The organism is Promicromonospora panici (genome assembly GCF_900608595.1).
Taxonomy (GTDB): domain Bacteria; phylum Actinomycetota; class Actinomycetes; order Actinomycetales; family Cellulomonadaceae; genus Promicromonospora; species Promicromonospora panici.
In genome coordinates, this window is sequence record NZ_UWYY01000004.1 from 171165 (window position 1) to 228835 (window position 57671).

Here is a 57671-nt window from a genome sequence, read left to right on the forward strand (position 1 = left end):
GGTCGACGTCGCGCTGATCGGCGGAGGGATCATGAGCGCCACCCTCGGCGCGCTGCTCACGATCCTCGAGCCGACCTGGCGAATCGGAATCTACGAGCGTCTCGACCAGGTGGCACTCGAGTCGTCGAACCCGTGGAACAACGCGGGTACCGGCCACTCCGCACTCTGCGAGCTGAACTACACGCCGGAGCGCAAGGACGGCTCCGTCGACATCTCCAAGGCGGTGACGATCAACGAGCAGTTCCACACCTCACGCGAGTTCTGGAACCACCTGCTCACCGCCGGCCTGATGGAGGGCACCGACTTCATCAACGTCACCCCGCACATGACGTTCGTGCGCGGGGCTGACAACGTGGACTTCCTGCGCCGCCGGTACGAGGCGCTGAGCGTGCACCCGCTGTTCAGCGACATGGAGTTCAGCTCGGACCCTGCCGTCATCGGGCAGTGGGCCCCTCTGATGACCCTGGAGCGCGACGCCGACGAGCCGATCGCCGCGACGCGCGCCGCCGCCGGCACCGACGTCGACTTCGGCTCGCTCACCAAGAAGCTGGTCGACTTCGCCACCGCGCACAACACCGAGCTGCACCTGAACCACGAGGTCCGCGGACTGAAGAAGCTGCGTGACGGCCGCTGGCGTCTGAGCCTGCGCGACCGCTCCTGGAACGCCGGGACCCGGCGTCGCACTGTCACGGCCAAGTTCGTCTTCGTCGGCGCGGGCGGTGGCGCGCTGCCGCTGCTCCAGGCGTCGGGCATCAAGGAGGCGCGCGGTTACGGCGGTTTCCCGATCTCGGGCGAGTTCCTGCGCACCTCGTCGCCGGAGATCGTGGCCCAGCACAACGCCAAGGTGTACGGCAAGGCTGACGTCGGCGCCCCGCCCATGTCCGTGCCGCACCTGGACACGCGCATCGTGGACGGCAAGAGCTACCTCATGTTCGGCCCGTACGCCGGGTTCAGCCCCAAGTACCTCAAGAAGGGCAAGTACCTGGGCCTGATCACGTCGCTGCGCCACCACAACCTGTTCTCGATGCTCGGCGCGGGCGTGAAGAACCTCGACCTCAGCGCCTACCTGGTGGGTCAGGTCGCCGCCGCGCCGGAGACCAAGTTCCACGAGCTGCAGCGGTTCATGCCGACGGCGCAGCCCGGGGACTGGGAGAAGATCACCGCCGGCCAGCGCGTCCAGGTCATCAAGTGGGTCAAGGGCAAGGGTGGTGTGCTGGAGTTCGGCACCGAGGTCGTCGCGGCCCAGGACGGCTCCATCGCCGGCCTGCTGGGCGCGTCCCCCGGCGCCTCGACCGCCGTCGCCGCCATGACCGGCCTGCTGGAGCGCTGCTTCCCCGCCAAGTACGACGAGTGGAAGCCGCAGCTCACCTCGATGATGCCGAGCCTCGGCGGCGGCGTCGACTACGACACCGCGGAGCTCACGCGGCACGCGGAGAGGGTGACTGCGGGCGCCTGACCGGCCCCAGCCGCTTGACCGGAACGTAAGATCCCGCACTCATCGGGCTCCTGCGCTCGCTCAGACCGCGGCCAGCTCTCCCAGCCGGGCGGTCCAGCGGTCCAGCAGCGCGTCCACCGTTCCGACGGCGGTCGCGGTACGCGGCATGCGCGCCCGCACCGAGATCCCATCGTCGGTGCGGGACACCCACAGCTGAAGGTCGTCGGCCCGGGTGGCCGCCGACACGTGGTGCGCCCGCCGTCCGGCGTTCGCGGCGTGCCCCGGCAGCCGCCGGTAGTCGAGGTAGGACACCTGGAAGATGTCCACCCGCGGGAACCGCAGCGGCTGGGGCAGCGACTCCGCCACCTGTTCGAGGGGCACTGCGGACAGTTCGCGCGCGGCCCGCACGGCCTTGCCGGTGGCGGCGAGTGCCGTGTCGGTCACGGTGTTGGCACCTGCGGTGACGTCGACCTCGACGCGCAGCGGCACCGTTGTGGTGTGCCAGCCCACGGCCCGGCGCGCGGCGGCGTCGGCCCGGGTGTGCACCGGCAGGAGCGTCTCCAGGACGGCGGGGCCGCCCAGATCCGCGACAGCTCGGGCGAGCGTCGCCAGCACCGCGGCCGACGTCGACGCACCGGCCGACCTGGCGCGCGCGGCGACGGCGTCGGTGGCGACTGCGTCGACCAAGGAGTGCAGCACTGTCCGCTGCGGTACCCGCTCGCCGTCGGGCACGCCGAGCGGCAGCGGGAACGTAGGCAGCGCCCAGCCCCGGTCGTGCAGGAAGCCGTGCCAGGTCGCGAGCCGCGGGTCGTCGGCGCCGACGGGTTCCGGCGTGACCGACAGGGCTTCCGGCTCGGCCACCCGTGGAACGTCCCGGTCGATCGTGGCCAGAGCCGCTTCCGGCTCAGGTGCCACCAGGAGGGCCGTGCCGCCCGCCGGCAGAGCCGCGCCCGCCAGGGCCGCGCCCGCCAGGGCCGCGCCCGCCGGAGCCGCACCCGCCAGGGCCGGCACGGCCCACGCGGCCGGGGCGACGACGCGCAGACCCGCCGCGCGCCCGGCCCGCTGCTCGGCATAGCGCGCGGCCAGCTCGTCGACGACGACGGTGGTCGACCAGGCGTCGGTGTGCAGGTGGTCCATGCCGAAAACGATCGTGGACCGGTCCGGGCGGCCGATCGCGGCCGGCAGGAACGCCGGGTACCCGAACGGCGCGCACCGCCGGCCGAGCTCGGCCACCAGGTGCTCGCGGGTGGCCTCGACGGTGCGGGTGAGCGGACCGTCGTCGCGCCGCCAGACGAGCCCGGCGGGATCGTGCCGCACCAGGCCCACGCCGGCGGGGCCGACACCCGCGGAGCCCAGGGGACCGCGGACCGCCTCGACCAGCAGCCCGGCGTGCCCGGCCACGAGGTCGCGGAAGGCAGCCTCCAGTGCGTCGACGTCGACGGGGCCGTCGACGTCGAACGTGGCGGTGATCCACACGCTCGGCTCCCCCGTGGCCGCCCCGAGGAGGTGGTTGCGCTGGTTGTAACTCATCGGAGCCGGGGCAGGCGGGTGCACCGCACCCGGCAGGACGTCCCAGGTGACGACCCGGCCCGGCGCCGGCTCCCAGAGGTCAGCTGAGACGACCCGCACCGGTCGCCTCCAGATGCTCGACCCCGGCCGCACCGACCGTCGCAGCCGCCCCAGCCGCCCCGACCGTCGCCAGCACGCCGGCCGCCGCCTCGAACGTGGCGGTCAGCTCGGCGATGTAGCGGTCGGCGGCGGCCTGCGCCGCCGGGGTGTCCGGGGTCTGCATGACGAGGTACAGCCGCTCGTGGTCGCGGTTCACCCACAGCGACGCGTTGGCGGTGCGGCCCTCGCCCGTGAAGTGCAGGCCACGGTCGTAGGCAGGCCGCCCGACGCCGGGGAACCGGCGCAGGTCGAGGTAGCTGATGAGCTGCGGGCTGCCGAGGGAGGCCGGGTCGAGGACGCCGTCGGCCAGCATGACGCCGAGCGCCGCGTGCACGGGGACCGCCGCCACCTTCCTGGCCTGGCGGAACGCCGCGTTCGCGACGGGCAGGACGTCGGTGAAGGACGCCGGCACGCCGCCCTTCGCCACCGGGAACGTGACCGGCGCGAAGTTGCACAGCCAGCCCTGCGCGGTCTCGAACCCGGGCCCGCGCGAGCCGACGACCGTGACCCCGAACCAGTCGCCGGCGCCCGTCAGCCGGGCGTCGGTGAGCGCGATCGCGGCGAACACCGCGCCCGTGGAGCGGGCGCCGTGCTTGGCGGCCAGCTCGTCCAGCCGCGCGACGCCGTCGGCGTCGAGGAGGGTCATCGAGCGGATCTTCACCGGCGCCGTCTCCCCGGGCTCGAGGCCCAGGTCGAGCGCGAAGCGCGGCAGCCGGCCGTCGTGCGCCGTCACGGCGTCGACCCAGGCCCGGATCTCGGGGGCGTCCGGCGGGGTCGCCGCGGCGAGCGCGTGCTCGGCCCGCGCGTGGTCGAGGAACGAGCCCCCGGTCGCCGGGACGGCGTCCGGTCTCGACAGGCTCGACCCACGGAGCGGGCTCGCACCGTGGGCGAGCTCCTCCGCGTACAGCTCCTCCATCTCGCTGAGCACCATCAGCTGCGAGGCGCCGTCGGTGAACGCGTGGTCGCAGCCCCAGAACAGGCTGAACCCGTCGTCCCGCACGATGGCCCCGAGCGCGAACGGCGCCCACGAGTCGGGGCGGCAGGCGGCGTCGAAGGTCGCGTTGAGGTGCGTCGTCACCCACTCGTCCCACGGGAGGCCGGGCACCGGCGAGATCGCCGGGATGTCCACCACCTCGAAGCCGACCGCCTCCGCGGGTACCAGGTGCCGCACCGGGTCGCCCCCGGCGGCGCAGGCATCGACGTCGAACCAGGTGCGCAGGCCCTCGTGCCGCCGCACGAGCCGGGTCAGCGCCCGCGCCAGCGCGGCCGCGTCGAACGCGCCGTCGAGGTGCGTCGCGGTACCCGTCCAGGCGCGGTGCTTGCCGCCGGAAGCCCGGCGCGCCGCGTAGGCGCGCAGGTGGTCGCCCTGCAGGAACGACGGCGGGCCGGGTTCCACGGGGGCCGACGCCGCCGCGGCGAGCGCCTCCGCCGTGGGCCGCAGGTGCAGCACTTGTCCGGGCCGGGCCGTCCACGTGCCCATCGCGCCGAGAATCATGCGACTGCCTCTCTCAAACCGGCGGACCCGAAGGCCCGGAAACAGATGCGCAGCTCCTCGACGAGGGCGTCCATCGCGGCGTGCGCCTCGGGGGTGTCGGGGTACCGCGTGGACACGTTGAGTCCGTCGTGGGTGCGCAGGAACCAGAGGTAGAGCTCGTCGGTGCCGTACGCGGGGCTGCGCAGGGTCCTGGCTGCCCAGGTGCTCCAGCGCTCGGCCCCGGGCACGAACCGGGTGTCGACGTACGACACGGCGAAGTGCGGGCTGTCCGAGATGCCGCCCAGCTCGGCGATCCGCGCGAACGAGTACCGGACCAGGGGCTTGCCCGCGGAGACCGCGGCGTGCACCCGCTCGACGGCGGTCGTCAGGGCGTTGCCGTCGACCACGCGTGCGGGCTCTTCCTGACCGGCGTCGACGTCGCGCAGCACCGGGTCCACGCCGCCGAGGTCGAGGTCCACGGGGCACAGGCCCACGTACCAGCCGACGGCGGCGGCGTGCTGCGGGGCGTACCGGGTGTGCATCGGCAGGACGAACCGGAGCCGGTCCAGCCCGTGCACCCGGCGCGCGGCGTGCGCGAACGCGGCCAGCACCCCCGACTGGGCCGAGGCCCCGCGGGCTCGGCTGCGGGCGCTCAGGTCGTCGGTCTGGTCGACGGTGGCCAGCCAGTACGAGCGGGAGGCCTGCGGCCGGGCCGCCTCCTCGGCGTCGGCGGCCGGGTGCGTGATGCCCGTGCCGTAGCGGGGGAAGGCGGCGTCCGGCCCGAGGAAGTCGAGCCAGCGGCGCACGGGCTCGCCGTCGGCCGCGAGGGTCATGGCGAGCTTGCGGTCCTCCGCCGAGAAGTCGACGTGTGAGCCGACCTCCAGCGCGCGCAGCTCGGCGTCGGGCACGCCGCGGCGGGCGGCGTCGTACAGCGAGACGATCTCCTCGAACCACAGGAGCTGGGAGTAGGCGTCCATCACCGAGTGGTCGGCGCCGAAGGCGAGCACGAAGCCGCCGTCGCCGGCTGGGTCGCCCGGCTCCGGCACCACGCTCGCCATGACGCAGTGCGGCCAGGCGGTGGGCGAGACGTCGGCGAGGAGGCTGGGCAGCAGCGTGCCCACCTGTGCGGCGGTCAGGTCGCCGACCACCAGGTCCCGGATGGCCACTGCCTCGGCGGGGGCGGTCACCCGGCGCCAGCCGCGTCCGGCGTCGTGCGTGACGGTGGTGCGCAGCACCTCGTGACGGCTCACCCACGCGTGGATCGCGCGGCGCAACGGCTCCGGCTCGTACGGGCCGGGCACCCGCAGCACGGACCCGATCCAGGAGCCGGGCTCGCAGTCGCGCAGGTGCGCCTCGTGGCCCGGAGACAGGTCTCGCGGGTCCTGCTGCCAGCGCCCGGCGTCGGCACGCGGCGTCCAGGACGTCACTGTCCCGGCCGGCAGTTCGTAGGCCGATAGCTCGGTGTATTCCATGCGGGCGGATCCCTAGATCGTTATGTGGGCACGGCCAGCACGACGTCGGACGAGTTCCGCGGTCCCCTTGCGCCGACCTTTATACCGGATTCGCCGGGTGAAAGTTAGTCCCCCCGGTTATGCCCGGTATCGTCTGGCCCTTGAAGGACCACGGTGCCCAGCACGGACCCGAGCCCGAACGGGAGACGAGCGTGAACCCGCCATCCGCACTGCGCCTGCAGTTCGCCGACGACATGTTCCTGCGCCGGCACGACGGCGACGCCAGCCCTGCGGTGAACCAGGTGCTGTGGCGTCTGGACGGCCCCTACGACGCCGATCGCCTGCGTGACCTGGCCGACGGGATCGCCGCGGGATCGCTGCACCGGCGCGTGGTGCGCGCCCGCGTTCCCGGCGCGCGGCACCGGTGGGCACCCGCCGAGACTCTGCCCGTCCTCGACCTGCAGACGGCGGCCGTGGCTGTGGACGCCATCGGCACGTGGGCTCAGGCCCAGGCCGACGTGCCGCTCGACCCCGCCGCCGGCCGTTCGTGGCGGCTCGCCGCCGCCGACGTGGTGGCGCCCGACGAGGGGGCCGACGGCGGGGCCGCAGTGGTCGGCGGGATCGTCTCGCTCACCTGCGCGCATGCGGTGGCGGACGGCGCCGCGCTGATCGACGCCGTCGTGCGCGCCGCCACGCACGCCGATCCGATAGTCGTGCCGGCGCCCGAGCGCGGGACCCGCGCGCTGCTCGCCGACGCCGCCGACGCCGCGGCCCAGGCGGCGGCCGTCGCGCGCTGGGCGCAGGCCAAGGCGCGGCAGGCCGCCCGCGAACGCCGGGCGTCCGCGACGATCGAGCCCACCCCGGCGATGATCGAGCAGGCTCCGGTGATCGAGCAGGCTCCCGTCGTCGAACCCGCTCCGGTGGTCGCGCCATCCTCGGTGGTCGAGCCCGCCCCGGTAGTCGAGCCTGCCCCCGACGACGCCGCCTGGCGCGCGCCCGTGCTGCACGTCGAGCTCCCTTCCGAGCGCGTCGCCGAGGTCGCCGCCGAGCACGGCGGCACCCCGAACACGTGGTTCGTGGCGTTCCTCGCGCGGCTCGTGCGCGCCACCGGCCGGTTCCCGGGCCAGCCCGTACCCGTCGCGCTTCCCGTGGCCACACGCGGCGAGGACGATCCGCGCGCCAACTCCACCAAGATCGCCCGGGTCACGATCCCGGCGGACGTGCTCGCCGCGCGCGACCTCGGCTGGGTCCGAGCGTCCGCCAAGGAGGCATACGCCGCCGTCGGGCAGGCGGAGCCGGGGGTCGCCCCCGTGCCGCTCGAGCTGGTGCAGATGCTGCCCGACACCCTCGTGAGCCGCCTGCCGCAGCCGCCCGTCGCCGCGGCGCTGGCGTCCAACCTCGGCAAGCCGCCGGAGGGATACACGCAGGCCCCCGGCGGTTCCGTGCGCGCCGTCGCCACCCTGTCGCACTACCAGGGCGCCACCGCGGCCGAGCTGCGCGCCGCGGGCGGCGGGCTGGTCGCCTTCTGCACGACCGTGGGCGCCGCGACGACGCTCAGCGTCGCCGCCCTGGATCCCGACCGGGTGGCCGACGCCGAGACCTTGCGCGACCTCGTGCTGGCGGAGGCCGACGCCTGGCAGCTACCGGCGGTTCCCTGGTGACAGCGAAGCGCTGGGGCTCTTCCGGCTCAGCCGCGGATGCCCTCGACGGCGTCGGCCGCCGCGGTGACGGCCCGGTCCGCCGGGACCAGCCCCGCGCCGAGGGCGGCCGCGCGAGCGGCCGTGGCGTCGTCGAGCACCTCGGACAGTGCTCCGGCGAGCACACCCGGCTGCGTGAGCGTGCTCGCGCGGCGCGCGACACCGACCCCCGCGCCGCGCAGCAGATCGCCCCACATGGGCTGGTCGGCGGAGTACCAGCCGACGACGGCGGGCAGTCCCGCCCGCAGCACCGCCCCCGTGGTGCCGGCCCCGCCGTGGTGCACGGCGGCCCGGCAGCGGGGCAGCACCGCCGCATGGTCGACGGCGCCGACCACCCGGACCCGCTTCTCGTCGACGCTCGCGCCGGGGTCCCCGGCGGCCGAGAAGTCGTTCCAGCCGGCGCTGACCAGCGCCCGCACCCCGAGCTCGGCGCACGCGTCGTCGACGGCGGCGAGCAGTGCGGGCGGGTCGGCGACGGGCATCGAGCCGAACCCGACGTAGACGGGCGGGTCGCCGTCGTCCAGCCAGACGTCCAGCCCGGCATCCAGCCCGCCGTGCGGTCCGGCGCCGGAGCCGGCCTCCCCGAGGCGGGCGCGGGCTGCGTCGTCCAGGGCGAGGAACCCCGTCAGCGGACGGCGCGGCCCCCACTCGTCGGCGAGACCCGGCACCAGAGCGGCGTCGTATGCCTGGACCTCGACGACCCCGGCGTCGCGCAGCCTGGTGGGCAGGTGCACACGGGTGCGGCCCAGGCCGAGCTCACCGCGCTGGTCGTTCTCCGCGCGGCGGGTCAGGTCCCAGCGCACGCGCTCCCCCAGCGCCCAGGCCGCCCGCGTGGGGCCCGGGCCGCGCAGGCCGCTCACCGGCGACACCACGCGGTTGGCCCGCACGGGGCAGTAGTGCAGGGCGGCCATGCCGAGCCCGCGCGATTCGGCCACGGCGGCGGCCACCTCCTGGCCCAGCAAGCCGGTCACGACGGTATCCGCGCCGCCGACGTCGTCGAGCAGCGCCAGCAGGCCGGTGCGCAGCTCGTCCCAGCCCGCCGACGCCACGGCGCGCAGCGCCCGGACCCGACGCACGGGGTGGGCCGATCGCATGTCGCGCCGCACCAGGTCGGACCCCAGCAGGGCCGCCGAGTCGATGCCCAGCGGCACGGGCGCCAGCCCGAGCCGCTCGGCCAGCGGCACGAGGTTCGGCGCCACCCCGGTCACCACCTCGTGCCCGCGACGCTGCAGCTCCAGCCCGACCGCGAGGGCCGGCTGGACATCTCCTCGACTGCCCACCAGGGCCATGACGTGACGCACGCGCGCACTCTACTCATCACCAGCCCCCCACCGACCCGCCACACCCCCGCCTGCCCGGCACCGGAGGCATCGTGACCAGCCCAGCGACCACCACCGACCCCACGGCGAGCAACCGCCTCACCTACGACGACGACCTGTTCCTGCGCACCCGCCGCGTGCTCGGCGTCGCCGTGGTCAACCAGACCATCTGGCGCCTGCCCGCGCCGCTGGACGCCGGCGCCGTCCGCGCCCTGCACCGCGGCCTCGCGAACGGGCCGCTGCAGCGCGTGGTCCGGCCGGGCCGCCTCCCGGGCGCCCGCGCCCGGTGGTCGGCGTCCGCGGTGTCGCTCGACCCGCTGGTCGAGTCCACCCCCGTGCCCGACGACGCCGTCCTCACCTGGGCGGACCGGCAGGCCCAGGCGAACCTGGACCCCGAGAACGGCCCCACCTGGGCCCTCGCGGCGGCGCCGACGGCGAGCGGCGGGAGTGTGCTCAGCTACGTGACGTCGCACGTGGTGGCCGACGGCGGGATGCACATCGGCGCACTGCGGGCCGCCGTCGCCGCGGCCACCCTCGCGGCGGGCGAGGCCGCCACCGGCGGGGCCGCCCTGGACGCGACCGGCGCCGCCCCGGCCGACCTGGACGACGCCGCGCCCGCCGTCCGCCGGCTGCCGAAGGAGGGCGAGCGCATCCGCACCGGCCTCGTGGCCGACCTGCGGGACGCGACCGGGCAGGCGCGCGCGGCGGTCGGCGGCCTGCGGAAGGCCGCCCGGCAGGGCCCGGTGCCGCCGCTGATGGCGCAGCAGTCGGCGGACCGGCCGCGGCCCGAGCCGCGCACCGACGACGCCCAGCCCGCCAACCCGCCGGTCGTCGTGGTCGACACGGACGCGTCCACCTGGCACCGCGCGGCGCACGCCGCGGGAGGCACCGCGAACAGCCTGCTCATCGCGGTGTGCACCGAGATCCTGCTGGCCGCCGGCGTGGCGACCGCGGGCATGCCGGTACGCGTGTCGGTGCCGGTCAGCCTGCGCCGCAAGGACGACCTGCGGTCGAACGCGACGTCAGGGGTCTCCATCGCCGTCGACACCACGGTGACCCCCGCACCCGAACGGGCCGGGGTCGTGGCCGACATGGCCCAGATCCGGGCGAGCGCGGCTGCCGAGTTCCGGGCCCTGACGTCCGGCACCCGCGTGGACACGCTGGGCCCCCTGAAGCCGCTCATGCAGATGGTGCCCGACGCCGTCGCGAAGCTCGCCGCGCGCGACGCCACCGCCCCGCTGTGCCTGGCCTCGAACCTGGGCCGGCTGCCCGCGACGTTCGCCGCGCCGCTCGGTACCTCGGCGTCCAGCGTGCTCATGCGCGGGGTCACGCAGGGACTGACCCGCGGGCGGCTGCGCCAGATGCGCGGCGGCCTGGACTGCTGGTGGTCCGAGCACGACGGCGTGGCGACGCTCGTGGTGCTCGGGCTGGACGTCGAACGCCTCGGCGAACCCGCTCAGGTCCGAGCCGCGGTGGAGAGCGTGTACGCCCGCCACGGCCTCCCGGTCCGCTTCTGGTAACCCTTGGTTGTGTGCGTGATCGTTGCGCCTGAAACGGACGCGCCATCGCAACGATCACGCTCACAACCAATCAGGCGGCCATGCGGACCGGGGGGTGGCCTTTCGGCTCAGGGATGGCGCTCGGTTTCGTAGCCCGTCGGCGTCGGCTCGTCACCAGCACGCCGACCGACGCCGCCGCGAACGCCAGCACACCGAACCCGGTGGACCACGCGTCCAGCTCGATGGTCAGCGTGAAGGCGATGATCGCCGCGACCGGCACGAGCATCCCGATGATCACCGACAGCCGGACCAGGCGGAGGGCGCGCGCCGTCCGCGCGACGCACCAGCTGACCACCGCCCAGGTCAGGAGCGTGAGGATCGCACCACCGAGCGAGGCGAACACCTCGCCGCCGTTGTGGGCACCGGCCGGGGGGCCGAAGTAGAAGAGCTCAGTGGTCGCGACGAGCACCAGGAACCCCACGATCGCGACCGATCCGGTCACGAGAGAGCGTGTCAACACTGGGCCTCCGCACTGAGGAACTACGCAGGACTCTCCTGGCGCGCCCCTTTATACCAAGTCGTGACCGCGCGATGTCAGCGCGGCACCGTCAATTCACCCACACATGACCACGCGAATGCAAAAAATCTGCAGGACGTTGGCCCGATTCCGCAGGCTCGATAATCGTACATTCGACCAATGTCTGGTCAATCGGCCGCCTCGCTGCGCAGCGTCAGAGCGCTCTGCTGCCTGCGCTCTTCCTCGGTCGCCGTCCAGTTCCGGTCCTCGTCCCTGGGTCCGGAGCTGTTCGTCGCCTGTCGTCAGAGCGCCTGGACTATCAGCTCCACCTGGTCCTTCGCATCCCCGAACAGCATCGCGGTGTTCTCGCGGAAGAACAGCGGGTTCTGCACGCCCGCGTAGCCCGTCGCCATGGACCGCTTGAAGACGACCACCTCGCGGGACTTCCACACCTCGAGCACGGGCATGCCCGCGATGGGCGACGCCGGGTCGTCCTGCGCCGCCGGGTTCACCGTGTCGTTGGCGCCGATCACGAGCACGACGTCGGTAGCAGGAAAGTCGTCGTTGATCTCGTCCATGCCGAGCACCTGGTCGTACGGCACCTTCGCCTCGGCGAGCAGCACGTTCATGTGCCCGGGCAGCCGGCCGGCCACCGGGTGGATGCCGAACCGCACGGTGGCCCCCCGCGCGGTGAGCCGGGCGACCAGGTCGGCTACCGGGTACTGGGCCTTCGCCACCGCCATGCCGTAGCCCGGCACCACGATCACCGAGCGGGCGGCGGTCAGCCGGTCGGCCACCTCGAGCGCCGTCGTCTCGCGGTAGGTTCCCGGCTCGGCCCCGGCGCCCGGGGCGGCGACGGCGGTCTCCGCGCCGAACCCGCCCAGGATCACGCTCACGAACGACCGGTTCATCGCCCGGCACATGAGGTAGCTGAGGATCGCACCCGACGACCCGACGAGCGCGCCCGTGATGATGAGCAGGTCGTTGCCCAGCATGAAGCCGGCCGCGGCCGCCGCCCACCCGGAGTACGAGTTCAGCATCGAGACGACGACGGGCATGTCGCCGCCGCCGATCGCCGCCACCAGGTGCCAGCCGAGCGCCAGCGCCACGCCCGTCATGAGCAGGAGCGGGAACAGGCCGGAGGCGCCGGCCGCGAGGAACCACCAGAGCAGCCCTCCGCACGCCACGAGGGCGGCCAGGTTGAGCCAGTTCCGGCCCGGCAGCAGCAGCGGCGACGACCGGAGCCGTCCCGACAGCTTCCCGAACGCGACCACGGAGCCGGTGAAGGTCACGGCGCCGATCAGCACGCCGAGGAACACCTCGACGAGATGCACCGTGCCGCCGGGCTCGGCCAGGTAGGACCCGAAGCCCACCAGCACCGCCGCCGCGCCCACGAACGAGTGCAGCAGCGCGATGAGCTCGGGCATCTGCGTCATCTCGACGGTCCGCGCCCGCCACGTGCCCACGGCGGCGCCCACCAGGAGCACCAGCAGGATGAGGCCGGCCGTCACGCCGACGGGCCGCTCGGACCGGTCCAGGGCGAGGGCTATGGTCGCCGCGAGCGCGAGCCCCATGCCCGACATGCCGAGCAGGACGCCGCGTCGCGCAGTCTCCTGCTTCGACAGCCCGGCCAGCGACAGCACGAACAGCACGGCCGCCACCAGATAGCCGGCCTGAACCACTGACTCCACGCTCACCTGCCCCTCCCCTCGCCCTCGCCGCTCCGCCCGGCCCGGTCGTCAGACGCACGAGCCACTCGGGTGACCTGTGGGTCTGACACGGGGATCGGGCCACGGTGGAACATGCCGAGCATGCGATGGGTCACCAAGAACCCGCCGAAGATGTTGATGCTGGCCACCGCCGACGCGAGCACGGCCAGCGTGGTCACCACCGGGTCCGACGACCCGATCTGCAGCATCCCGCCGACCAGGATGATCCCCGAGATCGCGTTGGTCTGGGACATCAGCGGGGTGTGCAGGGCATGGCTGACGTGCGAGATCACGTAGAAGCCGACCACGACGGCCAGCGCCAGCACGGTGAAGTGCGCCGCCTGGTCGGCGGGCGACGACGCCACCGCGAGCGCCCCGAGCAGGGCACCGAGGCCGATCAGCACGGCGTTCCGCGCGGGCCGGGCCACGGTCGCGGGTCGAGCCCCGCCTCCCGCCGGTCGAGCTTGTCGGGACCCGGGTGACGCCTCGACAGGCTCGACCGGCGAGGCGGGCTCGACCGGAGGCGGCGCCGACACCGCCACCGGCGGTGGCGGCCACAGCACCTCCCCGTCCCGGGCCACCGTCATGCCGCGCACGACGACGTCGTCCGGGTCGAGCGCGAGCCGGCCGTCCCGCTCCGGCGTGCCGAGCTGGACCAGGTTCGCGACGGCGGTGCCGAGCAGCTCCGAGGTGTGCCGGGGCATGCGGTCCGGCAGGTCGGTGTACCCGAGCACCACCACGCCGTTGTCGCTGACCACCCGCTCGCCCGGCACGGTGAGCTCGCAGTTGCCGCCGCCGGGCGCCGCGAGGTCCACGATCACGCTCCCGGGCCGCATGTTCGCGACCATCTCGGCGGTGATGGTGGTGGGCGCCGTCCCGCGCACCAGCGCCGTCGTGACCACGATGTCGGCGGCCGCCGTCTCGACGGCGTACGCGCGCAGCGCCGCGGCCTCCTGGTCCGCGGTGAGCGCGGAGGCGTAGCCGTCGGCGCTGACCTGCTGCGCGGCGTCGTCGGCCCGGACCACCGTGGCGCCCATGGACTCGATCTGCTCCGCGGCCTCGGGCCGCACGTCGAAGGCGCGCACCTGCGCGCCGAGGCTGCCCGCGGCCCCGATGGCCGCGAGCCCGGCCACGCCCGCGCCGATCACGAAGACCTTCGCGGGCGGGGTGGTGCCCGCCGCGGTGACCTGACCGGAGAACATGCCGCCGAACTCGGCGGCGGCCTCGACGACCGCCCGGTAGCCCGCGACGTTCGACAACGCGCTCAGCACGTCCAGGGACTGCGCCCGGGAGATGCGCGGCACGGCGTCCAGCGCGAGTGCGGTGACGCCGCGGTTGGCGAGCGCGCGCACCAGGTCGGGCCGGGCGGCGGGGGCGATCTGGGCGATCAGCACGGCCCCGATCCGCAGCCCGTCCGGGCCCCGCGCGCCCGGCCGCAGACCGGCCGGTCCGGGCGCGGCCAGCACGTCGGGCGCCCTGGTGACCGCCACGACGTCGGCGGCCCAGGCCTCGGCGTCGGGCACGACGGCGGCGCCCGCGGCCGCATAGGCGGCGTCGGGAAAGCCCGCGCCCGCGCCGGCCCCTGCCGCGACGGCTACGTCGTACCCGAGGCCGACCAGCCGGGCGGTCGTCGTCGGCGTGGCGGGCACGAGTGGCCCGCCGTCGTCCGGAATACCGATGCGCATGTGACCCTCCTCGCTCACGTGCGCAACCTACCCCGTGACACCGACGGTCCGGGCCACGCCCGGCGTCCGCGCCGAGTGCTAGGCCGACACGACCGGCAGCGGGAAGGTGACCGGGAGGCTCACCGGCTGGCGCATCCACAGCGTCTGGTCCCAAGTGACCTCGGACGCCGGGATCCGGAGCACGACGTCGAGCCTGCGCAGGATCGTCTCGACGGCGATCCGCGCGATCACGCGCGCCGGGCGGGGCGCCGGGCATGCGTGCGGCCCGGTGCCGAACGACACGTGGGCACGGCTGCCGACGTGGTCCCACGGATCACCGGTGTCCATGCGGGGGTCCGTGTTCGCGGCGTGGATCGCCAGGACGAGCGGGTCCCCGGCGGCGATGAGCTTGCCGTCCAGCACGATCTCCTGGCGGGCGAACCGCGGCACGGTGTTGATCGTCGGGGTCGAGCGCCACAACACCTCGTCCATGGCGTTGTCCAGGTCGATGCGGCCGCCGTGCAGCCGTCCGGAGAACCGCGAGTCCGTAAGCGTGAGCAGCAGGGTCTGCGCCACCCACGCGGTCAGCGTCAGGTTGCCCGAGTAGGCGACGATCAGCAAGGTGTGGACCACCTCGATGTCGTCGTGCATGTTCGGGTGCGCGACCAGCGAGCTCGCGAGGTCCCGCTTCGGGAACTCCCGGCGGATGGCCACGAGGTCGCCCAGCATCCGGTCCACCTCGGCCACGGCGGGAGCTGCGTCGGTCCCGCCGCCCGCGACCCTGCGGGTCAGGTCGAACAGGCGCTGCCCGTCCTCGGGGTCGAAGCCGATCATGTCGGCGACGACGAGGAACGGGATCACCGACGCGTACTCGAGCATCAGGTCCGCGCGCCCGCGGTCCTCGAAGCGGTCGATGAGGAGGTTGCAGAAGGAGCGGACCTTGGCCGCAGTGATGCTCTCGGAGAGCTGCTCGAAGGCGTCGTCGAGCGGCTCGCGCAGCCGCTGCCGCAGGGCGCCGTCGGTGTGGTTCGCGGCGAAACGCTGATGCGACGTGAGGACCGGGCGCAGCCCGGAGGTCGCGGGCAGGCCGCCGCGCGCGTGCCCGTTCCACATCTGGGGGTTGGTCGAGAAGACGTGCTCGTTGCGCATGACGTCGTAGACCAGCCGCTGCCCCATGACGAGCCAGGCGCGCACCCCCGGCTCCAGCTCGACGGGGGCCACCTCGCCCCACTCGCTCTCGAGCTCGTCGTAGAACACGCGCGGGTCCGGCATGGCCGACCCGCGCACCAGCGGCTGCACGTTCGAGACGGCGCCGAGCCGCACGGGCCGGGTGCCGCGCCAGGGTTGGTCCTGCGTGCCGCGCATGTCATCGAGCAATGTGGCCGGCCCTCTCGGAGTGGTGTCTCGGACCGGCCCAGCGGGCTGAGAACCTGGCAAATCCTTGCCCGCTATCACCCGGTTCAGGTAAATTCATTGATTCGCCGTATCTGTGCAGCTGTCATCTTCGATCGCCCAGGGTGAACCCACCCGTGTCGCTACCCTGTATCGTGACCTCTTCGCAACCCGTGGCTACGATGGCTGCGAGGGCACACACACTGTCGCACTCTCGAACCACCCTGTCGAGACCCATTCGGGCGGTACGACGGTCGAACAACCGTCGGCACCACCGACCAGCAAGGGGGGCACGTGACTCTGTACGCCGAACGGGAGCGCCCGGACGACCTGGTGCAGAGCGTGGCGCGCGCCCTCCGTGTTCTCGAGGTCGTGACACGCTCCCCAGGTCTTCCCGTCAAAGCCATCGCCCGCCGCAGCGGCCTCAACCTCTCCACCACGTACCATCTGGTGCGCACGCTCGCCTACGAGGGCTATGTCACGCGGCTCAAGGACGGCACGTACGACGTCGGCGAGCAGGTGAGCAACCGGTTCTACGAGCAGCTCGGCTCGCTCGGCCGCGGCCCCGACACCCGCGAGGTGCTGCGCCACCTCGCCCAGACCACCGGTTACAGCGCGTACCTGGGCCGCATCAGCGCCGGCCGCGTGGTGGTGGTCGACTACGCGGAGGCTCCCGGCTCGCCGTACCTCGAGGACCTGGAGCGCGGGCTCGACGTCTCCGCTCACGCCACCGCGCTCGGCAAGGCGCTGCTGCTCGGCATCCCGCGACGGGAGCGGCACGAACTGGTGATCGACGCCGGGATGCGCAAGTTCACCGCACGCACCACCCCGGACCTGACGGTGCTCGACGCGCAGCTCGCCCGCCTGCGGCCCGACGCCGTGGTCGAGGAGCACGGCGAGTTCCGCGACGACATCACCTGTGCCGCATCCCTCGTCCCGCGCAGGCAGGGCGAGCCCGCCTGGGCCGTCGGGCTGAGCATCCCGGGCGAGGTGGTGCCCCAGCCCGCCCGCCGCGAGCTGAGCTTCGTGGCCGGGGACCTCGCGTCGGTCTGACCGGGACGTCCCGCTCCAGACCGGTGAACCGCTCGCTCGTGCGCCAGGCGGGGACGTCGTGCAGCTTCGCGGGGTCCACGTGCTCATGCTGCGCCTCCCAGTAGCCGAAGTCCACGCACCAGGTGCAGCCGATCGACACCGAGGCAGCCATGACCGCCAGCGACTTCAGGCCCGGGTCCAGCGACTTCCAGCCGCGGACGCCGAGCTCGGTCAGCGCGTAGGTCCGAGTCACCTTCCCGTGCTGCCCGACGGCGACCAGCGGGTCCAGCACCGCCCCGTACCGCCAGCGGGAGCACGCCGCCATGGCACGGTTGGTCACGGTGTTCGGCAGGACGGCGGTGATCCGGGTACTGATGCTGCGGGCCGGCTCGCTCCGCGGGCGGTTCCTCGGCGTGCGGGACATGGTCTGGCTCCGTCCGGCGGTTCTGTCGCGGACCCCATCCAGACACCACCCGGCCCACCGACGTGACATCGGCTGCCGGTGAGCCGGATCACACCGCGGCCCGCGCGCCCGCCAGGGCGGCCGTTGCCAGGTACTGATCAGCCTCACGCATAGAGCTCAGGAAGCCCAACCAGGACGACGTCGTCGGACGCGGCTGTCGCCTCGTGGATCCGGTCGTTGAACCCGGCGCCGCTGAAACAGATCAGGCGCGTCTCGCGAACGTCATAGCGCCCGGCTTCACCGACCGCATCGCGGATCTGCCTGAGCCGATCGAGGTGGGCGATCCCCATCGTGTCGTTCCACTTGGCCTCACCGATCGCGAGCAGAGGTGGCTTCTCGCCGTCAGCAATGCCAATGACGGCAACGTCGACCTCGTGGTTCGCCCTCGTCCGTGGATCGTGGACCACGCCGTGACCGACTCGGGCAGGTAGTCCACCGAGAAGGTCCGGGTCGGCGTGGTGAAGCGCCCAGTCGCGGCAGACCTGCTCGAAATGTGGTCCCAGTATGTTGCTGGCGAACCGCCGCTGGCTCGCTCTCCAGACACGCTCCGCTGCGCCCGGCCGTTCGAGCTGGTCCCATACCGGGCGCATGATGGCGTGGTAGAAGGCGATGAGCGGCTCCGCGATGCGGAACGTGGGGCGGTTGGCGCGGAACACGTCGTCGTCCCGGTACAGCAGGCCGGCGTCCTCGAGCACGTTGATGGGATGCGCGATGTCCGCCGCCTTGCGCTCCAGATAGTTCGCCATGCCGCCGCGGGTCGCATTACCCTCGGCGACCGATGCGAGCACCGACAGGTACAGGGTGGTGTCGCGCAGGTCAGGCTCCTCCGCGAGCAGATATCGCGCCTCGCGGAAGAGCGCTGACTCGGGATTCAGCACCGTGCGGGTGACCCAGCTGTCGAAGTCGTCCAGGCCGGACGGGGAGTCGCCGCGCGCGAACTCACGACGGTAGGCAGGCGTTCCCCCCACGATGGCGTGCACCTGCATCGCGAGCCGTGGGTCGGTGATGTCCCAGAACTGTGCCGCAAGCTGATGGTCCAACCGACGGACGAGCAGGTCGAGTCCCGCCCTGCCCCGTAGCGGTGCGTTGCCGGCGAGCAGCTTGCCCATGAACGACAGCGCCGAACCGCACAACAGCAGTCGCGTCCGTGACTCCGATCGCTGAGTGCGTCGTGGCCGCAGTGCTTCCTGCACGATCGAGGGCAGCTCAGGATTTGCCCTGGCCAGGTAGGGAAACTCGTCGATCACGACCGGTATGGGCCGCTCCCGCCCAAGCGCCAGGAGCGCGTCGATCACCTCGGCCCAACCGGCGAAGTGGTACGGGCTCGCCGGGCGGACGTGCTCGGTCAGGGAACGACTGATCCTGCGCAGCGACTCAGCGTCGGTGGCTTCGGTCGCGCCGAAGTAGAAGCCTCCTGCCGCCTGGCAGGCGGCTTCCAGCAGGTAAGTCTTCCCCTGGCGCCGGCGGCCCGAGACGACGCCGAGCGTCGCACCGGGCTGGTCGTCGGAGATGAACCCGCCCAGCGCAGCCCACTCGTGGTCGCGGTCGAACATGTCAGCAGGCTTGTCCATGGAGAGCTCGCAATATATGGGAGTACAGTTAATAGAACTGTACTCCCATATTTTGCAGAGCCCGGCACACCCTCAGGAACGTCACACCGGGACGCAGAGCGTCAGCGCCTCCCGCTGCGCCTCGACGGTCACCGGCAGCGGCCCCACGAGCTCGCCGTCCGCGTACGCGACCAGCCCCGCCGGCGCCTCGAGCCGGATCGCCGGCGCCCGCAGCGTCGTGACCTCCGGCCGCTCCACATGCGTGCCCGCCTTGATCAGCGGGTCGAACGCGAGGATCCGGAACCGGCCGACGGCCTGCACCAGGGTGACGTCGAGCAGCCCGTCCGCGGGATCCGCACCCGGGCAGATCGGCACCCCGCCGCCGTAGTATCTGGTGAGCCCGATCGCGAGCATGTACCCGTCCTGCTCCAGCGCCGGAGCGCCGGCCGGGCGCAGCCGGTAGGCGAACTTCCGCAGCCGCAGCCACTCCAGGTAGACGGCGACCAGGTAGCGGGCCGGCCCCGTGGGCCACGTCATGCGGTTGGTGCGCTCGTTGGTCAGCGAGTCCAGGCCCGCGCACAGCACCGTGACGAAGTGGCGCACGGTGCCGTCGTCGGCCGTGACGGTGCCCGTGTCGACGCGGCGCCGGGCGCCGTCGAGCACGAGGTCGGCGGCGGCAGCGGCGTCGTTCAGAGGGATGCCGTGCTCACGGGCCAGGTCGTTGCCCGTGCCGCCGGGGATCAGCGCCAGCGGGACGCCGGACCCCAGCACGGGCGCCAGCACCGACGAGACGGTTCCGTCGCCGCCGGCCACCACGAGCACGCCGGGGCCTTCGTCGACGGCCCGCTGGGCGAGCGCGACCGTCTCGGCCTCACTGCTCCCCTGATAGACGCGGACGTCGGCGCCCCGGGCCCGCAGCCGCTCGATCGCCACCTGTCCGCTGTCGGCGCCGATACCCCGCCCTGACGCGGGGTTCACGAGCACCGCGACGTGCCCGCCCCCGCCGTCCTGCTCCGTCATCCCCGAAACCTACCCGACCTGTCAGACCTCCAGGTCACCCGAGTGACCTGTGCTTCTGACACGTCAGAGGGGGCGGGGAATGAGGGCGTTGGGGTTCATGATTCCCGACGGGTCCAGCTCGGCCTGGACCGCACGGAGCAGGCGGATGCCGGCCGAGCCGATCTCGTGCTCCAGCCACGGCGCGTGGTCCGTGCCGACGCCGTGGTGGTGGCTGATGGTGCCGCCCGCCGCCATGATCGCGTCGTTCACCCGGGACTTCACCCGGCTCCACGGTTCGAGCGACTCCGTACCGAGCCCCGCGATCACCGTGAAGTACAGCGAGGCGCCGGTCGGGTACACGTGCGAGATGTGGCACAGGATCCGGTTCTTCGCCCGCTCCTCGGCGAACCCCCGCTCCAGCGCCGTCGTGACGGCGGCCTTCAGCGCGTGCAGGTTCGACCAGGTGGTGGCCGTCTCCAGCGTCTCGCAGAACACGCCGTGCGCCAGCAGCGCGTCACGCAGGTACGGCGCCTTGAACCGGCCGTGGTCCCAGGAGGCGGCCAGCTTGGCGTCGGCGGGCTCCCCGCCTGCCTCCCGCAGCACCCGGCTCGTGGCCTCGCGGCGCGCCGGCGTGAGGTCGGCGGGCCCCTCGTGCAGGACGACGGCGGAGCAGCCCGTGGCCAGCGCCCGCCCGATCTGCCCGACCTGGGCCAGGGACACAGCGGTCTCGGCCTCGTCGGACAGGCGGATCACGGTGGGTCCCGTGCCGAGCTGCACCACACGGCGCAGTGCGTCCGCCCCGGCGGCGAAGTCGCCGAAGGCCCACGCGTCGAACAGCCGCGCCTCCGGGACCGGATGCACCCGCAGGCGCAGCTGGGTGATCACGCCGCACGTTCCCTCCGAGCCGAGGAACCACCGCACCAGGTCGGGCCCGGCCGCCGAGCCGGGCGCCCGGCCCAGGTCGAGCGGGCCCGTGGGCGTCACCACCCGCAGGCCGGTGACCATGGCGTCGAACCGCCCGTACCCGGCGGAGCTCTGGCCGGACGAGCGCATGGCGGCGAACCCGCCGAGCGTCGCGAACTCGAAGCTCTGGGGGAAGTGCCCCAGCTCGAAGCCCCGTTCCGCCAGGAACGTCTCGGCGGCGGGCGCCGTCGTCCCCGCGAGGAAGGTCGCCTGCTGGTCGACGTCGTCGAACGCGACCAGCCCGGACAGCCGGCGCAGGTCGAGGCTGACCACGCCCCGGTGCTGCCCGGCGTCGGGCTCCAGGCCGCCGGTCACGGCGGTGCCGCCGCCGAACGGCACCACCGCGAGGCCACGCTCGCCCGCGACCGCGAGCACCGCCGCCACCTCGGCCTCCGTCCCGGGCAGCACGACGGCGCCCGGCGCCGCCTGCTCCGCCTGCCGACGCCGCAGCAGGTCCGGCGTGGACTTGCCGCCTGCGTGCAGCAGACGCGCGTCGTGGCCGGCGTCGACGTGGGCCTCGCCGACCGCCTCGGCCAGCGCCGCCAGGTCGTCGGCGGTCAGGGCCGGGGTGCTGATCTCGGCCTCGGCGAGACCGGGCCCGCGCGGCGGCTTCGGCATGCGTCCGAGCACGGCCGTGAGCAGCAGCTTCACACCGCCCGGCAGCCCGTGCGCCCTGGCCGGGTCGCCCCAGCCGTCCCAGCGCATGTCGATGCGCTCGTCCTGCGGCAGCGTGCTCACGCGTCCTCCGTGTCGGGTAGCGGTCGGGTCGTGCGGGCGGTCGGGTGCGGCGGTCGGATCCAGCGGCTGTGCGTTACAGTTTGACACAAGATGACAATCCGTAACGGTCCAGCCGGAACCCACAGCCCGCCGTCGGACGGTCAGGCCGGCGCCGATCCCGTCGAGCAGCGCCTGCTGACCGCTGCCTCGGAGATCGTCGCGACCCGCGGCACGCGCGGCCTGTCGGTCACGGAGCTCGCCCGGGCCGCGGGTGTCTCCCGCCCCACGGTCTACCGACGCTGGGAGTCCGCCGACGACGTGCTCCGCGCCCTCATCGCGCACCGCATGCAGCAGGTGATCACCGCCGTCGGGCCGCAGGCCGCCGACCGCGCCGCCATCGTCGACAAGGTGGTCCGGTTCGGCGACCTGTTCCACGCCGACCACGTGTTCGGGCGTCTCCTGGACACCGAGCCCGAGGTCTTCACGCGCTACGCGTTCCAGCGGATCGGGCGGTCGCAGCGGGTCGTTCTCGAGTGGCTCGCCGCCAACATCGCGGCCGCCCAGCGAGGTGGCACGGTCCGGGCCGGCTCAGCCACGGACATGGCGGTCATGGTCCTGCTCATCTCCCAGTCGGCCCTGCTCTCCCACAAGACGGTCACGACGGTGATCGAGGCCGACGCCCTGCGGACCGAGCTGGCGCACGCCCTCGACGGCTACCTCCGCCCCTGACCCCGACCGCCGTTCGCGGCGTCCTCGACCGGAAGCAGGACCGATGCAACGCACCGCCCTCACGGCCCGGCGCCGCGCGCGCGAGCTCGACGGCCTCACCTCCGAGACCGTGGACCTGCTCGTGGTCGGCGGCGGGGTCACGGGCACCGGCGTCGCGCTCGACGCCGCCGCCCGCGGCCTGACCGTCGCCCTGGTCGAGGCGCACGACCTGGCCTGGGGCACCTCCCGGTGGAGCTCCAAGCTGGCGCACGGCGGCCTGCGCTACCTCGCCACGGGTGACGTCGGCGTGGCCCGCGAGAGCGCGCGCGAGCGGCACGTCCTGATGACACGGACCGCGCCGCACCTGGTCCGGGCGCTCCCGCAGGTGCTCACCCCCGGTGCGGGACGACGGAAGGGCCTCACCGTCGGCATCGGGTTCGGCCTCGGCGACCTGCTGCGCCGCGACGCCGGGACCTCGTCCCTGGTGCTGCCCGGACCTCGCCTCGCCCGCCGGGACGAGGCCGCCCGGCTCGTGCCCGCCGTCTCGCGCGAGCACCTGCACGGCGCGTGGATCGCGCACGACGGCCAGCTGGTCGACGACGCCCGCCTCGTCGTCGCCCTGGCCCGCACGGCGGCGGGACGGGGGGCGAAGATCCTGACCCGCGTCCGGGCCACGGAGCTGCGGGCGGACGGCGCGACCCTCCAGGACGCGCTGACCGGCGCGACGCTGACCGTCCGGGCCCGCGCGGTCGTGAACGCCACGGGCGTGTGGGCCGCGACGGTGGACCCGTCGGTGCGGCTGCGGCCCAGCCGCGGCACGCACGTCGTGGTGCCCGCGGCCCGGCTGGGCGAGCCGGCGGCCGCGCTCATGGTGCCCGTGCCGGGCTCCGGCTCGCGGTACGTGTTCGCGCTGCCGGTGCAGCTCGGGCGCGTGATCATCGGCCTGACGGACGAGGAGGCGCCCGGCGCCGTCCCGGACGTGCCGGTGCCCACGCGGCCCGAGATCGACTTCCTGCTGGAGACCGTCTCCGGCGTGCTGGACCGCCCCCTGCTGCCCGACGACGTCGTGGGCGCCTTCGCTGGGCTGCGGCCCCTCGTAGACTCGGCCGGGTCGAGCGACGAGGCGTCCGCCGACGTCTCGCGCAAGCACCTGGTCGAGGTGTCGCCGTCGACCGGGGCGGTGAACGTGCTCGGCGGCAAGCTGACGACGTACCGGACCATGGCCGAGGATGCCGTGGACCTGGCGGTGAAGCACGCCGGGCTCACGGCCGGGCCGTGCTGGACGGCCGACCTGCCGCTGGTCGGGGCGCCGTCGACCAGCGAGAGCTCGACCAGCGGAAGCCCGCTCGACGCACGGTACGGCACCGAGGCCGCCGAGGTGCTGGACGTTGCGGCGCTGCCTGGTTCCACCGCCGCCGTCGGGCAGGGGATCGCGGGCACCGAGCACCTGGACATCACCCGCGCGGAGATCGAGTGGGCGGTGACCCACGAGGGCGCGCTGGACGCGGAAGACGTGCTGGACCGCCGCACCCGCATCGGCCTGGTCCCCGCCGACCGCGCGGCGGTGCACGACGTCGTACGGGAGCTGGTCGAGGAAGCCCTGGCGCGGCTCTGACGCCCCCGCCTCGGCTGCCCCGGAGAGGCGACCTACCGCGCCCGCGTCGGCAGGGTGAGGATCTCCGCGCCGTCGTCGGTGATGGCTATCGTGTGCTCGCTGTGCGCCGTCCGGCAGCCTGTCGCGCTGCGGAGGGTCCACCCGTCGGCATCGGTGACGAGCTCGTCGGTGTCCGCCATGACCCACGGCTCGAGGGCGAGCAGGAGCCCGGGACGCAGCCGGTAGCCGCGGCCGGGCCGCCCGGTATTCGCGATGTGCGGGTCCTGGTGCATCGTCGACCCGATGCCGTGGCCCCCGAACTCGGTGTTGATGGGGAACCCGGCCGCGCTGAGCACGGAGCCGATGGCGTGGGAGATGTCGCCGATGCGCGCTCCGGGCCCGGCGGCGGCTATGCCCGCGTCGAGCGCGCGTTCGGTGGTGCTGATCATCGCGACGCTCTCCGCGGGCCTGGACCCGCCGACGATGAAGCTGATCGCCGAGTCCGCCGCCACCCCGTCCAGCGAGACGGCGAGGTCGAGCGTCAGCAGGTCGCCGTCGGCCAGGGTGTAGTCGTGCGGCATCCCGTGCAGCACGGCGTCGTTGACGGCGGTGCAGATGTAGCGGCCGAACGGCCCGCGCCCGAAGGACGGCGCGTAGTCGACGTAGCAGGACTGGGCGCCGGCCTCCTTGATCATGGTGGCGGCCCACTGGTCGATCTCCAGGAGGTTCGTGCCGATGCCGCTGCGGTCCTTGCACGCGTACAGGATGTCCGCGACCAGGGCGCCGGTAACCTTCGCTCGGGCCAGCTCGGTGGGGTCCAGGATCTCGATCATGCGGCGCCTTCCTCGTGCTGCCAATAACTATCCCGGTAATGTTATACCGGTACTATAATCGGCGCCATGGTCAGACTTCCGCTCACTCCGGCAGAGGTCGAGCGCGGGCAGCGTCTCGGCATGCTCCTGCGCCGCGCCAGGGGCGAGCGCTCGATGCTCGAGACCGCGCTGGACGCGGGCGTCTCCCCGGAGACGCTGCGGAAGATCGAGTCCGGCCGGGTCGCCACCCCCGCCTTCTCCACCATCGCGGCGATCGCGAACGTGCTCGGTCTGTCGCTCGACGCGGTATGGGCCGAGGTCAGCCAGGCCGACGACGTCGTGGCGCCGGCCCGCCGGAGCGCCTAGCTCGCGCCCGAGCGATCTCGTTCGCGGCGCGGGGCGCGCAACACCGACAGCGCGACCATGCAGGCGATGAACCCGAGCAGCCAGCCGCCGGGGATGTCGCTCAGCCAGTGGTAGTCGAGCCACGACATGAGCGCGCCGGCGATCACCACGATCACCGCGACGACCGGGATCATCTTGCGCAGCCGGCTGCGGCTCGGGTACAGCCCGTACTGGGTGAACAGCAGGCAGAGGATGAAGAAGCCGGTGAAGAACGTGTTCGCCGCGTGCCCCGAGGGGAACGCCTGGCCGCCGGCGTGCAGCACGTCCATGTTGTGGTGCGGGCCGGTGCGCCCGAGGCCGAACTTGGTGCCGTAGCCGATCGACGCGATGGTCGCGAGGCCCGCCAGCACGGCCAGTACCGGCCGGCGGGTGGCAATGTTCCACAGCGTGCCGGGACCGCCCTGTTTCCACGCCACGTAGAGGGCGGTGCCGCCCACCATCGGGATGGTGAACATGCGCTCACCGGTGATGCTGGCGACGATGTCGAGGAAGACCTTCTCCCACCCCATGGGGTGGTTGGCGTCGACGTAGTAGTGGAACTGCCAGTCCCAGGCGATGAAGGGGCCGCGGACCACGACCTGCCAGATGCACAGCGCGAACACCAGGGCACCGATGGCCGCCGCGACCGCGGAGCTGCGCCACGTGGGACGGGTCGACGAGCCGAGCAGAGCCCCGGCTGACTGTGACTCCACGCGTGTAACACCCCTACCCTCTGGTTGCGCCATCGAGCCGATCCTACGGGTTTCAGGGTGAATGTTCGGTACCTGAAATGTGTCTAGCGGGCGCTGTGAGCAACACCCTTGGCCTCACCTCGGCGGGGACTGCGGCGGTGCTGTGCTCTGCCGGACCTTCAGCTCCACCGGGACCACCTCGTGGAGGTCGTCCTCGTCGCCGGCCGCCTCGTCAGCCCGCGTCTCCGCCAGGCTCACCTCCTCGGCGTTCACGCCGCCACCGGCCCGGACCTGCTCGAGCAGGCGGGCCACGAGCCGCCGGCCGATCTCGTCGAAGTCCTGCACCACGGTCGTCAGCGGCGGCCAGAGGTGCTCGGCCAGCAGGATGTCGTCGAACCCGACCACCGAGACGTCGCGCGGCACGGCGCGCCCGGCCTCATGCAGGGCCCGCAGTACCCCGGCGGCCATCTCGTCGTTGGCGCAGAACACCGCCGTGACGTCCGGGTCGGCGGCGAGCCGGCGTCCGGCGTCGTACCCGGAGGCCGCCGACCAGTCCCCCTCCATGATCTCGGGGACCGGCCGGCCCGCCGCGCCGAGCGTCGCCCGCCAGGCCTCGGCACGCACCTGCGCCGGAGCCGAGTCGGGCGGCCCGGCGACGTGGTGCACCGTGTGATGCCCCAGGTCCAGGAGGTGCTGGGTGGCACTCTGGGCGCCGCCCGCCTGGTCGGCGCCGACGGCGGGGTGGTGCCCCACGAACCGCGAGTCGGACACCACGACGGGCAGCCGCGGCGGCAGCGCCAGGGTGGCCGGCGTCGCCGTCTCGGCCCGGATGATCACCAGGCCGTCGATCGCCTGGTGGGACAACCGGGTCGCGGCGGCGGAGACGACGTCGGACGACGGGTTCTCGACGTCGATCAGGGTCACCGTGTAGCCCTCGGCGCGCGCCGCCTCGACCACCGCCTCGACCGTCCGGGACTCGCCGGTACGGGCCAGCCGGTGCGCGATCACACCGATGGTCCGGAAGCTGCCGTAGCGCAGCGCGCGCGCCGCGGTGTTGGGCGCGTAACCCAGCTGCGCCATGGCCGCGAGCACCTTGTCGCGGGTCGCCGGCCGCACGTTGTCCAGACCCATCGACACGCGCGAGACCGTCTGGGTCGACACCCCCGCGAGCGCCGCGACGTCCGCCAGGGACGGACCTCTGCCCTCCACGCCATCCACCTCCTCGTGATGCGCCTCGCACCGGTGCCCCATTTGACACTCACGTGACGTACGAGCACCCTAGTCCGAGTCACCATGTTTACGTCAACACGACGACATGCTGACCCCACCCGTGAAGGAGCGACTTCCCTTGACCACGCTCGCATCGCCGCCGGCAGTGCACAGGACCATACGCCGGATGCGACACCGCTCCCGCTGGACCGGATGGGGGTTCGTCGGGCCCTTCATGGCCGTGTTCGCCCTGGTCTTCCTCGCGCCGATCGTCTACTCGCTCTATCTGAGCATGTTCCAGACGCAGCTCGTGGGCGGCACCTCGTTCGTAGGGTTCGACAACTACGCCCGCGCGCTCGGCGACCCGCAGTTCTGGGACGGCGTCGGCCGGGTGGCCCTGTTCCTCATGGTCCAGGTGCCCGTGATGCTCGGCATCTCCCTGCTGGTCGCCCTGGCGATCGACAGCGGCCGCCTGTACGGGCGTGACTTCTTCCGCCTGACGATCTTCCTGCCCTACGCGGTGCCCGGCGTTGTCGCCGCGCTGATGTGGGGCTTCATGTACGGCGAGCGGTTCGGCCTGGTCGGCAACTTCAACGACCTGTTCGGCACCAGCATCCCGGACCCGCTCGCCTCCGTCCTGGTGCTCCCCGCGATCGGCAACATCGTGACCTGGGAGTTCGTCGGCTACAACATGCTGATCTTCTACTCGGCCCTGCGCGTCGTGCCGGCCTCGCTCTACGAGGCGGCGGAGATCGACGGCGCCGGACCGTGGCGGGTGATCTCCGCGATCAAGCTGCCGGCGATCCGCGGCGCTCTGGTCGTCGCCACGATCTTCTCGATCATCGGCTCGTTCCAGCTCTTCAACGAGCCGAGCATCCTGCAGTCGCTGTCGCCCAACTACATCTCGACGCACTACACGCCGAACCTGTACGCCTACTCGCTGTCCTTCTCCGGCCAGCAGTACAACTACTCGGCCACGGTGGCGATCATCATGGGCGTGCTCACGATGCTCGTGGCCTACGTGGTGCAGCTGCGCGGCATGCGCAAGGAGGCCTGACCCAGATGAGCACCAACGCACTGATGACCCCGTCGAGCGGCCGCACGCGTCGTGCCCGCCCGCGCATCAAGACGCGCCGCACCTCGCACGCCCGGCCCACGCGCAGCATCCTGCTCACGGTCCTGACGGCCCTGGTCGGCATCTACGCGCTGATCCCGCTGGTCTGGCTGCTGATCAACGCGACCAAGACGCAGCCCGACCTGTTCAGCTCGTTCGGCCTGTGGTTCAGCGGCGACTTCGCCCTCTGGGACAACATCGTCGGCGTCCTGACGTACGACGGCGGGGTGTTCGGGCGCTGGTTCCTGAACACGCTGATGTACGTGGTGCTGGGCGCGGGCGGCGCCACCCTGCTGGCCCTGCTCGGGGGCTACGGGCTCGCGAAGTTCAGCTTCCCCGGCAAGCGCGCCGTGTTCGCCGTCGTGATCGGCGCCGTGGCCGTGCCCGGCACCGCCCTGGCGGTGCCCACGTTCCTCATGTTCGCGAACATGGGCCTGACGAACACGCCCTGGTCGGTCATCATCCCGTCGCTCATCTCGCCGTTCGGGCTCTACCTCATGTGGACGTTCGCCGCCGACGCCGTGCCCGACGAGATCATGGAGGCCGCCCGGATCGACGGCGCCAGCGAGGTCCGCACCTTCTTCCAGGTGTCCCTGCCCATGCTGGCGCCCGGCATCGTGACGGTGCTGCTGTTCACCGTCGTCGCGACGTGGAACAACTACTTCCTGCCGCTGATCATGCTGCGCGACCCGGACTGGTACCCCCTGACCCTTGGCCTGAACGCGTGGAACCAGCAGGCCACCACCGCGGGCGGCGAGGCGATCTTCAACCTCGTCATCGCCGGCTCGCTCCTCACGATCCTGCCGCTCATCGCGGTCTTCCTGCTCCTGCAGCGCTACTGGCAGTCGGGTCTCGCCGCCGGCAGCGTCAAGGAGTGAGCACCACCCCGCACGGCTTCCCCCAGAGACTGATCCGACTGACGATGAAGTGAGAGGAACCACCATGACCATCCGCCACCACCGCGCCGTAGGTGCGCTCGCCGCGGCGAGCGCCCTGGCGCTCACCCTGACCGCGTGCGGGTCCGGGTCCGACGGCGGCGACGCCCCTGCGGAGGAGGTGTCCGCCGAGGACGTCGCCGCCGCGCTCGAGGAGGGCGGCGACCTGCTGGTCTGGGCGTGGGAGCCCACGCTGGACAAGGTCGTCGAGGAGTTCGAGGCCGAGTACCCGAACGTGAACGTCGAGATGGCGAACGTCGGTACGGGCAACGACCACTACGTGGCGCTGCAGAACGCGATCAGCGCGGGCTCGGGCGTGCCCGACGTCACGCAGATGGAGTACTACGCCCTGCCGCAGTTCTCCATCGGCGAGTCCCTGGCCGACCTGAGCGCCTTCGGTGCCGGCGACCTGGAGAGCACCTACTCCCCCGGCCCGTGGGGTGCGGTGACCGACGGCGACGCCGTGTACGGCCTGCCGATGGACTCCGGCCCCATGGCGCTCTTCTACAACCAGAAGACGTTCGAGAAGGCCGGCGTCGAGGTCCCCGCGACCTGGGACGAGTTCGTGGACGCCGCGAAGAAGATCCACGCCTACGACCCGAACACGTACATCACGTCCGACAACGGCGACGCCGGCTTCACGACGTCGATGATCTGGCAGGCCGGCGGCCACCCGTTCGAGGTGGACGGCACCGACGTGACCGTGAACCTCGCCGACGAGGGCTCGGCGAAGTTCGCCGAGATGTGGCAGCAGATGATCGACGACGACCTCGTCGCGAAGGTCCCGGGCTGGTCCGACGAGTGGTTCCAGAGCCTGGGCAACGGTGAGATCGCCGCGCTGGTGACCGGCGCCTGGATGCCCGCGAACCTCGAGTCCGGTGCCGCACCGGCGTCGGGCGACTGGCGCGTGGCGCCCATGCCGCAGTGGACCGAGGGCGCGAACGAGACCGCCGAGAACGGCGGCTCCGCGCTGTCGATCACGGAGTCGAGCGAGAAGAAGGCCCTGGCCTACGGCTTCCTGGAGTACGCCAACGCCGGCGACGGCGTCGCCACCCGCCTGGCGGGCGGCAACTTCCCCGCGACGCTCGCGGACCTCACGGACGAGAAGTTCCTCGCCGAGGAGTCCGAGTACTTCGGCGGTCAGAAGATCAACGAGGTGCTGTCGGCGTCGGCCACCGGCGTCGTCGAGGGCTGGCAGTACCTGCCGTACCAGGTCTACGCGAACAGCGTGTTCCCGGACACGGGCGGCCAGGCGTACACCGGCTCGACCCCGCTGAAGGACGCCCTGGGCGCCTGGCAGGAGTCGATAGTCACCTACGGCAACGAGCAGGGCTTCACCGTCAGCGAGTGACGACCTGATCGCCGAAGTAGAGCGCCTGTCCCTGCACGACGCGGCTCGCCACGTGCGAGTCCGGGACGGGCGCTCTACTTCGGCGAACTGCTACATCACCCCAGAGGAGCACATATTCATGCCCACGTTCGATATCGGACCCGAGGACTTCCTGCTCGACGGCGAGCGGATGCAGGTCGTCAGTGGCGCGCTGCACTACTTCCGCGTGCACCCCGACCAGTGGGCCGATCGGATCCACAAGGCCCGGCTGATGGGCCTGAACACCATCGAGACATACGTGCCGTGGAACTTCCACGCGCCCGAGCCGGGGGTCTTCGACCTGGACGGACGGCGTGACCTGGGCCGGTTCCTCGACCTGGTGGCCGCCGAGGGCCTGCACGCCATCGTGCGGCCGGGCCCGTACATCTGCGCGGAGTGGGACGGCGGGGGCCTGCCGGCCTGGCTCCTGGCCGACGACGCCGTGGGCGTGCGCCGTCACGAGCCGCGGTTCCTCGACGCGATCGGCAAGTACTACGCGAGCCTGCTGCCGCTCGTGGCCGAGCGTCAGGTGACGCACGGCGGACCGGTGCTCATGGTGCAGGTCGAGAACGAGTACGGCGCCTACGGCGACGACCCGCTGCCCGAGCGGCAGAAATACCTGCGCGCGCTCGTCGACCTGGTGCGCGACCAGGGCATCGACGTCCCGCTGTTCACGTGCGACCAGGCGAACGACGAGATGCTCGCCCGCGGCGGCCTGCCGGAGCTGCACAAGACGGCGACGTTCGGGTCGCGCAGCGCGGAGCGGCTCGAGGTGCTGCGGCGGAACCAGCCGACGGGTCCGCTGATGTGCATGGAGTTCTGGAACGGCTGGTTCGACTCGTGGGGGCTGGAGCACCACCTGGCGCCCGCCGAGGCGAACGCCGCCGACCTGGACGATTTGCTCGCGGCCGGCGGGTCCGTGAACCTGTACATGTTCCACGGCGGCACCAACTTCGGGCTGACCAGCGGCGCGAACGACAAGGGCATCTACCGGCCCATCACGACGTCGTACGACTACGACGCACCGCTCGCCGAGGACGGCACGCCGACCGCCAAGTACTACGCGATGCGGGAAGTCATCGCGCGGCACCTTTCGGTGCCCGACGAGGTCCCCGCGGCGCGGCGCCCGGCGCCCGCCCTGGACGTGGCCCTGACCGCGCACGTCCCGCTCGCGGACGCTGTGCCCGCGCTCGTGCGCGGCGCCCTGGGCACCTTCGACCACGCGCCCACGATGGAGGAGCTGGGCCTCTGGTCGGGCTTCGCGGTGTACCGCACCACCATCCGGCCCGACGACGCCGTCCTGACGGTCGGCGAGGTGCGCGACCGTGCGGTCGTGCTCCTCGACGGCGAGCCGGTCGGCGTGCTCGACCGCGGGTCGCACACGTTCGCCGTCGCGCTGCCTGCGCGGGCTGGTGAGCTGACGCTGCTGGTCGAGAACCAGGGGCACGTCGACTACGGGCCCCGGATCGGCGAGCCCAATGGACTGATCGGTACCGTGCGGACCGCGGCGCGCGTGCTGGACGAGTGGGAGGCGGGCGCGCTGCGGGCAGAGGACGCCCCGGAGCTGCTGCGTGCGGCGCTGGACCTGGCCGACGACGGCGGCGCGGCGGCGTCCGGCGTCGGACCGGCTGCGGGTGACGCGGCTGGCGTTGCCGGGGCGGGCGGCGCGGCCGCGGCGGGTCTGCACCGCGGCACGTTCGACTCGGTCGCCGGGGCGGACCACTTCCTGCGCCTCGACGGCTGGACCAAGGGCCTGGCCTGGGTCAACGGCGAGCTGCTGGGCCGCTACTGGAGTCTGGGCCCCACGCACACGCTGTACGTGCCGGGGCCGCTGGTCCGTGCGACGGGCAACGAGCTCGTCCTGCTGGAGCTGCACGGCGCGGCGACCACGGGAGCGTCGTTCGTCCCAACCCCGGCCCTGGGCGTCACGGAACAGTAAACCCTTGGTGGTGGGCGTAATCGTTGCGACCAAAGCGGACAAAAAGTCGCAACGATCACGCCCACAACCAACGGGTGGGCAGCCGGTGTGCGGTCAGCCCTTGACCGAGCCCAGCATCACCCCCGAGACGAAGTAGCGCTGGACGAAGGGGTACACGCACAGGATCGGGATGATGGTCAGGATCATCGTCACGGCCTGGATGTTCGCGGAGATCGCGGCGGTGGTCGTCCCCGCGACCGCCGCCCCCTCCGACGCCGTGGTCGATGCGCCCGCGATCAGATTGCGCAGGAACAGCGTGACGGGGAAGAGCTCCTGCTTGTCGAGGTAGAGGAACGCCGCGAACCAGTCGTTCCAGTACGCGACCGAGTAGAACAGCACCATCGTGGCGACGACGGGCTTCGACAGCGGCAGGACGATCCGGCAGAAGATGCCGAACCAGCCCAGCCCGTCGATCTGCGCGGCTTCCTCGAGCTCCCGGGGCAGGTTCTCGAAGAAGGCCTTCATCACCAGCAGGTTGAACACCGAGATCGCCCCCGGCAGGATCACCGCCCACATCGTGTTCTTCATGCCGAGGGCCGAGATCAGCACGTAGTTGGGGACGATGCCGCCGTTGAAGAACATCGTGAAGACGGCGAGCCCGATCAGGACGCTCCGGCCCCGCAGGTGCGGCTTGGAGATCGCGTACGCGAACGTCGTCGTCAGGACCATCGCGATGGTGGTACCGAGGAACGTGTACAGCACCGTGTTGCCGTACGCGCCCCAGAAGGTCCCGTTCTGCGCCACGGCCCGGTAGGTGTCGAGGTTGAACCCGACGGGCCACACGTTGACCAGGCCCGCCTTGATCGCGCCCGGGCTGGAGAACGATTGGGCGACCACGGTGATGAACGGATAGAGCATCACCGCGCACACCACCAGCAGCACCACCGTGTTGACGGCGGTGAACGCCCGGTAGCCTCGGGTGTCGCGCGGGCCGACCGATATGCCCGCGCCCGCCGCGACGGACGACACGGTCATGGCGTTCTGGGTCACCACAGGCTTGCTCCTGTCATACGTCGCGAGATGAGATTCGCCGACAGCACCATGACGAGCCCGATACAGGCCTGGAAGAGCCCGATCGCGGCCGCGTAGCTGAGGTTGTTGGACACCAGTCCGACGCGGTACAGGTACGTCGAGATGACGTCGCCCGTGGCGTAGGTCAGCGGGCTGTAGAGGAGGAGGACCTTCTCGAAGCCGACGTTGAGGAAGGTCCCGATGTTGAGGATCAGCAGCGTGATCATGGTGGGCCGGATGCCGGGCAGGGTGACGTGCCACGTCTGCCGCCACCGGTTGGCGCCGTCGATCCGGGCTGCCTCGTAGAGCGAGGCGTCGACGGTGGTCAGTGCGGCGAGGTAGAGGATGGTCCCCCACCCGAGGGTCTGCCACACCTCGGACCCGACGTAGATCGCTCGGAACCACTCCGGCCGCTGCAGGTACGGGACAGCTTCCCCGCCCAGGGCCTCGGTGATCTGGTTGACCGTCCCCTGCAGCGACAGGAGCTGCATGACCATGCCGGCGACGATCACCACCGAGAGGAAGTGCGGCAGGTAGGAGATCGACTGGACCGCCCTCTTGAACGCCTTCTTCCGTACCTCGTTGAGCAGGAGCGCCAGGACGATGGGCAGCGGGAAGCCGACGATCAGCGTGAGCGCCCCGATGATGACCGTGTTGCCGAACACGTGCCAGAACGTCGGGTCGTTGATGAACATGTCCACGTAGAGCAGCCCGACCCATTCCTCGCCGAAGATGCTGCCGCCCGGCCGGAACCGGCGGAACGCGATGACGTTCCCCAGCATCGGGCCGTAGCGGAAGATCAGGAGGAACAGGACCGGCAGGACGGCCATCAGGTAGAGGACGCCGTCCCGGCGCCACACGACGCGCCACGGCAGCTTGGTCCCGTGGCCGCGCGGTGGACCGGTGTTCCACGGCCGTCGACCGACGACCTGCCGTCGGCCGACCGTTTCGGCGACCACTAGCCGTTGCTCTCGGCGAAACGCTGGTGGGCGCCGTTGACGAGGTCCAGGTACCCCTGCAGGTTCTGGCCCTCGAGCTCGGCGACGTACGCGTCCCACTCGCTGAGGTCCCGCTCACCGAGGATGAACTTCAGCGTGTTGGTGTTGACGGTGTCCGCGAGCGTCGTCGTCAGGAGCGAGGCCTGCTCGAGCTCCGCCTCGTTCAGTGGCGCGGGCGGGAACGGGTCGCGCGGCGTCCTCGTCGAGAGCACAGAGTCGATGTACTCCACGAACTGGGGCGAGTTGTAGGACTCCTTCAGCGCCCTGGACTCGGTCGAGCCCGCGAGGACCTCCGACGAGAATCCCAGGTCCTTCGCGATGTCCGTGCCCGCGCCGAAGTTGATGTTGAACGCGTCGAGCGAGTAGCCGGGCTCGAGCGTGAACTTCCCGTCTTCGGACTTGGTGTACGTCTCGCCCTCGACGCCCCAGCGCAGCATCTCGCGGGCGTCGGGGTTGTAGTACAGCCAGTCCAGGAACTGCAGCAGGGCGATGAAGTTCGGGTCGTCCTTGGCCTCGGAGTTCACCATGAAGCCGTTCCAGAAGTTGCGCGGCTCGACGATCTGGCCGGCCTCGCCGCCCGGCGGGGCGATCTGGACGACCTCGTGGTTGCCCTTGCCGACCGTCTCGTCCAGCGCCGTCGAGAACTCCTGCACCGTGCCGTTCGCGCCGGAGGCGGCGAACACCTCTTCAGCGGCGAACTTCTCGGTGACCGTCCCCGCGCCGTCGTTGGTGGCGGTGAAGGACTCGGGGTCGAGCAGCCCGTCCTCCACGAGCCCGTGGAAGTACTCGACCATCTTCTTGTAGCCGTCCGACGTGGCGGCGTACACGAACTCGCCGGACTCCTCGTCGAAGAACGTGCCGTCGCCGAATCCCCAGCCGGCCCGGGTCCCGAAGGCGTGCGAGGCGTAGTTGAGCATCGACTGGCCCTCGAAACCGTCGGCCAGGGGGTAGCTGTCGGGGTACTTGGCCTTGATCTTCTCGAGCCCCGCCCGCAGCTCGTCCCAGGTCTCCGGGATGGGCGCACCCACCTCGTCGAACACGTCCTTGCGCACCAGGAGCGTGAAGACCGGGACCGAGACCTCCTGGAGGCCGGGCATCATGTAGTACTTGCCGTCCGCCTGGCGCAGGTTGTCGATCATCGGGCGCAGGTCCCACTCCTCCACGTACTTCTGGAAGTTGGGCATGTACTCCTCGTAGTCACTGAGCGGCAGCACGGCGCCCGACGCCGCGAAGCTCTTCTCCTCGCCGGTGTAGACGAGCGGGATGATGTACGGCGCGTCACCGGCGCTGAGGAGGAGGCTGCGCTTCTCCACCGCGTCGCTGAACGGGATGTTGGTCAGGTCGAGGGAGACGTTCGTCCGCTTCTCGATCTCGTCGAACTGCTGCCAGGAGTCCTTGATCGGAAGCTCGGGCCAGTCGGTCCAGAGCATGGAGAAGCTCACCGGCTCGGTGGCCTTGAACTGCTGGTCGGCCTCGAAGCTCTCCATGGCACCGGTGGTCTGTTCGAGCCCTTCGGGCTCGCCGTCTCCGCCACCGCCTGTGGTGCACGCGGCCAGGGCGACCAGCGCCGCCGCGGCCACGGCCGCCGTCATGCGCCGGCCTGTGCGGCGCGCTCGTCGAGTTGTCACGTCACGAGTCATGTCTCTCCTCATTGAGAACCGATCCCGAGCGCCAGTGCTCGGGAATCACCTGCGACGGTCGCGCTCGGCCGACCAGCTCGACGGCCCGCCGGACCGATCGACCGAAACACTTTCGTGCCGTTTCGCAAATTTACCGTTAAAGTAGGGTAAGCCGGAAAGCCCGTCAACCCCTCGGTCCGAGTGACTCCAGCACTGCGGGTTACGCGGCGGAGAGAGGGCCGCGCACCCTCGGGCACGTCGAAAGTTTCGCGGTCAGGCCCGCGCGCCGTCCTTCCACACCTGGGCGACCAGCGGTACGCCAGGGCGGTAGGCCAGGTAGAGGTGGCTGGGGGCGTCGAGCACGGTGAGATCGGCGCGCGCGCCGACCCGCAGGTGGCCGACGTCGTCCCGCCGGAGTGCCGCCGCCCCGCCCGCCGTGGCCGACCAGAGGGCCTCGGCAGGACTCATCCGCATCTCGCGCACGGCGAGCGCGACCACGAACGGCATGGACGAGCTGTAGCCCGAGCCCGGGTTGCAGTCCGTGGCGAGCGCGACGGGCACGCCAGCCGCTAGCAGACGGCGCGCGTCCGGATAGGGCGACCGGGTGGAGAACTCGATCGCGGGCAGGAGCGTCGCGACGCTGCCGTGCCCGACGCCGGAGCCCGAGCCCGAGCGGCCGGCCCAGGACCCGGCCAGCGCGTCGACGTCGGCGTCGGTCAGGTAGGTGCAGTGGTCGACGCTGGCCGCCCCGACCTCGACCGCGAGCCGGACGCCGGGGCCGGCCGAGAGCTGGTTGCCGTGCACGCGGGCGAGCAAGCCGGCGCGCAGGCCGGCGGCGAGCACGGCCCGGGACTCGTCCTCGTCGAAGGCGGTGGGCGCCGCGGGCTCGCAGAACACGTCGACCCAGCGGGCGTGCGGCGCGCAGGCGGCGAGCATCGGCCCGGTCACGAGGCGGAGGTAGGCGGCGCGGTCGTGCGCGTACTCGGCGGGGACGGTGTGGGCGCCGAGGTAGGTCGTCTCCGGCGTGAGCTCGCGCGCGATCCGCAGCATGCGGGCCTCGGTGGCGACGTCCTGGCCGTAGCCGCTCTTGATCTCGACGGTGGTCGTGCCCTGCGCGAGCATCTCCCGCACGAGGGCTCGGCCGCGCGCCCGCAGGGCCTCCTCGCTCGCGGCGCGCGTGGCGGCCACGGTGTTCGCGATGCCGCCCCCGGTGTACGGCTCGCCCGTCATGCGCGCGGCGAACTCCGCTGAGCGGTCCCCCGCGAACACGGTGTGCGAGTGCGAGTCCACGAACCCCGGGAGCACGCATCGCCCCTCGAGGTCGACCGCCACGTCCGCCGCGGGCGCCGACGACGCCGGTCCCGTCCAAGCAATCCGGCCCGCCTCGACGACGACGGCGGCGTCCGCCACCATGCCGAGCCCGTCGCCCGGGCCGCCGGCGCGAGGCTCGGACGCCCCGCCGTGGACCGGGTCGTTCGTGACCAGCTCGCCGATGTTCGTCAGCAGCACGCTCATGCTTCGCTCCCTGAGGTCTTTGGTTGTGAGCGCGACCGTTGCGACTTCGAGTCCGTTTTGGGCGCAACGGTCGCGCCCACAACCAGGGGCTAGGGGGTTGTCGCAGTCCAGAGTTCGTCGATCGCCTCCGACAGCATCCGGGCGACGTCGCCGGCGCGGTGCTCGCCGTCCCGGACGACGAGCTCGCCGCCCGCCACGACGTCGGACACGTCCGTCGCACCCGCCACCAGGGCCACCTGGGCGGGGTCGGTCCCGGCGGTGCGCGCCGTGTCGAGGCGCACCGCGACCAGGTCGGCGGGCGCGCCCACGGCGATCCGCCCCCCGTCCGGCCGGCCGAGCGCCGCGTGCCCGGCCGACGTCGCCATCTCGACCAGGGTCGCCGGACCGAACGAGCCGCGCCGTCCGGTCGCGAGCCGTTCGTGCTCCTCGACGCCGCGCGCCTCCGCGAGCACGTCGGCGCCCACGTGCTGGTCCGTACCGACCGACAGCGGGCTGCCCGCCCGCAGCAGCCGAAGCCCTGGGGCCAATCCGTCGGCGAGGTCGCGCTCCGTGGTCGGGCAGAGGCAGACGCCCGTGCCCGAGGCGCCGAGCAGCGCGACGTCGTCGTCGGTCAGATGCACGGCGTGGATCGCGGTGGTGCCGGGGCCGAGAGCTCCGGCGTCGTGCAGCAGGCGCGTCGGGGTGACGCCGAAGGCCGCGAGCGCCGCCTCGTTCTCCCCCGGCTGCTCCGACAGGTGCACGTGCAGCGGCGCGCCGGCCCGCCGCGCCCACCCGGCGACCTCGCGCAGCTCGTCGGGCGTGACCGCGCGGACCGAGTGGGCGGCGGCGCCGACGAGCACGCGGTCGTCGTCGGCCCAGGCGGCGCGCAGCGCGTCCACGCGGCGCGCCCATGCCTCGACGGTGCCATCGCCGAACCGGGCTTGCTCGGGGGCGAGCGGCTCGTGCTGAGCCGTACCGGGATGCTCCGTACCGAGGCCACCGTGCAGGTAGCAGGTGTCGAGCAGCGTGAGGTGTACCCCGGCGTCGCGCGCGGCGGAGCGCAGGGCCTCGGCCATGGCGTTCGGCCCGCCCTCGGACGCCGGGTGCGGCGTCCCGTCGGCGCGATGGTGCACGTAGTGGAACTCGCCGACGGCGGTCGTCCCGCCCAGCGCCATCTCGGCGTACACGGCGCGCGCCAGCCGCTCGTACAGCTCCGGCGTCAGTGCCGCGGCCAGCGCGTACATCCCCGCGCGCCAGGTCCAGAAGGAGCCGCCGCCCGCGTGCGTGCGCCCGCGCAGGGCGCGGTGGAACGCGTGCGAGTGCGCGTTGGCGAGACCCGGGAGCACTATCCCGCCGAGCCGCACGTCGCCGTCCGACGCCGCAGCTCCGAGCTCGACGCCGACGATCCGTCCCTCGGCGGTCTCCACCCGCACCGACTCCACGACGCCGGGGCCGCCCGGTTGGGCCAGCCAGGCCCGCTCGCACCAGAAGCTCATCGCGCCCCACTCCCGGCGGCGCTGCCGTCCGCGGGTGGTCGGTAGGACGTCAGGTGATCGGCATTCCGAGGTGCCGACCACCTTGCATTCTGCCGACCACGCGGTTCGGTGAGGAGATCTGCCAGGACCGCCGTGAGCGCGGCCACGCCGGCGTCGCAGTCGGCCGCCTCCGCGAACTCGGCCGGGGAGTGCGAGACGCCCGTGGGGTTGCGCACGAACAGCATCGCGGTGGGCACACCGGCCGCGGCGAGGATCCCGGCGTCGTGGCCCGCGCCCGTGCCGATCACCGGGGCAGGCAGGCCGGAGCCGGGCCGTCCGACGACATCGGCGATCCGTGCCGCGAGCGCCGGATCGAACACGGTGGCGGGCGTCCAGGACTCCTCGACGGGATGCCACTGGCTCAGCCCCGCGGCCCCGGCCCTGCCGACTGCAGCCTTGTCAGCGGTCGCCGGATGGCCCAGGACCGCCCGGACCGCAGACTCCGTCTCCGCGCGGGCGTCTATCCAGGCGCGGACGCGGGACGGGATCGCGTTGACGCCGTTCGGCTCGACCTGGACCTTGGCCAGCGTCGCGAGCGCCCCGGCGTGCTCGGCTGCCGCGCGGACGTCGGTGATGAGCCGCGCGAGGTCGAGCATCGGGTCGTGGCGGTGGTCCAGCGGCGTCGTGCCGGCGTGGTTGGCCTCGCCCGCCAGGTCGACGCGCCAGCGGCCGTGCGGCCAGATCGCCGAGCCGATCGCAACCGGCGCCGCCTCGTCCGAGGGCAGGTCAGCCAGGTACCGGCCCTGTTCCACGTGCAACTCGACGAAGACGCCGATCCGCCCGAGAGCCTCGGGGTCACGCCCGTACTGCTCGAGCCGCACTCCGCCGGCGCCCCGGGCGAGCACGCCCGCCAGGCTGTCCCCGGCGCCGTCCCGCAGCGCGAGCAACCGGTCCGCGCCGACAGTCCCCGTGACCGCGCGCGAGCCGAGGCAGGCGAGCCCGAACCGAGCGCCCTCCTCGTCGGAGAAGTTCACGATCCCCAGCGGCCGAGCGGGTTGGACGCCGTCGGCCCGCAGCGCGTCGAGCGCCGCGAACGCGCTGGCGACCCCGAGCGGGCCGTCGAACGCGCCGCCGCCGGGCACGGAGTCGAGGTGGCTGCCGGTCACGACGCCGGGCCCGTCGGCACCGGGGTCGCCCCACCATGCCCACTGGTTTCCTGCGCGGTCGGTCATCACGGAGAGCCCACGCGCGGCCGCCTCGGCGGCGAACCACTCGCGCAGCGCCAGGTCGTGCGGGGTCCAGGCGAACCGCTCGTACCCGCCGGACGGCGCCCGCCCGACGTCGGCGATCGCGTCGAGCAGCCGCCCTACATCCGTCACGTCGTCTCCCGCATCGGCACGCGCAGCCCGCCGCGCTCGGCGGCCGCGACGGCGTCGTCGTACCCGGCGTCGACGTGGCGCAGCACGCCCGTCGCCGGGTCGTTCGCGAGCACCCGCGCGAGCTTCTCGGCGGCCAACGGCGTCCCGTCGGCAACCGAGACCTGGCCGGAGTGCAGCGATCGCCCCATACCCACACCACCCCCATGGTGGATCGAGACCCAGGTCGCGCCGGAGGCGGTGTTCATCAGGGCGTTCAGGAGCGGCCAGTCGGCGATGGCGTCGGAGCCGTCCGCCATCGACTCGGTCTCCCGGTACGGGGAGGCGACCGAGCCGGAGTCCAGGTGGTCGCGCCCGATGGCGATCGGCGCGGAGATCTCGCCCGACGCGACGAGCTCGTTGAACCGCAGCCCCGCGACGTCCCGCTCCCCGTGCCCGAGCCAGCAGATGCGGGCCGGCAGCCCCTGGAAGGCGACCCGGTCCTGGGCGGCGCGGATCCAGCGCCCGAGGTGGTCGTTGTCGGGGAACAGGTCGAGCACTGCCTGGTCGGTGACGGCGATGTCGCGCGGGTCCCCGGACAGCGCCGCCCAGCGGAACGGGCCCTTGCCCTCCGCGAACAGCGGTCGGATGTACGCGGGCACGAAGCCCGGGAAGTCGAACGCGCGGTCGTACCCGCCCAGGCGGGCCTCGTCGCGGATCGAGTTGCCGTAGTCGAACACCTCGGCGCCCGCGTCCTGGAACCCGACCATGCCCTCGACGTGCCGGGCCATCGACTCCCGGGCCCGGTCGGTGAACCCTTCGGGATCCTTCGCGGCGAGGTCGGTCCAGTCCTCCAGCGCGACGCCGGACGGCAGGTACGACAACGGGTCGTGCGCCGAGGTCTGGTCGGTGACGATGTCGATCTCGACGCCCCGGCGCAGCAGCTCCGGCACGACGTCGGCCGAGTTGCCGACCACGCCCACCGACAGTGCCCGGCGCTCCTTCTTCGCGGCCAGCGCGAGCGCCACACCCGCGTCCAGCGACTCCGCGACGACGTCGAGGTACCGCGTCTCGACGCGCCGGTGCAGGCGGGCCGGGTCGACGTCGACCACGAGGCAGACGCCGCCGTTGAGCGTCACGGCCAGCGGCTGCGCGCCGCCCATGCCGCCGCAGCCGCCGGTCAGGGTCAGCGTCCCCGCGAGGGTTCCGTCGAACTTCTTCGCCGCCACCGCCGCCAGCGTCTCGTACGTGCCCTGCAGGATCCCCTGCGAGCCGATGTAGATCCACGACCCGGCGGTCATCTGCCCGTACATGGTCAGTCCGAGCTGCTCCAGGCGCCGGAACTCGGGCCAGTTCGCCCAGTCCCCGACCAGGTTCGAGTTCGCGATCAGCACGCGCGGCGCCCACTCGTGCGTCCGCAGCACGCCCACCGGGCGGCCCGACTGCACCATCAGCGTCTCGTCGTCGCGCAGGTCCGTGAGCGAGCGGACTATCGCGTGGTAGCTCGGCCAGTCCCGCGCGGCGCGGCCGGTGCCGCCGTAGACGACCAGGTCGTCGGGCCGCTCGGCCACCTCCGGGTCGAGGTTGTTCATCAGCATGCGCAGCGGGGCCTCGGTCTGCCAGCTGCGGGCGGTCAGGGTGGTGCCGCGCGGGGCGCGGACGGCGACCGGGGTCCCCCGGTCATAGGGCTGATTCATCTGCGTCTCCTTCTTGGTTGTGGGCGCGATGGTTGCGTCTTCCTGCCCGCTTTAGGCGCAAAGTTCGCGCCCACAGCAAAGGGTTCTCACAGCAAGGGGCCGACGGCGGACGCGGCGGCCGCCGCGATCCGGCCGGCCGCCACGAGCTGGACCACGTGCTCGATCTCCGGGGCGAGGTGGCGGTCGGGTCCGGGTCCGGGCACGACGGCGCGGACGGCGTCGTGCACCGCACCCGTGCCGGCCGCGGGAGCCTCCGCGCGGAAGTCGAGGGCTCGTGTCGCCGTGAGCACCTCGATGGCCAGCACGCGCGTGAGCCCGTCGACGGAGCGGCGGAGCTTGCGTGCGCCGGACCAGCCCATGGACACGTGGTCCTCCTGCATGGCGGAGCTCGGGATGGAGTCCACGCTGGCCGGTGCGGCCAGGCGCTTCAGCTCTGAGACGATCCCGGCTGCCGTGTACTGGGCGATCATGTGCCCGGAGTCGACGCCGGGATCGTGCGCGAGGAACGCGGGCAGGCCCTCGGAGCGGGAGACGTCGAGGAACCGGTCCGTGCGCCGCTCGCTCATGCTCGCCAGGTCGGCGGCCGCGATGGCGAGGAAGTCGAGCACGTAGCCGACGGGAGCCCCGTGGAAGTTGCCGTTGGACTCCACGCGCCCGTCGGAGGTCACCACCGGGTTGTCGATCGCGGAGGCCAGCTCCCGGCGCGCGACCGTGGCGGCGTGCTCAAGGGTGTCGCGGGCAGCGCCGTGCACCTGGGGCGCGCAGCGCAGGGAGTAGGCGTCCTGCACGCGGGTGCAGGCGGGGTTCCCGGCGTCGTCGAGCTCGCGGTGGCTCGCCATGAGGGGCGAGCCCGCCAGGATCTGCCGCATGTTCGACGCCGATGCCGCCTGGCCCGGGTGCGGACGCATGCCGACGAGGTCCTCGGCGAACGGCGCGTCCGAGCCGAGCAGCGCCTCGACGGACAGGGCCGCGGCGACGTCGGCCGTGGTGAGCAGGCGGCGCAGGTCGTGGATCGCGAGGCAGAGCATGCCGAGCATGCCGTCGGTGCCGTTGATGAGGGCGAGGCCCTCCTTCTCGGCGAGCACGAGCGGCGCGATGCCGGCGTCGGCGAGGGCCTGTGCGGCGTCGACTTCGCCGGTCGATCCGGTCGAGCCGGTCGAGCCGGTCGAGACCCCCGAGCCCACAGACACGACACGGACCCGCCCCTCCCCCATGGCGGCGAGCGCCACGTGCGCGAGCGGCGCGAGATCCCCGGAGCAGCCGAGCGACCCGTACTCGTGCACGATCGGCGTGATCCCGGCGTTAAGCATCGCGGCGTAGTTCTGCGCGGTGACCGGACGGGCGCCGGTGTGCCCGGTGACCAGGGTCGCGAGGCGCAGGAGCTGCAGCGCGCGCACCACCTCGGTCTCGACCTCGGGACCGGACCCGGCGGCGTGCGACCGCACGAGGCTGAGCTGGAGCTGGGCCCGCATCTCGGTGGGGATGTGCCGGCGGGCCAGCGCCCCGAAGCCGGTGGAGACGCCGTAGTGGGGTACGACGTCCTGGGCCAGACCGTCGATGACGGCGCGGCTCTGCGCCATTCGGGCCAGGGCCGTCTCATGGATCTCGACCGACGCGCCGTAGCGGGCGACCGCGACCACCTGGTCGACGGTCAGCGGCGTGCCGTCGATGACTACGTGCCGGGGCAGGTCCGGGTCGGCCGCGTGGGTGTGCGGCGTCGGTCCCTCGTGGTGCAGGGTGCTCATGCGCCCATAGAACCTCGCCGGGAGCACCGTAGCGCGGCGGGAAGCGGCGATAGAGTCTGGGATACAAGACAGTTCACCGGGAGGAAACAGTGGCCGGCAGCAGCACCGTTCCCGCCGCACGCACCACGGCCCGGCTGTTGACGTTCCTCGCGGCGCAGACCGGGCCGGTGCCGGCAGGCGCCATCGCGCACGGCATCGGGGTGCCCCGGTCGAGCGTCTATCACCTGCTGTCGGTGCTGCGGGACGAGGGCTTCGTGCGGCACTTCCCGGACGAGCGCCGCTACGGCCTGGGCGTGGCCGCCCTCGGCCTGGGCAGTGCGTACACGCGGCAGGCGCCGCTCACCCGGCTGGCCGCGCCGGTGGTCGCCCGCCTGGTGGAGACGGCCGGCGAGAACGGGCACCTCGCGGTGCTGAACGGCCGGGAGGTCCTGTACCTGGTGGAGCAGCGCGCGGCGGGGCGCCCGCCCCTGGTGACCGACGTCGACGTCCACCTCCCGAGCCACCTCACCGCCAGCGGGCGCGCGGTGCTGGCGCTGCTGCCCCCGGCGCAGGTGCGCGCGCTGTACCCGACGCCGGGATCGTTCACCGACCTCACCGGGGCCGGGCCGCGGACCTTGCGGGAGCTGCGGACGGTGCTGCGCGAGGCTCGGGCGCGCGGGTTCGCTGTGGAGGACGGCGAGGTGACGGCCGGCTTCGCATCGGTGGCCGCGGCCGTCGTGGACCACACGGGGCGGCCCGTCGCGGGGCTGGCGGTGACGTTCCGCTCGGATGCGTACGACGACGACGCGCGGGCTGGGCTCGCGGAGCGGGCAACACATGCGGCACGAGAGGTCAGCCGAAGGCTGGGAGCCCGGTGACGCTCAGGCGCGGCGGAGGCCGAGCGTCCAGGCGCCGGGGGTCGTGCCGGTGAGGTAGAGGCGAGGGCCGTCCAGGGCGTCGGTGCCGCCGAGGAACTCGAAGGCCTCACCCGGCGCATAGGTGCCGACCACGTCGGGCTCGGGCTTCGCCGAGGTCTCGATCACCAGAGCGTCGTCGCCGCTGCGCAGCTCGGCAGAGTGTCCGGCCATGCGGTAGACGTTGGTCGCGACCTGCTCGACGCCGGTCAGCACACCGTCGCCCAGCGCGATCTCCAGGGACCACCGGGTCGGCGCCCCACTGGTGTTGAACTGCAGCTCGACGCCACCCGAACCCGCCCGCACCTCGACGTCGGTCACCAGCTCGACGTCGTCCCGGGCCCGTTCGTCGAACGCCATCGAGGCGCTGAAGCGCCCCTCGGAGACGAGCCGATAGCGCCCGTCCGCGCGGCGCTGCCCCTCCGGCATCGGCTGGTAGTAGCCGGCAGTGACGCGCTCGTGAAGGTGCGCGACGCCGTCGTCGTCGACCCGCAGGGACTCGGCGCGGAACGGGCCGAGGCCGAAGAACACGCGGGACAGCCGCAGCGAGCGCACCACGGCCTCGCCGGACCGGAACCTCAGGAACGTCGGGTCGCCCGCCAGGCCCGAGCCGACGCGACCGACGTGCGGTACGTCGGAGCCGCCGTAGACGACCAGGCGCTCGGGTCCACGCTCGGCCACCAGCAGCCCGACGTCGGCGAAGTGCCGGACCTGCTCGACATCCGGCGGCACGGGCGCGGCCGGGAGCGGCGCGTCGAGCTCGGGTTCGGTCAGCAGCTCGAGCAGCGCGAGCGCCGCCACCGCACCGTCGCGTGGCTCCGATCGCGCGGCGCCGGCCGCACAGGTGGCGCAGCCGCGCTGGGCGAAGCGCCGCAGCTGGGTGTGGAAGACCTGCAGCGGGATCTCTCCGCCCTGGTCCTGACGGCGCGAGAAAACGGTCTCGACGACACCGTCGGCGTCGGTCAGGTCGAGCTGGCTGTGCAGGTTGGCATGCACGACCTCCAGGAGGTCGGGCCGCTCCAGGCCCTCGGCCAGCACCAGCAGCGACGGGTTGCTCACGAACGCCGCGTAGACGGCGCTGCGCTCGGAGTAGAGGCCGTCGCGGTCGGCGTCGACCCCCTCCGCGAGCCACTGCTGCGCCCGGGCGACCGCCCGCTCGTCGAAGGCGCGCAGGCGAACCAGCGCGGCGCTGACCTCCCACCGGTGGTTCGGTGTGTGCACACCACCGGCGACCAGCGCCGGAAGGGCTCGGTGCGCGATGCCCCGCAGCCGCTGCTCCAGTCGAGCGAGCGCGGGGTCCGTCGTCCCCTCCAGTGCCGCCAGCGTGCTGCCGACGTCGTTGAGGGTGAAGGCGCTGTCCGGCGGTGAGTGCAGGTTCCCGTCGGAGGAGAACAGGCCTCCGGCGTCCTGCAGCGACGCGAGCCGCTCGGCGAGGGTGAGCGCGGTCTCGACCCGGCGGGACGAGGTTGCCCCTGGCCGCAGGATCTTCAGCGCCACGGCGGTCGCGACCAGCCGCATGAGCTCGCGGTGGCCGGCCGCGAGCGGATCCGGCTCGCGGTCCCACCAGGTCTCGACGAGGTCGGCCATCCGGCCGGCGAATGTCACCAGGATCAGTCCTTCAGGCCGGAGTTGATGTCGGCGCTCATGATCTGGCGCTGGAACACGACGAACAGGATCACCATCGGGACCAGGGAGATCACCGACGCCGACAACAGCACCGACCAGTCGATGTTGTCCGCGCCGACGATCGATCTGAGCGCGATCTGCAGCGTGTACTTGTTGGGGTCGTTGAGCACGATCAGCGGCCAGATGTAGTCGTTCCAGCGCCACTGGAAGGAGAAGATCCCCAGCACGATCGCGATCGGCTTCGCGATCGGGAGCATGATCTGGAAGAACACCCGGATCTCGCCGACGCCGTCGATCCGCGCCGCCTCCAGCAGCTCGTCCGGGACGGTGCGGAAGTACTGCCGGAACATGAAGACGCCGGTCGCGGTGAGGATCGACGGCACGATGATGCCGGCCAGGGTGTTGTACAGGCCGAGGTCGCGGATCACCGCGAACGTCGAGGGCATGATGACCTCGGTCGGCAGCATCGTCGTGACGAGGATGCAGATGAAGAAGGCCTGCAGCCACCACGCCTTGTACTTGGCGAAGGCGTACCCGGTCATCGCGGAGACCAGCACGGTCAGCGCCGTCGTGACGAGCGCGACGATGCCCGTGTTGGCGAAGTACCGCCAGAAGTCGAACCGGGTCCAGGCCGTGACGTAGCCCGACGTCGTCCAGGTTTCCGGGAACAGCGAGAGCGGCAGGCTGAACAGCTCGCTGCCCGGCTTGAACGAGCTCAGCAGGAACCACAGCATCGGGAACGCGAACAGTGCCGCGATCACGACCAGGAGCAGGGTCAGCCCGGGGTTGACGCCGCGGAACGCGGGGCGGGGCGTGGTCACGACAGGTCCTCCCGCCGGTCGAAGCGCATCTGGACGACCGCGATCACGATGAGGATGACCATGAGCACCATCGACACGGCGCTCGCGTAGCCGATCTGGGCCCGCTCGAAGCCGGTCTGGTAGATGTACTGGACGATGAACATGTTCTCCGTGCCCGGCCCTCCGCCGTTGAGCGCCTGCACCATGGCGAACTCCTTCATCGCGCCGAGGGTGCCGAGCAGGATCACCATGAACGACGTCGGGCGCAGCAGCGGCAGGGTGATCCGGAAGAACCGCTGCGCGGCCGAGGCGCCGTCGACCTGGGCGGCCTCCAGGTAGGACTTGGGGATGTTCCGCAGGGCGGCGATGAACAGCAGCATGGTGAACGCGGTTCCCGACCAGGTGCTAGCGAGGATGACGACGGCGAGCGCGAGGTCGCCGTTGGTCTCCCACTGCTGCCGCGGCAGGTTGAGCACCGTGATCACGTAGTTGACCAGCCCGAAGTTCTCGCCGAACATCCAGCGCCAGATGACGCCCGTGACGATCGGGGAGATGAGCCAGGGCAGGAAGAACAGGACCCGGGCGGCCGTCCGGAACCTGGTGGCGGCCGAGACCAGCAGCAACGAGATGCCGAGGGCAACCACGTAGTGCGCCGGGACGGCGAGCACCGTGTAGAGCACGGTGCGGCCGATCGAGGAGTAGAACTGTTCGTCGCCGAACAGCCGCTCGTAGTTCGACAGCCCTGTGAACTCCGGGTCCCCGACACCGGTGTAGTCGGTGAACGAGTAGTACAGCCCGAGCGCCCCGGGACCGAGGAAGAACACCACGAACAGCACGACGGCCACCGAGATGAACAGCACCGGCGCGGCGGTCTGGCCCGGGCGCCGCAGCCGTCGTCGTCGTCGTTGTGCGGCGGGGGTCGGCGCGGGCGTGGGCGCCGCGGCGACGGTTGTCTCCTGTGCCATCGGATCAGCCCGCTGAGCCGAACGCCTCGGTCATCTGCTCGCCGATGAGGGTGATGCACTCGTCGACGCCGATCTCGTCGTTGAGGTAGCGGACGACCTGATCACGCAGCGGGTCGCCCTCGACGCTCAGGCCGGCGACCTCAAAACCGAGCTCCATCTGCTTGATCGTGGTGACGATCGGGTCGGAGGCCGCGATCTCGGCGTTGTAGAGATCGAACGCCTCGGCGTTGTCCGCGTACTCGACCGTGATGCCGTCGACCGCGGGCAGGAAGCCGGAGGTTGTGGCGAGCTCGGTGTAGTTCTCCTTGGTGTACAGCCAGGTGACGAAGTCGAGCGCGGCCTGCTCCTGGTCGGTTCCCTCGAACACGACGATCGAGGCGGCGTTGCCGAAGTTCACCGCCTGCACCGGCTGGCGCGGCGTCGGCACCGAGGCCCACTCGAAGTCGGCGATGTTGACCGCGAAGTCGGCGATCTGCCAGGACCCGGAGTAGTAGGCCACGACGTCGCCGGACTTGAACAGCGCGTTGCCGTCGGCCTCGCTCAGCCAGACCGAACGCGGCATGAAGCTGTCGTCGTTGATCTCGTAGAAATACTCGAGAGCTGCCTTGGTGGCGTCGTTGGTGGTGAACGTGCCGCTGGAGTCCGGCTGCCACAGCGTCGAGCCGAACTCGTACAGGAAGGACTTGAGCCGGTGCGAGCTGGCGTCCATCGCCATCCCGTAGGAGGCGCCGGTGGCTTCCTGCACCTGCTTGACGGCGGACACGAAGTCGTCCCAGGACCACACGTCGCCGTCGAGATCGGCCGGGAACTCCACGCCCGCTTCGTCGAACAGCGACTTGTTGATGAACAGTCCGACGCCGGTGACGTCGGTCGGGAGCGAGTAGACCCGCCCGTCCTCGTCCTGCGTGGACAGGTCCGTCATGACGCCGGCCGACGTCATGATCTCCGCGAGGTCCATCGTGGCGCTCTTCCAGACCGGGTCGACGGCGCCGACGCGCGCGAGCGCGGGCAGGTCGTTGGCCTGAGCCGCGTTCTTCAGCCGCGTGGTGAGGTCCTCGTTGGCCACGTCGACGATCTCGACCTTGAATCCGGTCTCCTTCTCGTACTTCGCCGCCATCGCCGCGAAGCCGCCGCCCTGGTTGGCGTCGCCGGAGAGGAAGAACTGCAGCGTTCCCACGTCCTCCGGGTCTGTGGAGCCGCCGGAGTCGCTACCGCAGGCGACGGTGAGACCGAGCACCGCGGCGCCTGAGAGGCCGCCGAGGAGAACCTGCCGGCGGGTGAATGTTGAGCTCATGGGTTGCCTCTTCCTTGAGACGTGCCGAACCCATTCGGCGCGATATGCCGGGAATGCGATTTCCGCACGGTAACGTTAACATTGGCCAGGACCACAGGTCAACATTTTGTCCGGACATGCAGATGTGCTCCGGTGCCCAACGACCCACCGGCGCAGCGCCGCGCGCTGCCCGAACTCACGAAGGTGGGCGCGCGCCGAGTCGCCTACCGACCGTCAGCCTCGTCCGGCGACGAACCGCCGCGTGACCGCGATGTCGCGGTCCCCGTACCCGGACGCGACCACCTCGTCGAACGCCGCACGCAGGGCGGGCAGCAGCGCCGGGCTGGTGCCGGTCGCCTCCGCGACGTCGGCCGCGAAGCGCAGGTCCTTCACCATGTACCTGGCGAGGCCCGACGGGGTGTCGTCCCCGGTGACGAGCTTGTCGCGACGGCTCGCCAGGAGGTTCCCGCCCGCGTAGCCGCCGCCGAGGAGGTCCCACAGGGTGCCCAGGTCGATGCCGCTGCGCTCGGCGAGGACGCTCGCCTCGCCCAGAGCCAGGATCGTGGAGGCCACGATCATCTGGTTGCACGCCTTCGCGACCTCGCCCGCGCCGAGCGGCCCCAGGTGCACGGGCGTCCCGCAGGCGGCCATGACACGGGCGGCGCGCGCGACGTCGTCCTCCTCGCCGCCCATCATGATCGACAGCGTGCCCGCGTCCGCCCCGTCGACGCCGCCGGAGACCGGGCAGTCGACGACCCGGACGAGGCCGCCGGTCTCGCGGGCGAGCCGCTCAGCGAGCGCGCGGACCCCGGTCGGGGACGAGGTGCTGCCGATCAGCAGCAGGGTCGGTTCGGTGATCCCCGCGAGCAGGCCGTCCTCGCCCGCGAGCACCTGCTCGACCTCGGGCAGGTCGGGCAGCATGAGGAGGATCGTGCGGGCCGTCGTGGCGAGCTCACGCGGGGTCGCGGCCCAGGTCGCACCGGCGGCCGGCAACGAGTCGTCGTCGCGGCGCGTGCGCCCGGTGACGGTCAGGGCACCGTGGGCGGCAAGGAGACGGTGCGCCATCGGCCGCCCGATCGCGCCGATCCCGATCATGCCGACGGGGCCGACGTCGGTTCCCGGAACCGCAGGACCGGGCCGTTTGGGACCAGCAGAGGAAGGAGCGTCGTTGGTCATGGCACCCACCTTAGCGACTGCCCACACCACGGGACACCGTTCAGCATGTTGAACCTTAGGTAGGATGGCGCCACGTCGATCGAAGAGGATGCGTCATGACTGCTGGCCCCGTACCCGCAACCATCAGCTCCGGGTCACCGACCTCTGAACCAGGGGCCGCGACGTTGCGCGTCGCCGTCGCGGTGGACCTGCGCGAGGACCTGTGCCGCCGGATCGAGGAGCTCGAGCCCCGCGTCGAGCTGATCCGGAACCACGCGCTCTACCACCCGATGCGCGGGCCGGCCGACTGGTCCGGCGACCCCGCCTTCGCGCGCACGCCGGCCCAGCAGCGAGAGTTCGACCAGATGGTCGACGGCGCCGACGCGCTCTTCGGCATCCCCGACGTCGACCCCGCGGCACTCGCCCGCACCGTGGCCGCGAACCCCCGGTTGCGCTGGGTGCACACGACCGCCGCCGGGGGCGGTGGCCAGGTCAAGGCGGCGCAGCTGCCGGCGGAGACGCTTGAGCGCGTCGCGTTCACGACCAGCGCGGGCGTGCACGGTGGGACGCTCGCCGAGTTCGCCGTCTTCGGGGTGCTCGCCGGCGCCAAGGACCTCCCCCGCCTGCACGCGCAGCAGGCGCGCCGCGAGTGGACCGACCGCTGGGAGATGCGCCAGCTCGACGAGATGACCGTGCTCGTCGTGGGCCTGGGGGGCATCGGCCGGTCCGTCGCGGCGAAGCTGCACGCGCTGGGCGCGCGGGTGCACGGGACCACGCGGTCGGGCGAGCCGGTGGACGGCGTCGACTTGCTCGTGCCGGTCGACGACCTCGCCGACGCGGTACGCCAGGCCGACGCGATAGTGGCCACCCTGCCCGGCACGACCGCCACCGAGGGGCTGATCGGCGAGGCGGTCCTCGCGAACGCGAAGCCCGGAACGATCGTCGTGAATGTCGGCCGCGGCACCGTCATCGACGAGCCCGCCCTCGTCGCGGCACTGGACGACGGCCGCGTGGGGTTCGCGGCGCTCGACGTCTTCGCGGTCGAGCCGCTGCCCGCCACGAGCCCGCTCTGGGACCACCCGCAGGTGCTCGTCAGCCCGCACACCGCGGCACTCAGCGGCGCCGAGGAGGACCGGATCGCCCGGCTGTTCGCCGACAACGCCCGCCGCTTCCTCGACGGCGAACCGCTCGTCAACCGGATGGATACGATCGAGTTCTACTGACGACGTAAGCCTGCGAAGGAGCAGAATGCCCGAACAGCCCGAGCGCGACCCCGCCCCCGCCGTCACGCGTTCGTTGCGCATCCTGAACCTGCTGGCGGACGCCGAGGGTGCACCGATGACGCTCAGCGACATCGCCCGTGCGCTGGGCATCGCGAAGTCGTCGACGGCGAACCTCGTGTCGGTGCTCGAGGAGGGCCGGATGATCGAGCGGGTCCCGCAGGGTTACCGGCTCGGACGTCGTACGGCGGAGCTCGGCGGAGCGTTCGCCACGCAGTTCAACCAGATCAGGGAGTTCTACGGCATCTGCGACGCGTCGCCCGTGCTCCGCACGGAGGTCGTACAGATCACCATGCTCGAGGGCTCCGACACGCTCTACCTCGCGCGCCACGAGGGCCGACGGCGGTACCAGCTCGGCACGCCGCTCGGCTCCCGCCTGCCCGCCGCCCTGAGCGCCTCCGGGAACGCCCTGCTGATGCGGCTCGCCGACGAGGAGATCATCGAGCTCGTCGGCCCCACGGCGCCGTTCCCACAGCTCACGGAGAACAGCATCCGCGATGTGGACGACCTGCTCGCGCGGATCCGGGCGAGCAGGGACCGGGGCTACACGGTCGACCCCGCGGGGTCGGTGCGGGGTGTCGTCGGTGTCGCCGTCCCGCTCGAGCCGTGGCAGGCGAGCGACCCACCGTTTGCCCTGGGCGCTGCACTACCGCAGGAGCTGGCGACGGACGACGTGCAGATCGCCCGGATCGGCGAGGCGCTGATCGCGGCCGCCGCCGAGCTCACCAACCCGCTGTCTCGCAGTGCGGGGCAGCGGCGGGCGTCCTGACGCGCCGGACGCGGAAGCCCGAACCACTCCGAACCCTCCGTCGCCAGCCGATCTGTTCAGTGTGTTGAACACCGTTCACAGGAGCGGCTACAGTGAGGCGCGTTCAGCCCGTCCGGGGCACTGCGGCACCGGGCGGCCATCGAAGGAGATGACTCGTGACTGAAACCGCCCCGCGCCCGGTCGACACGGAGGACCCGGTCTACGCGGCGAACCTGCGCCGCGCCACGCTCGCCTCCTCCGTCGGGTCCGCCCTCGAGTACTTCGACTTCGCCCTCTACGGCCTGTCGTCCGCCCTGGTCTTCAACACCCTGTTCTTCTCGAACCTCGACCCGGCCATGGGCGTCGTCGCTGCCTTCGCCTCCTTCGGCGTCGGCTTCGTGGCCCGGCCGCTCGGCGGGCTGTTCTTCGGGACGCTCGGCGACCGGATCGGCCGCAAGTGGGTGCTCCTGGTGACGATCGCCCTGATGGGCGGCTCGACCACCCTGATCGGCGCGCTCCCCACGTACGAGTCCATCGGCATCTGGGCCCCGATCCTCCTGACGACGCTGCGCCTGCTGCAGGGGTTCGGCGCGGGCGCCGAGCAGGCCGGGGCCACGGTGCTCATGGCCGAGTACTCGCCCGTCCGGCGCCGCGGATTCTTCTCCTCGCTGCCGTTCATCGGCATCCAGCTCGGCACCCTGCTCGCCGCCCTCGTCTTCACGCTCCTGTCGTCGCTGCCCGACGACGTCTTCCTCACCTGGGCCTGGCGCGTGCCGTTCCTCTGCTCGTTCCTGCTGATCCTCGTCGCGATGTTCATCCGTGCCCGCCTGCGCGAGACCCCGACCTTCGTGGAGCTGGAGAAGCACGAGCAGATCGAGGACCACCCGATCCGCCGGGTCTTCACCACGGGCTTCCCCGGCGTCGTCGTCGGCATCGGCCTGCGGATGGCCGAGAACGGCGGCTCGTACATGTTCCAGGCGCTCGCGCTGAGCTTTGCCACGGGAACCGCGGCCGCGACCGTCGACAAGTCGCTCGCGACCTGGGGCGTGACCATCGGATCGCTGATCGGCATGGCCGTGATCCCGCTGACCGGCCACCTGTCCGACCGCTACGGCCGGGTCCCGATCTACCGGGCCGGCGCGGTGTTCATGCTGCTCTACGCTTTCCCCGCCTGGTGGATGCTGCAGTCCGGCAACGCCGCGCTCGTCATCGGCGCTGTCGCGATCGGGATCGGCGTCGCCGTCAACACGATGCTCGGCCCGCAGTGTGCGATGCTCCCCGAGCTGTTCGGCAACCGGCACCGCTACCTGGGTGTCGCGATGGCGCGGGAGCTCTCGGCGGTGATCGCGGGTGGCCTCGCCGGCGTCCTCGGCGCCTGGCTGATCGCCATCACGGACGGCAACTGGATGGTCCCGGCCATGTACATGACAGTCCTCGCCGCCATCACCACGGGCTTCACGTTCATCGTCCCCGAGACCCGCGGCCGCGACCTGCTGCTGGTCGAGGACGCAGTGCGCATCTCGACCACAGAAGGAGCAGTTCGCTGACATGGATCTTTTTGACCTGACGGGCCGCACGGCGCTCGTGACCGGCTCCAGCCAGGGCATCGGCCGCACGTTCGCCACCGGCCTCGCCCAGGCGGGGGCGCGCGTGATCGTGCACGGCCGCGACGCTGCCAAGGCACGCGCGACCGCCGACACGATCGCGGCACAGACCGGCGCCACCACCGTCGTCTCGACGTTCGACGTGACCGACGCCGACGCCGTGGAGACCGGCATCACCGCCATCGAGACCGACGTCGGGGCGATCGACATCCTCGTCAACAACGCGGGTATCCAGCGCCGCGCGCCGATCACCGAGTTCGCCGACCAGGACTGGCACGACCTCGTCGCCACCAACCTCACGAGCGTGTTCCTGCTGTCCCGGCGGGTGGCGCGCAGCATGGTGGAGCGCGGGAGCGGCAAGATCGTGAACATCGGCAGCGTGCAGTCCCAGCTCGCCCGGCCCTCCATCGCCCCCTACAGCGCCACGAAGGGCGCGATAGTCATGCTCACCAAGGGGCTGTGCGCGGACCTCGCGGGCCACGGCATCACCGTGAACGCGCTGGCCCCCGGGTACTTCGCCACCGAGCTCACGGCGGCGCTCGTCGCCGACCGAGAGTTCTCGGCGTGGGTCGAGGGCCGCACCCCGGCGGGCCGCTGGGGCCAGGTCGAGGACCTCGTCGGCACCCTGGTGTTCCTGGCCAGCGACGCGTCGGCCTTCGTGAACGGGCAGACGATCTACGTCGACGGCGGCATGACGGCGGTGGTCTGATGCGCGTCGCCCGGATCGCCACACCGGACGGACCCGCCTACGTGCGGGCCGACCGCGACTCGTACGTGCCCTGCGAGGACCCGTTCGTCGCCTTCGCAGCGGGCCGCGAGCCCCGTCCGACGGGCGCGCCCCCGGTCCCGGGCGCGCTGGCCGAGGTGCTCGCCCCCTGCGAGCCGCGGGTCGTGGTAGGCATCGCGCAGAACGGCCCCGACGCTCCGCTGCCCGTGCAGGCATGGCTGAAGAGCCCGCGCACCGTCGTGTCCAGCGGTACGGGGGTGCGGCTGCGGCGGGATGTGGGCCGGGTCATCGCCGAGGGCGAGGTAGCGGTCGTGATCGGCCGCTCGACCGAGGGGCTGGTCGCGGGCAACGCGCACGAGTACGTCCTCGGCGTGACCGCCGTGAACGACGTGACCAACCCCGACCGGAACGCCGTCGACGTCCGGAACTTCGAGGGGAAGGGTGGCGCGGCCTACACCCCGCTCGGGCCGTTCGTCGAGACCGACGTCGACCTCGACCGGGTGGACCTGCGTGTCGTCATCAACGGCCAGGAGCGCGCCGCGACCGGGAGCCACGAGCTGCCGTCGTCGATCGCCGCATGCCTCGCCTACGTCGCCTCGTGGGTCGAGCTCGGCCCGGGTGACGTTGTCATGACCGGCGCGCCGCACTCGCACTTCGCCGTCGTGCCGGGCGACCTCGTGGAGATCACCGTCGCCGGTGCGCGCCTTGTCACCCCTTGCCTCTAGCCGGGCCCAGGCCTGCCCGAACCCGGGACCTCACCGTCCCGTTCCTCGTGAAACGGAGTCACCGTGACCGACCCGAACCTCGCCGTCGTCGTCCATGCCCAGGGCGATCTGCGGATCGAGCCGATCCAGGAGCCCGAGCCCGCGGCCGACGAGGCCGTGGTGGCCATCGCCTACGGCGGCATCTGCGGCAGCGACCTGCACTACTGGCAGCACGGCGCGGCCGGCGCGTCGATCCTGCGGGCGCCGATGGTCCTGGGTCACGAGGTCTCGGGCACGGTGCTCGCGCCTGCCGCCGACGGCACCGGACCGAGCGCCGGGACACGCGTCACGGTGCACCCCGCGACCGACGGCAGCTACCTCGGCTCCGCGGCGCGGTTCCCCCACCGCGACGGCGCCTTCGCGCGCCGCGTGGCCCTGCCGTCCGGCATGCTCCGGACGCTGCCCGACGGTGTGGACCTGCGCACGGCGGCCCTCGCCGAGCCCGCATCGGTGGCATGGCACGGCGTGGCCCGGGCAGGCGGCGTCGGCGGCAGGCGGGTGCTCGTGATCGGTTCCGGCCCGATCGGGGCGCTCGCCATCGCCGTCGCGCGGCGCCAGGGGGCCGCCGAGATCGTGGCCACGGACCTGCACGACCTCCCGCGCGGGATCGCGGCGGGGCTCGGGGCGGACGCGACCCTGGACGCCCGCGACGACGAGGCCGTCGCAGCTGTCCAGGCGGACGTGGTCGTCGAGTCCTCGGGCACGGTGCCGGGCCTGGCGAGCGCGGTGGGTGGCGCCCGCCGCGGTGGGACGGTGGTGCTGCTCGGGCTGCAGCGGGCGGGCGACGTGCCCGCGCCGATGTCGCAGGTCATCACCCGTGAGCTGCACCTGGTGGGATCGCTCCGGTTCGAGGACGAGATCGACGACGTCGTGGCCGCTCTCGCCGACGGGACGCTCGCGGTGGACCCGGTGATCACACAGGAGTACGACATGGCGGATGCCCTGGAGGCGTTCGGGGTGGCGCGCGACGCGTCGCTGTCGTCGAAGGTGCTGCTGCGCTTCTGATCCTCGCTGCTCAGAGCAGCCCTGCTCACGGCAGATCCGCCCCCGCGACCCCCATCCCGGGATGCACGGTGGGGTCATGACCGACACACCGAAGCCGCCACTGTTCGGCGCACACTCCCGACGCGAGCTGTACGAGCGGCGCGTCCTCGTCCTCGACGGACAGCTGGACGACGACAACGGCACGCTCCTCATGACGCAGCTGATCGCCCTGGCCACCGAGGACTCCTCGACCGACATCGACCTGTGGATCCACTCCCCGGGCGGATCGGTGCCGTCGATGCTGGCCATCCGCGACATCATGCGCACCATCCCCAACGACGTCTCGACGCTCGTGCTGGGCATCGCCTACAGCGCGGGACAGTTCCTCCTCTCGGCCGGCACCAAGGGCAAGCGCCGCGCGCTGCCGAACTCGCGGGTCCTGATGCACCAGGGTTCCGCGGGGATCGCGGGCACCGCCGTCGACATCGAGCTGCAGGCGGACGACCTCCGGCACACGCGCGACACCGTTCTGCGCCTGGTCTCCGAGGACACCGGCCAGCCGATCGAGCGGATCTTCGAGGACTCGCTGCACGACCACTGGTACACGGCCGAGGAGGCGCTCGACTTCGGGTTCATCGACACGATCGTGCAGGGCTTCGACGCCATCAGACCACGCGATCGCCAGCCGACCGGATTCGCCATCACCGAGGGAGACGCACGATGAGCAGCTACACCATCCCGAACGTCATCGCCGCGCACCCACGGGGCGAGCGGATCATGGACGTCTATTCGCAGCTTCTCAGCGAACGGATCATCTACCTCGGCACCGCGATCGACGCCGGCGTCGCCAACGCCCTGATCGCCCAGCTGATCCACCTCGAGTCGAGCAACCCGGACAGCGACATCCAGCTCTACGTCAACTGCGAGGGCGGGGACCCGAGCGCGGGCATGGCCATCTACGACACCATGCGCTACATCCGGCCCCAGGTGTCGACGACGTGCGTCGGGCAGGCCGTTGCGGTCGGTGCCGTGCTCCTCGCCGGCGGGGCGGAGGGAAAGCGGGCGGCGCTCCCGCACGCGCGGGTCATCCTGCATCAGCCCGCGGCGCAGGGCC

Annotated in this window: 47 protein-coding genes and 1 pseudogene (2 of these 48 cut by a window edge); 20 read left to right on the top strand and 28 right to left on the bottom strand. The window is 72.2% G+C overall.

All coding sequences use genetic code 11. The features are described from left to right. On the top strand, positions 1 to 1456 hold the 3' portion of the coding sequence (gene mqo / locus EW117_RS05965; RefSeq protein WP_129784679.1) for a malate dehydrogenase (quinone). 41 nt of this gene lie to the left of the window's left edge; only the last 1456 of its 1497 coding nucleotides appear in the window; the start codon falls outside the window, past its left edge; it ends in the stop codon at positions 1454 to 1456. 60 nt (positions 1457 to 1516) lie between these two features. Here mqo and EW117_RS05970 read toward each other — a convergent pair whose 3' ends face one another. The 3 genes from EW117_RS05970 to EW117_RS05980 are packed head-to-tail and all read right to left on the bottom strand — an operon-like array spanning position 1517 to position 6049. After that, positions 1517 to 3064 carry a condensation domain-containing protein gene (locus EW117_RS05970; protein ID WP_129784681.1) on the bottom strand — a complete coding sequence of 516 codons (1548 nt, stop codon included), beginning with the start codon at positions 3062 to 3064 and terminating at the stop codon, positions 1517 to 1519. Continuing rightward, a complete protein-coding gene (locus tag EW117_RS05975; RefSeq protein WP_129784683.1) occupies positions 3045 to 4598 on the bottom strand; it encodes a condensation domain-containing protein in 1554 nt (517 codons plus the stop codon). The genes EW117_RS05970 and EW117_RS05975 overlap by 20 nt, the downstream gene beginning before the upstream one ends. Next, entirely contained in the window at positions 4595 to 6049 is a 1455-nt protein-coding gene (locus EW117_RS05980; protein WP_129784685.1) for a condensation domain-containing protein, read from the bottom strand. The genes EW117_RS05975 and EW117_RS05980 overlap by 4 nt, the downstream gene beginning before the upstream one ends. A 140-nt stretch (positions 6050 to 6189) precedes the next feature. Between EW117_RS05980 and EW117_RS05985 the strand changes: the two genes are divergently transcribed. Further along, positions 6190 to 7689, top strand: a complete 1500-nt coding sequence (locus EW117_RS05985) for a hypothetical protein (protein WP_129784687.1) — start codon at positions 6190 to 6192, stop codon at positions 7687 to 7689. Positions 7690 to 7715: 26 nt separating this feature from the next. Here the strand turns inward: EW117_RS05985 and EW117_RS05990 are convergent, their stop codons facing one another. After that, complete coding sequence (locus EW117_RS05990) at positions 7716 to 9026, bottom strand: glycosyltransferase (RefSeq protein WP_207211767.1); 1311 nt, start codon at positions 9024 to 9026, stop codon at positions 7716 to 7718. Between the two features lie 71 nt (positions 9027 to 9097). Between EW117_RS05990 and EW117_RS05995 the strand changes: the two genes are divergently transcribed. Then, positions 9098 to 10564: a hypothetical protein gene (locus tag EW117_RS05995; protein WP_129784689.1), complete on the top strand. Its 1467-nt coding sequence runs from the start codon at positions 9098 to 9100 to the stop codon at positions 10562 to 10564. Between the two features lie 70 nt (positions 10565 to 10634). On the opposite strand, the gene EW117_RS06000 is transcribed toward EW117_RS05995, so the two are convergent. The 4 genes from EW117_RS06000 to EW117_RS06015 form a co-directional block, all read right to left on the bottom strand. Continuing rightward, positions 10635 to 11063, bottom strand: a complete 429-nt coding sequence (locus EW117_RS06000) for a hypothetical protein (protein ID WP_129784691.1) — start codon at positions 11061 to 11063, stop codon at positions 10635 to 10637. Positions 11064 to 11362: 299 nt separating this feature from the next. Beyond that, positions 11363 to 12757 (bottom strand): Re/Si-specific NAD(P)(+) transhydrogenase subunit beta, encoded by a 1395-nt coding sequence (gene pntB / locus EW117_RS06005; protein ID WP_129784693.1) that lies wholly within the window; start codon positions 12755 to 12757, stop codon positions 11363 to 11365. Next, positions 12754 to 14454, bottom strand: coding sequence for a Re/Si-specific NAD(P)(+) transhydrogenase subunit alpha (locus EW117_RS06010; protein WP_242504105.1), 1701 nt, complete (start codon positions 14452 to 14454; stop codon positions 12754 to 12756). Before EW117_RS06010 ends, pntB begins: the two co-directional genes overlap by 4 nt. A 78-nt stretch (positions 14455 to 14532) precedes the next feature. Then, on the bottom strand, positions 14533 to 15798 hold the full coding sequence (locus EW117_RS06015) for a cytochrome P450 family protein (RefSeq protein ID WP_129784695.1): 1266 nt from the start codon (positions 15796 to 15798) through the stop codon (positions 14533 to 14535). A 321-nt stretch (positions 15799 to 16119) separates the two neighbouring features. On the opposite strand from EW117_RS06015, the gene EW117_RS06020 reads away from it, so the two are divergent. Further along, on the top strand, positions 16120 to 16878 hold the full coding sequence (locus EW117_RS06020) for an IclR family transcriptional regulator (RefSeq protein WP_129784697.1): 759 nt from the start codon (positions 16120 to 16122) through the stop codon (positions 16876 to 16878). Positions 16879 to 16903: 25 nt separating this feature from the next. On the opposite strand, the pseudogene EW117_RS30615 reads toward EW117_RS06020, so the two are convergent. The 4 genes and pseudogenes from EW117_RS30615 to EW117_RS06040 all read right to left on the bottom strand — a co-directional run. After that, a pseudogene (locus EW117_RS30615) lies at positions 16904 to 17350 on the bottom strand (carboxymuconolactone decarboxylase family protein); the annotation flags it as partial. 74 nt (positions 17351 to 17424) lie between these two features. Continuing rightward, a complete protein-coding gene (locus tag EW117_RS06030) occupies positions 17425 to 18873 on the bottom strand; it encodes an AAA family ATPase (RefSeq protein WP_207211768.1) in 1449 nt (482 codons plus the stop codon). 99 nt (positions 18874 to 18972) lie between these two features. Next, entirely contained in the window at positions 18973 to 19890 is a 918-nt protein-coding gene (locus tag EW117_RS06035; protein WP_129784703.1) for a diacylglycerol kinase family protein, read from the bottom strand. Between the two features lie 63 nt (positions 19891 to 19953). After that, positions 19954 to 21570 carry an FAD-binding oxidoreductase gene (locus EW117_RS06040; protein ID WP_242504106.1) on the bottom strand — a complete coding sequence of 539 codons (1617 nt, stop codon included), beginning with the start codon at positions 21568 to 21570 and terminating at the stop codon, positions 19954 to 19956. Positions 21571 to 21660: 90 nt separating this feature from the next. Here EW117_RS06040 and EW117_RS06045 point away from each other — a divergent pair, with 90 nt between their 5' ends. Next, positions 21661 to 22278, top strand: a complete 618-nt coding sequence (locus EW117_RS06045) for a TetR/AcrR family transcriptional regulator (protein WP_129784705.1) — start codon at positions 21661 to 21663, stop codon at positions 22276 to 22278. Positions 22279 to 22321: 43 nt separating this feature from the next. Further along, a complete protein-coding gene (locus EW117_RS06050) occupies positions 22322 to 23872 on the top strand; it encodes a glycerol-3-phosphate dehydrogenase/oxidase (RefSeq protein ID WP_129784706.1) in 1551 nt (516 codons plus the stop codon). 32 nt (positions 23873 to 23904) lie between these two features. Here EW117_RS06050 and map read toward each other — a convergent pair whose 3' ends face one another. Then, positions 23905 to 24684 (bottom strand): type I methionyl aminopeptidase, encoded by a 780-nt coding sequence (gene map, locus EW117_RS06055; RefSeq protein WP_129784708.1) that lies wholly within the window; start codon positions 24682 to 24684, stop codon positions 23905 to 23907. Positions 24685 to 24750: 66 nt separating this feature from the next. On the opposite strand from map, the gene EW117_RS06060 reads away from it, so the two are divergent. Next, entirely contained in the window at positions 24751 to 25029 is a 279-nt protein-coding gene (locus EW117_RS06060; RefSeq protein ID WP_129784710.1) for a helix-turn-helix domain-containing protein, read from the top strand. On the opposite strand, the gene EW117_RS06065 is transcribed toward EW117_RS06060, so the two are convergent. Together EW117_RS06065 and EW117_RS06070 are read right to left on the bottom strand one after the other, a co-directional pair. Next, the gene (locus tag EW117_RS06065) at positions 25026 to 25760 is read right to left on the bottom strand and encodes a phosphatase PAP2 family protein (RefSeq protein ID WP_129784712.1); all 735 of its coding nucleotides are present in this window, start codon (positions 25758 to 25760) and stop codon (positions 25026 to 25028) included. The genes EW117_RS06060 and EW117_RS06065 overlap by 4 nt on opposite strands. A 114-nt stretch (positions 25761 to 25874) precedes the next feature. Then, positions 25875 to 26990 (bottom strand): LacI family DNA-binding transcriptional regulator, encoded by a 1116-nt coding sequence (locus tag EW117_RS06070; protein ID WP_129784714.1) that lies wholly within the window; start codon positions 26988 to 26990, stop codon positions 25875 to 25877. A gap of 145 nt (positions 26991 to 27135) precedes the next feature. Here EW117_RS06070 and EW117_RS06075 point away from each other — a divergent pair, with 145 nt between their 5' ends. The 4 genes from EW117_RS06075 (at position 27136) to EW117_RS06090 (ending at position 32305) form a co-directional block, all read left to right on the top strand. Further along, the gene (locus EW117_RS06075) at positions 27136 to 28005 is read left to right on the top strand and encodes a carbohydrate ABC transporter permease (RefSeq protein WP_242504108.1); all 870 of its coding nucleotides are present in this window, start codon (positions 27136 to 27138) and stop codon (positions 28003 to 28005) included. A gap of 5 nt (positions 28006 to 28010) precedes the next feature. Further along, complete coding sequence (locus EW117_RS06080) at positions 28011 to 28940, top strand: carbohydrate ABC transporter permease (RefSeq protein ID WP_129784718.1); 930 nt, start codon at positions 28011 to 28013, stop codon at positions 28938 to 28940. Between the two features lie 64 nt (positions 28941 to 29004). Continuing rightward, positions 29005 to 30348, top strand: a complete 1344-nt coding sequence (locus tag EW117_RS06085) for an ABC transporter substrate-binding protein (protein WP_129784720.1) — start codon at positions 29005 to 29007, stop codon at positions 30346 to 30348. A 118-nt stretch (positions 30349 to 30466) separates the two neighbouring features. Further along, on the top strand, positions 30467 to 32305 hold the full coding sequence (locus EW117_RS06090; RefSeq protein ID WP_129784722.1) for a glycoside hydrolase family 35 protein: 1839 nt from the start codon (positions 30467 to 30469) through the stop codon (positions 32303 to 32305). Positions 32306 to 32398: 93 nt separating this feature from the next. Here the strand turns inward: EW117_RS06090 and EW117_RS06095 are convergent, their stop codons facing one another. The 8 genes from EW117_RS06095 to hutH all read right to left on the bottom strand — a co-directional run bounded on the left by EW117_RS06095 (position 32399) and on the right by hutH (position 43738). Next, a complete protein-coding gene (locus tag EW117_RS06095; RefSeq protein WP_129784935.1) occupies positions 32399 to 33319 on the bottom strand; it encodes a carbohydrate ABC transporter permease in 921 nt (306 codons plus the stop codon). A gap of 11 nt (positions 33320 to 33330) precedes the next feature. Beyond that, entirely contained in the window at positions 33331 to 34314 is a 984-nt protein-coding gene (locus EW117_RS06100; RefSeq protein WP_242504109.1) for an ABC transporter permease, read from the bottom strand. Further along, positions 34314 to 35993 carry an ABC transporter substrate-binding protein gene (locus tag EW117_RS06105; RefSeq protein WP_129784724.1) on the bottom strand — a complete coding sequence of 560 codons (1680 nt, stop codon included), beginning with the start codon at positions 35991 to 35993 and terminating at the stop codon, positions 34314 to 34316. The genes EW117_RS06100 and EW117_RS06105 overlap by 1 nt, the downstream gene beginning before the upstream one ends. Before the next feature lie 252 nt (positions 35994 to 36245). Then, positions 36246 to 37487, bottom strand: coding sequence for an imidazolonepropionase (gene hutI, locus EW117_RS06110; RefSeq protein WP_129784726.1), 1242 nt, complete (start codon positions 37485 to 37487; stop codon positions 36246 to 36248). Positions 37488 to 37576: 89 nt separating this feature from the next. After that, positions 37577 to 38962 carry a formimidoylglutamate deiminase gene (locus tag EW117_RS06115; protein WP_129784728.1) on the bottom strand — a complete coding sequence of 462 codons (1386 nt, stop codon included), beginning with the start codon at positions 38960 to 38962 and terminating at the stop codon, positions 37577 to 37579. Further along, a complete protein-coding gene (locus tag EW117_RS06120) occupies positions 38959 to 40320 on the bottom strand; it encodes an allantoate amidohydrolase (RefSeq protein ID WP_207211769.1) in 1362 nt (453 codons plus the stop codon). The genes EW117_RS06115 and EW117_RS06120 overlap by 4 nt, the downstream gene beginning before the upstream one ends. Then, positions 40317 to 41993, bottom strand: a complete 1677-nt coding sequence (hutU, locus tag EW117_RS06125) for a urocanate hydratase (protein ID WP_129784730.1) — start codon at positions 41991 to 41993, stop codon at positions 40317 to 40319. Before hutU ends, EW117_RS06120 begins: the two co-directional genes overlap by 4 nt. A gap of 86 nt (positions 41994 to 42079) precedes the next feature. Continuing rightward, positions 42080 to 43738 (bottom strand): histidine ammonia-lyase, encoded by a 1659-nt coding sequence (gene hutH, locus EW117_RS06130; protein WP_242504110.1) that lies wholly within the window; start codon positions 43736 to 43738, stop codon positions 42080 to 42082. 89 nt (positions 43739 to 43827) lie between these two features. Here hutH and EW117_RS06135 point away from each other — a divergent pair, with 89 nt between their 5' ends. Next, the gene (locus EW117_RS06135; RefSeq protein ID WP_129784732.1) at positions 43828 to 44595 is read left to right on the top strand and encodes an IclR family transcriptional regulator; all 768 of its coding nucleotides are present in this window, start codon (positions 43828 to 43830) and stop codon (positions 44593 to 44595) included. Positions 44596 to 44598: 3 nt separating this feature from the next. On the opposite strand, the gene EW117_RS06140 is transcribed toward EW117_RS06135, so the two are convergent. From EW117_RS06140 to EW117_RS06160, 5 genes are all read right to left on the bottom strand, one after another. Further along, positions 44599 to 46236 (bottom strand): hypothetical protein, encoded by a 1638-nt coding sequence (locus tag EW117_RS06140; RefSeq protein WP_129784734.1) that lies wholly within the window; start codon positions 46234 to 46236, stop codon positions 44599 to 44601. Positions 46237 to 46241: 5 nt separating this feature from the next. Further along, positions 46242 to 47078: a carbohydrate ABC transporter permease gene (locus EW117_RS06145; protein WP_242504111.1), complete on the bottom strand. Its 837-nt coding sequence runs from the start codon at positions 47076 to 47078 to the stop codon at positions 46242 to 46244. Further along, a complete protein-coding gene (locus EW117_RS06150; RefSeq protein ID WP_129784736.1) occupies positions 47075 to 48022 on the bottom strand; it encodes a carbohydrate ABC transporter permease in 948 nt (315 codons plus the stop codon). Before EW117_RS06150 ends, EW117_RS06145 begins: the two co-directional genes overlap by 4 nt. 4 nt (positions 48023 to 48026) lie before the next feature. Continuing rightward, positions 48027 to 49316 carry an ABC transporter substrate-binding protein gene (locus EW117_RS06155; RefSeq protein ID WP_129784738.1) on the bottom strand — a complete coding sequence of 430 codons (1290 nt, stop codon included), beginning with the start codon at positions 49314 to 49316 and terminating at the stop codon, positions 48027 to 48029. Between the two features lie 213 nt (positions 49317 to 49529). Beyond that, entirely contained in the window at positions 49530 to 50390 is an 861-nt protein-coding gene (locus tag EW117_RS06160) for an NAD(P)-dependent oxidoreductase (RefSeq protein WP_242504124.1), read from the bottom strand. A gap of 176 nt (positions 50391 to 50566) precedes the next feature. Here EW117_RS06160 and EW117_RS06165 point away from each other — a divergent pair, with 176 nt between their 5' ends. The 8 genes from EW117_RS06165 to EW117_RS06200 form a co-directional block, all read left to right on the top strand. Then, positions 50567 to 51673 (top strand): D-2-hydroxyacid dehydrogenase, encoded by a 1107-nt coding sequence (locus EW117_RS06165; RefSeq protein WP_129784742.1) that lies wholly within the window; start codon positions 50567 to 50569, stop codon positions 51671 to 51673. A gap of 25 nt (positions 51674 to 51698) precedes the next feature. After that, a complete protein-coding gene (locus tag EW117_RS06170; protein ID WP_129784744.1) occupies positions 51699 to 52499 on the top strand; it encodes an IclR family transcriptional regulator in 801 nt (266 codons plus the stop codon). 155 nt (positions 52500 to 52654) lie between these two features. Next, complete coding sequence (locus tag EW117_RS06175) at positions 52655 to 54025, top strand: MFS transporter (RefSeq protein WP_129784746.1); 1371 nt, start codon at positions 52655 to 52657, stop codon at positions 54023 to 54025. A gap of 1 nt (position 54026) precedes the next feature. After that, on the top strand, positions 54027 to 54791 hold the full coding sequence (locus EW117_RS06180) for an SDR family oxidoreductase (protein ID WP_129784748.1): 765 nt from the start codon (positions 54027 to 54029) through the stop codon (positions 54789 to 54791). Further along, the gene (locus tag EW117_RS06185; protein WP_129784750.1) at positions 54791 to 55534 is read left to right on the top strand and encodes a fumarylacetoacetate hydrolase family protein; all 744 of its coding nucleotides are present in this window, start codon (positions 54791 to 54793) and stop codon (positions 55532 to 55534) included. Before EW117_RS06180 ends, EW117_RS06185 begins: the two co-directional genes overlap by 1 nt. Positions 55535 to 55597: 63 nt before the next feature. Continuing rightward, the gene (locus EW117_RS06190) at positions 55598 to 56578 is read left to right on the top strand and encodes a zinc-binding dehydrogenase (RefSeq protein WP_129784752.1); all 981 of its coding nucleotides are present in this window, start codon (positions 55598 to 55600) and stop codon (positions 56576 to 56578) included. Positions 56579 to 56654: 76 nt separating this feature from the next. Then, on the top strand, positions 56655 to 57281 hold the full coding sequence (locus EW117_RS06195) for a ClpP family protease (RefSeq protein WP_129784754.1): 627 nt from the start codon (positions 56655 to 56657) through the stop codon (positions 57279 to 57281). Further along, positions 57278 to 57671, top strand: the 5' portion of a protein-coding gene (locus tag EW117_RS06200; protein ID WP_129784756.1) for a ClpP family protease. It continues 194 nt past the right edge of the window; 394 of the gene's 588 nt are visible here — the first part of the coding sequence; the start codon lies at positions 57278 to 57280; its stop codon lies off the right edge, out of view. The genes EW117_RS06195 and EW117_RS06200 overlap by 4 nt, the downstream gene beginning before the upstream one ends.

Bases quoted from the DNA above. Each gene is read 5' to 3' on its own strand.
- EW117_RS05975 (WP_129784683.1), bottom strand. From the start codon at position 4,598: ATGATTCTCGGCGCGATGGGCACGTGGACGGCCCGGCCCGGACAAGTG.
- EW117_RS05980 (WP_129784685.1), bottom strand. From the start codon at position 6,049: ATGGAATACACCGAGCTATCGGCCTACGAACTGCCGGCCGGGACAGTG.
- EW117_RS06010 (WP_242504105.1), bottom strand. From the start codon at position 14,454: ATGCGCATCGGTATTCCGGACGACGGCGGGCCACTCGTGCCCGCCACG.
- EW117_RS06015 (WP_129784695.1), bottom strand. From the start codon at position 15,798: ATGCGCGGCACGCAGGACCAACCCTGGCGCGGCACCCGGCCCGTGCGG.
- EW117_RS06030 (WP_207211768.1), bottom strand. From the start codon at position 18,873: ATGTTCGACCGCGACCACGAGTGGGCTGCGCTGGGCGGGTTCATCTCC.
- EW117_RS06035 (WP_129784703.1), bottom strand. From the start codon at position 19,890: ATGACGGAGCAGGACGGCGGGGGCGGGCACGTCGCGGTGCTCGTGAAC.
- EW117_RS06045 (WP_129784705.1), top strand. From the start codon at position 21,661: ATGACAATCCGTAACGGTCCAGCCGGAACCCACAGCCCGCCGTCGGAC.
- EW117_RS06050 (WP_129784706.1), top strand. From the start codon at position 22,322: ATGCAACGCACCGCCCTCACGGCCCGGCGCCGCGCGCGCGAGCTCGAC.
- map (WP_129784708.1), bottom strand. From the start codon at position 24,684: ATGATCGAGATCCTGGACCCCACCGAGCTGGCCCGAGCGAAGGTTACC.
- EW117_RS06060 (WP_129784710.1), top strand. From the start codon at position 24,751: ATGGTCAGACTTCCGCTCACTCCGGCAGAGGTCGAGCGCGGGCAGCGT.
- EW117_RS06070 (WP_129784714.1), bottom strand. From the start codon at position 26,990: ATGGGGCACCGGTGCGAGGCGCATCACGAGGAGGTGGATGGCGTGGAG.
- EW117_RS06075 (WP_242504108.1), top strand. From the start codon at position 27,136: ATGCGACACCGCTCCCGCTGGACCGGATGGGGGTTCGTCGGGCCCTTC.
- EW117_RS06080 (WP_129784718.1), top strand. From the start codon at position 28,011: ATGAGCACCAACGCACTGATGACCCCGTCGAGCGGCCGCACGCGTCGT.
- EW117_RS06085 (WP_129784720.1), top strand. From the start codon at position 29,005: ATGACCATCCGCCACCACCGCGCCGTAGGTGCGCTCGCCGCGGCGAGC.
- EW117_RS06090 (WP_129784722.1), top strand. From the start codon at position 30,467: ATGCCCACGTTCGATATCGGACCCGAGGACTTCCTGCTCGACGGCGAG.
- EW117_RS06095 (WP_129784935.1), bottom strand. From the start codon at position 33,319: ATGACCGTGTCGTCCGTCGCGGCGGGCGCGGGCATATCGGTCGGCCCG.
- EW117_RS06105 (WP_129784724.1), bottom strand. From the start codon at position 35,993: ATGACTCGTGACGTGACAACTCGACGAGCGCGCCGCACAGGCCGGCGC.
- hutI (WP_129784726.1), bottom strand. From the start codon at position 37,487: ATGAGCGTGCTGCTGACGAACATCGGCGAGCTGGTCACGAACGACCCG.
- EW117_RS06115 (WP_129784728.1), bottom strand. From the start codon at position 38,962: ATGAGCTTCTGGTGCGAGCGGGCCTGGCTGGCCCAACCGGGCGGCCCC.
- hutU (WP_129784730.1), bottom strand. From the start codon at position 41,993: ATGAATCAGCCCTATGACCGGGGGACCCCGGTCGCCGTCCGCGCCCCG.
- hutH (WP_242504110.1), bottom strand. From the start codon at position 43,738: ATGAGCACCCTGCACCACGAGGGACCGACGCCGCACACCCACGCGGCC.
- EW117_RS06150 (WP_129784736.1), bottom strand. From the start codon at position 48,022: ATGGCACAGGAGACAACCGTCGCCGCGGCGCCCACGCCCGCGCCGACC.
- EW117_RS06155 (WP_129784738.1), bottom strand. From the start codon at position 49,316: ATGAGCTCAACATTCACCCGCCGGCAGGTTCTCCTCGGCGGCCTCTCA.
- EW117_RS06160 (WP_242504124.1), bottom strand. From the start codon at position 50,390: ATGATCGGGATCGGCGCGATCGGGCGGCCGATGGCGCACCGTCTCCTT.
- EW117_RS06165 (WP_129784742.1), top strand. From the start codon at position 50,567: ATGACTGCTGGCCCCGTACCCGCAACCATCAGCTCCGGGTCACCGACC.
- EW117_RS06170 (WP_129784744.1), top strand. From the start codon at position 51,699: ATGCCCGAACAGCCCGAGCGCGACCCCGCCCCCGCCGTCACGCGTTCG.
- EW117_RS06180 (WP_129784748.1), top strand. From the start codon at position 54,027: ATGGATCTTTTTGACCTGACGGGCCGCACGGCGCTCGTGACCGGCTCC.
- EW117_RS06185 (WP_129784750.1), top strand. From the start codon at position 54,791: ATGCGCGTCGCCCGGATCGCCACACCGGACGGACCCGCCTACGTGCGG.
- EW117_RS06195 (WP_129784754.1), top strand. From the start codon at position 56,655: ATGACCGACACACCGAAGCCGCCACTGTTCGGCGCACACTCCCGACGC.